This is a genomic window from Ureibacillus sp. FSL K6-0165 (genome assembly GCF_038004285.1).
In the GTDB taxonomy this organism is placed as follows: domain Bacteria; phylum Bacillota; class Bacilli; order Bacillales_A; family Planococcaceae; genus Ureibacillus; species Ureibacillus thermosphaericus.
In genome coordinates this window covers 2,169,216-2,226,886 of sequence record NZ_JBBOQS010000001.1, presented here as the reverse complement: position 1 = coordinate 2,226,886, position 57,671 = coordinate 2,169,216, and the positions used below count along the sequence as shown (strand labels likewise).

61 protein-coding genes and 1 riboswitch (1 of these 62 only partly in view) are annotated in these 57,671 nt (G+C 36.5%); of the genes, 59 read left to right on the top strand and 2 right to left on the bottom strand.

The annotated features are described in order from the left end of the window. Positions 1-94 precede the first annotated feature (94 nt). The 28 genes from NST00_RS11085 (at position 95) to NST00_RS10950 (ending at position 24,864) form a co-directional block, all read left to right on the top strand. Complete coding sequence (locus tag NST00_RS11085) at positions 95-547, top strand: hypothetical protein (protein WP_340709966.1); 453 nt, start codon at positions 95-97, stop codon at positions 545-547. 38 nt (positions 548-585) lie between these two features. Then, positions 586-1,014 carry a type II 3-dehydroquinate dehydratase gene (gene aroQ, locus NST00_RS11080; RefSeq protein ID WP_016837734.1) on the top strand — a complete coding sequence of 143 codons (429 nt, stop codon included), beginning with the start codon at positions 586-588 and terminating at the stop codon, positions 1,012-1,014. A 14-nt stretch (positions 1,015-1,028) separates the two neighbouring features. Beyond that, positions 1,029-2,090 carry a M24 family metallopeptidase gene (locus NST00_RS11075; protein WP_016837735.1) on the top strand — a complete coding sequence of 354 codons (1,062 nt, stop codon included), beginning with the start codon at positions 1,029-1,031 and terminating at the stop codon, positions 2,088-2,090. 16 nt (positions 2,091-2,106) lie between these two features. Next, the gene (efp, locus tag NST00_RS11070; protein WP_016837736.1) at positions 2,107-2,667 is read left to right on the top strand and encodes an elongation factor P; all 561 of its coding nucleotides are present in this window, start codon (positions 2,107-2,109) and stop codon (positions 2,665-2,667) included. 110 nt (positions 2,668-2,777) lie between these two features. Beyond that, positions 2,778-2,981 carry a hypothetical protein gene (locus NST00_RS11065; protein ID WP_016837737.1) on the top strand — a complete coding sequence of 68 codons (204 nt, stop codon included), beginning with the start codon at positions 2,778-2,780 and terminating at the stop codon, positions 2,979-2,981. A gap of 3 nt (positions 2,982-2,984) precedes the next feature. Beyond that, complete coding sequence (locus NST00_RS11060; protein ID WP_016837738.1) at positions 2,985-3,362, top strand: hypothetical protein; 378 nt, start codon at positions 2,985-2,987, stop codon at positions 3,360-3,362. Between the two features lie 12 nt (positions 3,363-3,374). Further along, positions 3,375-4,286, top strand: a complete 912-nt coding sequence (locus NST00_RS11055) for a stage III sporulation protein AE (RefSeq protein ID WP_016837739.1) — start codon at positions 3,375-3,377, stop codon at positions 4,284-4,286. 204 nt (positions 4,287-4,490) lie between these two features. Next, positions 4,491-4,892: a hypothetical protein gene (locus NST00_RS11050; RefSeq protein ID WP_016837741.1), complete on the top strand. Its 402-nt coding sequence runs from the start codon at positions 4,491-4,493 to the stop codon at positions 4,890-4,892. Further along, on the top strand, positions 4,889-5,428 hold the full coding sequence (locus tag NST00_RS11045) for a SpoIIIAH-like family protein (protein WP_016837742.1): 540 nt from the start codon (positions 4,889-4,891) through the stop codon (positions 5,426-5,428). The genes NST00_RS11050 and NST00_RS11045 overlap by 4 nt, the downstream gene beginning before the upstream one ends. A gap of 215 nt (positions 5,429-5,643) precedes the next feature. After that, complete coding sequence (gene tnpA / locus NST00_RS11040) at positions 5,644-6,129, top strand: IS200/IS605 family transposase (RefSeq protein ID WP_168412743.1); 486 nt, start codon at positions 5,644-5,646, stop codon at positions 6,127-6,129. Positions 6,130-6,357: 228 nt separating this feature from the next. Further along, the gene (gene accB / locus NST00_RS11035) at positions 6,358-6,891 is read left to right on the top strand and encodes an acetyl-CoA carboxylase biotin carboxyl carrier protein (RefSeq protein WP_016837743.1); all 534 of its coding nucleotides are present in this window, start codon (positions 6,358-6,360) and stop codon (positions 6,889-6,891) included. A gap of 12 nt (positions 6,892-6,903) precedes the next feature. Then, entirely contained in the window at positions 6,904-8,280 is a 1,377-nt protein-coding gene (gene accC, locus NST00_RS11030; RefSeq protein ID WP_016837744.1) for an acetyl-CoA carboxylase biotin carboxylase subunit, read from the top strand. Positions 8,281-8,407: 127 nt separating this feature from the next. After that, a complete protein-coding gene (locus NST00_RS11025; protein ID WP_016837745.1) occupies positions 8,408-9,394 on the top strand; it encodes an LLM class flavin-dependent oxidoreductase in 987 nt (328 codons plus the stop codon). 124 nt (positions 9,395-9,518) lie between these two features. Then, positions 9,519-9,932, top strand: coding sequence for an Asp23/Gls24 family envelope stress response protein (locus NST00_RS11020; protein WP_016837746.1), 414 nt, complete (start codon positions 9,519-9,521; stop codon positions 9,930-9,932). A gap of 174 nt (positions 9,933-10,106) precedes the next feature. Then, on the top strand, positions 10,107-11,597 hold the full coding sequence (gene glpK / locus NST00_RS11015) for a glycerol kinase GlpK (RefSeq protein ID WP_026019025.1): 1,491 nt from the start codon (positions 10,107-10,109) through the stop codon (positions 11,595-11,597). Positions 11,598-11,670: 73 nt separating this feature from the next. Continuing rightward, entirely contained in the window at positions 11,671-11,805 is a 135-nt protein-coding gene (locus NST00_RS11010) for a YfhE family protein (protein WP_016837748.1), read from the top strand. Between the two features lie 204 nt (positions 11,806-12,009). Beyond that, positions 12,010-12,393: a transcription antitermination factor NusB gene (nusB, locus tag NST00_RS11005; RefSeq protein WP_016837749.1), complete on the top strand. Its 384-nt coding sequence runs from the start codon at positions 12,010-12,012 to the stop codon at positions 12,391-12,393. Positions 12,394-12,449: 56 nt separating this feature from the next. Then, entirely contained in the window at positions 12,450-13,304 is an 855-nt protein-coding gene (gene folD / locus NST00_RS11000; RefSeq protein WP_016837750.1) for a bifunctional methylenetetrahydrofolate dehydrogenase/methenyltetrahydrofolate cyclohydrolase FolD, read from the top strand. Positions 13,305-13,413: 109 nt separating this feature from the next. Next, positions 13,414-14,769 (top strand): exodeoxyribonuclease VII large subunit, encoded by a 1,356-nt coding sequence (gene xseA, locus NST00_RS10995; RefSeq protein WP_016837751.1) that lies wholly within the window; start codon positions 13,414-13,416, stop codon positions 14,767-14,769. Next, complete coding sequence (locus NST00_RS10990; RefSeq protein WP_016837752.1) at positions 14,762-14,989, top strand: exodeoxyribonuclease VII small subunit; 228 nt, start codon at positions 14,762-14,764, stop codon at positions 14,987-14,989. Before xseA ends, NST00_RS10990 begins: the two co-directional genes overlap by 8 nt. Positions 14,990-14,993: 4 nt before the next feature. Beyond that, a complete protein-coding gene (locus tag NST00_RS10985; protein ID WP_016837753.1) occupies positions 14,994-15,878 on the top strand; it encodes a polyprenyl synthetase family protein in 885 nt (294 codons plus the stop codon). A gap of 92 nt (positions 15,879-15,970) precedes the next feature. Further along, positions 15,971-17,872 (top strand): 1-deoxy-D-xylulose-5-phosphate synthase, encoded by a 1,902-nt coding sequence (dxs, locus tag NST00_RS10980; protein ID WP_016837754.1) that lies wholly within the window; start codon positions 15,971-15,973, stop codon positions 17,870-17,872. Further along, positions 17,869-18,687, top strand: a complete 819-nt coding sequence (locus NST00_RS10975; protein WP_340709965.1) for a TlyA family RNA methyltransferase — start codon at positions 17,869-17,871, stop codon at positions 18,685-18,687. The genes dxs and NST00_RS10975 overlap by 4 nt, the downstream gene beginning before the upstream one ends. A 107-nt stretch (positions 18,688-18,794) precedes the next feature. Beyond that, the gene (ahrC, locus tag NST00_RS10970) at positions 18,795-19,244 is read left to right on the top strand and encodes a transcriptional regulator AhrC/ArgR (RefSeq protein ID WP_016837756.1); all 450 of its coding nucleotides are present in this window, start codon (positions 18,795-18,797) and stop codon (positions 19,242-19,244) included. Between the two features lie 15 nt (positions 19,245-19,259). Then, positions 19,260-20,978 (top strand): DNA repair protein RecN, encoded by a 1,719-nt coding sequence (recN, locus tag NST00_RS10965; RefSeq protein WP_340709964.1) that lies wholly within the window; start codon positions 19,260-19,262, stop codon positions 20,976-20,978. Positions 20,979-21,123: 145 nt separating this feature from the next. Beyond that, entirely contained in the window at positions 21,124-22,080 is a 957-nt protein-coding gene (locus NST00_RS10960; RefSeq protein WP_168412230.1) for a SpoIVB peptidase S55 domain-containing protein, read from the top strand. Positions 22,081-22,344: 264 nt separating this feature from the next. Then, positions 22,345-23,136: a sporulation transcription factor Spo0A gene (gene spo0A, locus NST00_RS10955; RefSeq protein ID WP_016837760.1), complete on the top strand. Its 792-nt coding sequence runs from the start codon at positions 22,345-22,347 to the stop codon at positions 23,134-23,136. A 162-nt stretch (positions 23,137-23,298) separates the two neighbouring features. Next, positions 23,299-24,864 (top strand): FapA family protein, encoded by a 1,566-nt coding sequence (locus NST00_RS10950; RefSeq protein WP_340709963.1) that lies wholly within the window; start codon positions 23,299-23,301, stop codon positions 24,862-24,864. 56 nt (positions 24,865-24,920) lie between these two features. Here NST00_RS10950 and NST00_RS10945 read toward each other — a convergent pair whose 3' ends face one another. Continuing rightward, positions 24,921-25,181, bottom strand: a complete 261-nt coding sequence (locus NST00_RS10945) for a DUF2627 domain-containing protein (protein ID WP_016837762.1) — start codon at positions 25,179-25,181, stop codon at positions 24,921-24,923. A gap of 289 nt (positions 25,182-25,470) precedes the next feature. Between NST00_RS10945 and NST00_RS10940 the strand changes: the two genes are divergently transcribed. From NST00_RS10940 to NST00_RS10900, 9 genes are all read left to right on the top strand, one after another. Further along, positions 25,471-26,571: a Glu/Leu/Phe/Val dehydrogenase dimerization domain-containing protein gene (locus NST00_RS10940; RefSeq protein WP_016837763.1), complete on the top strand. Its 1,101-nt coding sequence runs from the start codon at positions 25,471-25,473 to the stop codon at positions 26,569-26,571. 36 nt (positions 26,572-26,607) lie between these two features. Beyond that, on the top strand, positions 26,608-28,035 hold the full coding sequence (lpdA, locus tag NST00_RS10935; protein WP_016837764.1) for a dihydrolipoyl dehydrogenase: 1,428 nt from the start codon (positions 26,608-26,610) through the stop codon (positions 28,033-28,035). A 32-nt stretch (positions 28,036-28,067) separates the two neighbouring features. Then, positions 28,068-29,063, top strand: a complete 996-nt coding sequence (locus NST00_RS10930; RefSeq protein WP_016837765.1) for a thiamine pyrophosphate-dependent dehydrogenase E1 component subunit alpha — start codon at positions 28,068-28,070, stop codon at positions 29,061-29,063. Position 29,064: 1 nt separating this feature from the next. Then, positions 29,065-30,048 carry an alpha-ketoacid dehydrogenase subunit beta gene (locus tag NST00_RS10925; RefSeq protein WP_016837766.1) on the top strand — a complete coding sequence of 328 codons (984 nt, stop codon included), beginning with the start codon at positions 29,065-29,067 and terminating at the stop codon, positions 30,046-30,048. Positions 30,049-30,059: 11 nt separating this feature from the next. Continuing rightward, complete coding sequence (locus NST00_RS10920; RefSeq protein WP_016837767.1) at positions 30,060-31,352, top strand: dihydrolipoamide acetyltransferase family protein; 1,293 nt, start codon at positions 30,060-30,062, stop codon at positions 31,350-31,352. Positions 31,353-31,484: 132 nt separating this feature from the next. Continuing rightward, positions 31,485-33,179, top strand: a complete 1,695-nt coding sequence (locus tag NST00_RS10915) for a methylmalonyl-CoA mutase family protein (RefSeq protein ID WP_340709962.1) — start codon at positions 31,485-31,487, stop codon at positions 33,177-33,179. After that, positions 33,176-35,323: a methylmalonyl-CoA mutase gene (gene scpA / locus NST00_RS10910; RefSeq protein ID WP_340709961.1), complete on the top strand. Its 2,148-nt coding sequence runs from the start codon at positions 33,176-33,178 to the stop codon at positions 35,321-35,323. Before NST00_RS10915 ends, scpA begins: the two co-directional genes overlap by 4 nt. Then, entirely contained in the window at positions 35,320-36,405 is a 1,086-nt protein-coding gene (gene meaB / locus NST00_RS10905; protein ID WP_016837770.1) for a methylmalonyl Co-A mutase-associated GTPase MeaB, read from the top strand. Before scpA ends, meaB begins: the two co-directional genes overlap by 4 nt. 117 nt (positions 36,406-36,522) lie before the next feature. Further along, a complete protein-coding gene (locus NST00_RS10900; RefSeq protein WP_340709960.1) occupies positions 36,523-36,963 on the top strand; it encodes a BrxA/BrxB family bacilliredoxin in 441 nt (146 codons plus the stop codon). 228 nt (positions 36,964-37,191) lie between these two features. On the opposite strand, the gene prli42 is transcribed toward NST00_RS10900, so the two are convergent. After that, positions 37,192-37,284 carry a stressosome-associated protein Prli42 gene (gene prli42 / locus NST00_RS10895; RefSeq protein ID WP_016837772.1) on the bottom strand — a complete coding sequence of 31 codons (93 nt, stop codon included), beginning with the start codon at positions 37,282-37,284 and terminating at the stop codon, positions 37,192-37,194. 125 nt (positions 37,285-37,409) lie between these two features. Between prli42 and mce the strand changes: the two genes are divergently transcribed. The 22 genes from mce to NST00_RS10785 all read left to right on the top strand — a co-directional run. Continuing rightward, complete coding sequence (gene mce / locus NST00_RS10890; RefSeq protein ID WP_016837773.1) at positions 37,410-37,808, top strand: methylmalonyl-CoA epimerase; 399 nt, start codon at positions 37,410-37,412, stop codon at positions 37,806-37,808. An 18-nt stretch (positions 37,809-37,826) separates the two neighbouring features. After that, entirely contained in the window at positions 37,827-39,374 is a 1,548-nt protein-coding gene (locus tag NST00_RS10885) for an acyl-CoA carboxylase subunit beta (protein WP_016837774.1), read from the top strand. 206 nt (positions 39,375-39,580) lie between these two features. Next, positions 39,581-39,759: riboswitch (cobalamin riboswitch) on the top strand. A 118-nt stretch (positions 39,760-39,877) separates the two neighbouring features. Then, a complete protein-coding gene (locus NST00_RS10880; protein WP_340432768.1) occupies positions 39,878-40,624 on the top strand; it encodes an energy-coupling factor ABC transporter permease in 747 nt (248 codons plus the stop codon). 1 nt (position 40,625) lies between these two features. Next, the gene (locus tag NST00_RS10875; protein WP_340709959.1) at positions 40,626-40,919 is read left to right on the top strand and encodes an energy-coupling factor ABC transporter substrate-binding protein; all 294 of its coding nucleotides are present in this window, start codon (positions 40,626-40,628) and stop codon (positions 40,917-40,919) included. Beyond that, positions 40,916-41,698 carry a cobalt ECF transporter T component CbiQ gene (gene cbiQ / locus NST00_RS10870; RefSeq protein WP_340709958.1) on the top strand — a complete coding sequence of 261 codons (783 nt, stop codon included), beginning with the start codon at positions 40,916-40,918 and terminating at the stop codon, positions 41,696-41,698. Before NST00_RS10875 ends, cbiQ begins: the two co-directional genes overlap by 4 nt. 1 nt (position 41,699) lies before the next feature. Then, positions 41,700-42,554 carry an energy-coupling factor ABC transporter ATP-binding protein gene (locus NST00_RS10865; RefSeq protein ID WP_168412201.1) on the top strand — a complete coding sequence of 285 codons (855 nt, stop codon included), beginning with the start codon at positions 41,700-41,702 and terminating at the stop codon, positions 42,552-42,554. 8 nt (positions 42,555-42,562) lie between these two features. Next, positions 42,563-44,164, top strand: a complete 1,602-nt coding sequence (gene cobJ, locus NST00_RS10860; RefSeq protein WP_026019029.1) for a precorrin-3B C(17)-methyltransferase — start codon at positions 42,563-42,565, stop codon at positions 44,162-44,164. 13 nt (positions 44,165-44,177) lie between these two features. Beyond that, a complete protein-coding gene (locus tag NST00_RS10855; RefSeq protein WP_016837780.1) occupies positions 44,178-45,080 on the top strand; it encodes a sirohydrochlorin chelatase in 903 nt (300 codons plus the stop codon). Continuing rightward, positions 45,077-45,853, top strand: coding sequence for a precorrin-6A reductase (gene cobK, locus NST00_RS10850; protein WP_340709957.1), 777 nt, complete (start codon positions 45,077-45,079; stop codon positions 45,851-45,853). Before NST00_RS10855 ends, cobK begins: the two co-directional genes overlap by 4 nt. Continuing rightward, positions 45,850-46,488 (top strand): precorrin-8X methylmutase, encoded by a 639-nt coding sequence (locus NST00_RS10845; protein ID WP_340432784.1) that lies wholly within the window; start codon positions 45,850-45,852, stop codon positions 46,486-46,488. Before cobK ends, NST00_RS10845 begins: the two co-directional genes overlap by 4 nt. Positions 46,489-46,493: 5 nt before the next feature. Continuing rightward, positions 46,494-47,603, top strand: coding sequence for a cobalt-precorrin-5B (C(1))-methyltransferase (locus NST00_RS10840; RefSeq protein ID WP_340709956.1), 1,110 nt, complete (start codon positions 46,494-46,496; stop codon positions 47,601-47,603). Further along, a complete protein-coding gene (cbiE, locus tag NST00_RS10835) occupies positions 47,593-48,801 on the top strand; it encodes a precorrin-6y C5,15-methyltransferase (decarboxylating) subunit CbiE (protein WP_168412197.1) in 1,209 nt (402 codons plus the stop codon). Before NST00_RS10840 ends, cbiE begins: the two co-directional genes overlap by 11 nt. Beyond that, a complete protein-coding gene (gene cobI / locus NST00_RS10830) occupies positions 48,794-49,498 on the top strand; it encodes a precorrin-2 C(20)-methyltransferase (RefSeq protein ID WP_096551009.1) in 705 nt (234 codons plus the stop codon). The genes cbiE and cobI overlap by 8 nt, the downstream gene beginning before the upstream one ends. Continuing rightward, on the top strand, positions 49,495-50,274 hold the full coding sequence (gene cobM / locus NST00_RS10825) for a precorrin-4 C(11)-methyltransferase (RefSeq protein ID WP_096551011.1): 780 nt from the start codon (positions 49,495-49,497) through the stop codon (positions 50,272-50,274). Before cobI ends, cobM begins: the two co-directional genes overlap by 4 nt. After that, a complete protein-coding gene (locus NST00_RS10820) occupies positions 50,271-51,419 on the top strand; it encodes a cobalt-precorrin 5A hydrolase (protein ID WP_340709955.1) in 1,149 nt (382 codons plus the stop codon). Before cobM ends, NST00_RS10820 begins: the two co-directional genes overlap by 4 nt. Continuing rightward, positions 51,419-52,786 (top strand): cobyrinate a,c-diamide synthase, encoded by a 1,368-nt coding sequence (locus NST00_RS10815; RefSeq protein ID WP_340710175.1) that lies wholly within the window; start codon positions 51,419-51,421, stop codon positions 52,784-52,786. Before NST00_RS10820 ends, NST00_RS10815 begins: the two co-directional genes overlap by 1 nt. A gap of 61 nt (positions 52,787-52,847) precedes the next feature. Continuing rightward, the gene (gene cobA, locus NST00_RS10810; RefSeq protein ID WP_016837789.1) at positions 52,848-53,627 is read left to right on the top strand and encodes a uroporphyrinogen-III C-methyltransferase; all 780 of its coding nucleotides are present in this window, start codon (positions 52,848-52,850) and stop codon (positions 53,625-53,627) included. 20 nt (positions 53,628-53,647) lie between these two features. Further along, positions 53,648-54,184, top strand: a complete 537-nt coding sequence (locus tag NST00_RS10805; RefSeq protein WP_016837790.1) for a cob(I)yrinic acid a,c-diamide adenosyltransferase — start codon at positions 53,648-53,650, stop codon at positions 54,182-54,184. Positions 54,185-54,198: 14 nt separating this feature from the next. Further along, positions 54,199-55,731 carry a cobyric acid synthase gene (locus tag NST00_RS10800; RefSeq protein WP_016837791.1) on the top strand — a complete coding sequence of 511 codons (1,533 nt, stop codon included), beginning with the start codon at positions 54,199-54,201 and terminating at the stop codon, positions 55,729-55,731. A 106-nt stretch (positions 55,732-55,837) separates the two neighbouring features. Beyond that, positions 55,838-56,965, top strand: a complete 1,128-nt coding sequence (locus tag NST00_RS10795) for a M20/M25/M40 family metallo-hydrolase (RefSeq protein WP_340704004.1) — start codon at positions 55,838-55,840, stop codon at positions 56,963-56,965. A 10-nt stretch (positions 56,966-56,975) separates the two neighbouring features. Beyond that, positions 56,976-57,452 carry a chemotaxis protein CheW gene (locus NST00_RS10790; RefSeq protein WP_340709954.1) on the top strand — a complete coding sequence of 159 codons (477 nt, stop codon included), beginning with the start codon at positions 56,976-56,978 and terminating at the stop codon, positions 57,450-57,452. 66 nt (positions 57,453-57,518) lie between these two features. Continuing rightward, positions 57,519-57,671, top strand: partial view of a DUF1648 domain-containing protein gene (locus NST00_RS10785; protein WP_340434700.1) — the 5' portion only. Its footprint extends 354 nt past the window's final position; 153 of the gene's 507 nt are visible here — the first part of the coding sequence; the start codon lies at positions 57,519-57,521; the stop codon falls past the right edge of the window.

The window sequence follows — 57,671 nt, the reverse complement described above, 5'->3', positions numbered from 1 at the left end:
TTTTTTTATTGTACTAAATTTTCAGCAATTGTACTAGCGTACGCATACGAAAAATCAATATTGGTAAAAATATATAAAAAAAGGAGTGGTTGGCATGTTGTATTTAGCGTTCATTACTAGTTTATTTGCATCGATTTTTCTTACAGCTAGTTTAAAAATGTTATCATTTTTCAAATTCATTCAATGGAATCCCATTGGATTTTCCAAAAAATATCAAATTTTTGAAGGTAGTCATCCGTTTATCAACTGGCTTTTTTTAGCGGTTTTGATTTTTGTCGTTAATTTAATAATTTATTTGATAATGCAATATGTACAAAATGTGCCTCCATTTATTACTTCTCTTGTCATAGGTGGACTTTTTGCCATTATTGCAGAATGGATTATTTACGATTTACCAGCAGAATTATCTTCTTTTAAAAAACTGTCCATTCCATTTATTGTAATGGTGGTGATAACGGCCAGATTTATTATTGAAACAGCTTCTTTCCATTATCAAGCTCATTTGGAACGAAATAGGTTGCCGTATAAGGAGTCTGTGATAAAATAAAAGTGGTAATTTCCTCTAATTTTAAAGGAGAATCGGCGATGAAGTTGTTAGTGTTAAACGGGCCTAATTTAAATCGACTGGGTAAAAGGGAACCAGAAATTTACGGTTTTGAAACTTTGGAAGATGTAAAAAAAAGATGCGTTGCTTTGGCGAAAGAATTTAGTGCGGAACTGGAATTTAAACAATCCAATCATGAAGGGCAATTAATTGATTGGATACATGAAGCGGAGGATACAGGAGTTAACGGGATTGTATTTAATCCGGGAGCTTACACGCATACAAGCGTCGCACTTAGAGATGCCATTGCAAGTATTAGCGTACCAGTTATTGAAGTTCATATCTCTAACATACATAAAAGGGAGGAATTTCGTCATAAATCCCTACTTGCGGCAGAATGTGTTGGTCAAATTTGTGGTCTCGGAACATTTGGATATGAATTGGCATTACGAAAGTTTTTACAAAAATAAGGAAGGAAATGTCCATGAATAAACTCGACAAATTACGAAAAGAATTGGAAAGTCATCATGTGGACGCATTGCTTATTACAAATCCATACAACCGCCGATATATGACAGGCTTTACAGGATCGAGCGGTGCAGCCCTTGTAACAAAAAACGATGCGGTATTTATTACCGATTTTCGCTATACGGAGCAAGCAAATCATCAAGTGAAAGAATTTCGCATTATTCAGCAGGAAGGTTCCATACTAAAAGAAGTAGAGAAGCTTGTTGATGAATGTAAAATTAAAACATTAGGTTTTGAAAGAGATACAGTAACTTATGGAGAATATGAATCTTTTCAAAATCTGTTGAATGTGGAGCTAGTACCATTATCCGGATTAATTGAAAAAATTCGCTTGATTAAGACTGATGAAGAGATTAAGATTATAAAGGTTGCATGTGAAATTGCTGATGCTGCATTTTCGCACATTTTAAACTTTATTAAACCTGGCGTTACAGAGCTAGAAGTATCGAATGAGCTCGAATTTTTCATGCGCAAGCAAGGTGCAACGTCTTCATCCTTCGATACCATCGTCGCAAGTGGTCTCCGAAGCGCTTTACCTCATGGTGTTGCTACAAACAAAATCATTGAGCAAGGAGACTTTGTCACACTTGATTTCGGTGCCGTTTATAATGGGTATGTTTCCGACATTACGCGTACAATTGCGGTTGGTAAACCTAATACAAAATTGGTAGAAATGTATAATGTCGTTTTGGAAGCGCAATTATTAGCGTTAGAAAAAATTAAACCAGGCATGACTGGTATTGAAGCGGACAAAACTGCGAGAGATTATTTAACTGAAAAAGGATATGGAGAGGCTTTTGGACATTCAACTGGCCACGGAATTGGTTTAGAAATTCATGAAGGTCCAGCTCTTTCCTATCGTAATAATCAAACATTAGAGCCTAATATGGTCGTGACAGTTGAACCTGGTGTCTATTTGCCGGGTATCGGCGGAGTTCGCATAGAAGACGATATTGTTATCACAGCAACGGGCAATGAGAGATTGACTCATTCGACGAAAGATTTAATTATTCTATAATGATGGAGGAATATTCATGATTTCAGTTAACGATTTTCGTACTGGTCTAACAATTATTGTAGATGGAGAATTATACCGAGTACTTGATTTCCAACACGTAAAACCTGGTAAGGGAGCAGCGTTCGTTCGTTCCAAATTACGTAACTTACGAAATGGTAACGTAGCGGAAAAAACATTCCGCGCAGGTGAAAAAGTTGAAAAAGCGATGGTAGAAAACCGCAAAATGCAATATTTATATGCACAAGGTGATTCCCATGTTTTCATGGATTTAGAATCATATGAACAAATCGAATTAAATGCAAATCAAATCGATTATGAATTAAAATTCTTAAAAGAAAATATGGAAGTTTACATTATGTCATATCAAGGAGAAATGCTTGGGGTAGAACTTCCAAATACTGTGGAATTAAAAGTAGTTGAAACTGAACCAGGTATCAAAGGTGATACTGCTTCTGGAGGTTCTAAACCAGCTACTTTAGAAACTGGTCTTATCGTACAAGTACCATTCTTTGTTAATGAAGGTGATATTTTAGTAATCAACACTTCTGATGGATCGTATGTTTCCCGCGCTAACTAATAATTTCAATAAAAATTAAGTGGACGTCAAAAGCACGTCCGCTTTTTTTATTGTTCTTTGGTCTATTTATTTGAACAAGCTCATATATTGCTTTCACAAGGAGGAGTCAAATGGAATTACAGGATGTATTAAGGGTGGCAGGAGTAGGGCTAATTATTGCACTGTTACATGTTTTCTTTGACCAAGTTGGGAAGAAGGAATTTACATTCTATATATTCTTTATCGCATACCTATACATGGCTGCAGAACTAATCCGATTTTTACGGCTTTTTTTCGGTGAAATTATGCTATTTTTCCAATGGTTGACGAATTGACATATGACGATTTTGATTTATGCCGTAATTCTACTACTCATTATCATACTGATTAAAGAAACGGTCCCAAAACTTCATTCGCTCATTGCCATCATCTTCTTTTTTATAATATTACATTTTCTATTATCGAAATCTGTACTTCCATTAATTGGACAAATCCTGTCATATGTAAATTCAGTACCATATGTTCCTCAACTTGTCTATTCTGCTCTTTTTTATCAATTAGGTATATTTTTTAAGATGCTTTTTGATGAACAAGAGCATGAGACGATGGGAGAATTCGTCATGTTTTCGGTCCGGATCGTATTACTATCTTATTGGGTTGGTGAGTTTGCCAAAGTTCTTTCTGGTTTTTCTTCAATTCTAGATAAGCTTCAATAAGGGGCTTTCATAATGGATGAACTATTGAACATTTTTATCGATCCATTAAAAATTGCAGGTAAATCCATTGTACTCGTAGTCACATACACCATATTATTTCTGATATTAGAAGCTTTTGTACCGCAATTTAAAAAATGGGGAGATACATTATTTATTATTGTCCTCGTGTTGACACTTGGACAAACCGTAATGGAGTCATTCGGTTTAATTGGTGAAGTTGTGAATGTCGCTGCCGAATTCTTTTTATCGATCACACCGATTCTCATGTCCATTATCGTTGTGCTCAATGCGGTATTTTCCTTCATAGCTTGGAGTCCTATTGTTATCGCGATATTTGAATTTTTAATATTGTTATGTCAAAAAGTGCTTATTCCAGGAATCGTCATCGCGCTGCTACTGGATTTTTGTACAAGATTTATTGGAGAAATGTCTTTTTCAAAAGCTTCCGATTTAATACGAGGAACCGTCATGACATTAATTACAGCATCGTTATTGTTGATGGTCGCATTTTTATCTTTTGCAGGAGTTGCCTTTTTTACCGTAGATAAAGCGATTGCGAGCCCTGTGAAAAAAGTAATTGAACAAACGATTCCAATTGTTGGTTCACTAATCGTTGAAGGTTTTTCAATCTTCCAAAAGTACCAATCTGCTGCCACTACTTTAGCGGGATTTAGTGCTATGACTGCATTTTGGATAGCCGCGTTTTATCCGGCTGGAAAGCTGTTGATTCATGCAATGACTTTTAAAATTTTAGCTGCAATCGTCGAGCCCTTTTCTGGTGGAACGATTAGCGGTCTCCTTGATGATATTGGAAAGTCATTACTCGTCTTATGCGCTTCAGCAATCCTATTAGGAATCGCTTTCGTTTTCATTTGGCTCATCTTCATGGTAATTTTGCAGCTCGGGGTGGGAAAAAGCTTTTGATCAAATTAATCGCCATCATACTAATAGGAAAGTGCTTGCTATTACTGGCTGAGGAAAAAGAGATTATGGTCTATGTCAAACTAGCAACACTATTAATTGTCATTACAACTTTATTAGAAATTCTCAAACTATAAAGCATAGAGCTTGTACTTCATTCATACAATGTTTTGAAACATGAGGGAAGGGGGGCGCTAAGAACGTGAGGTGGAAAAGAAATGGACAAAGTTAAATCTATTAATCATACCTATTGCAGTTCTAGCGTTCATTGCGTACATTTCAGCAACGAGTGATGCATCCGGTGAGCGATATGATACTGTTTCAGCAGAAGGTAGACTTGAACAAGCTTTAAGTGAAATAGAAGGCGTTGGACAAGTAAAGGTTTATTTTCATTACGATGAAAACCCTTCAAATACGGATGGAACTTTAAGCAACTATTTTCGTTCAAGTAACAATACCACTACTGTATCAGGATTGCTCATTGTTTCAGAAGGTGCGAAGGATCCAAAAGTCCAAAGGCAACTTCTTGAAACGATCAGTAAAGTTATGCAAATGCCTACCCACAGAATTATGATTGTACCGATGGAAAGTAAAGGAGATGAACAATGAAAGTAAAAAGAAGAACTGTTTGGCTATTAACATTATTAAGTTTAGCTGCTGTCATTTCAGTGTATTATGTATTTGAACCAAATCGTAATGTGGATTTAATGACAATTTTTACGGATGATACCCTTGAAGAAACAACTTTAACAAATGCAGATGAAAAATTAACAACGCCTACAGTATCTGAAAGCCATTTATTTGAAGATTTAAGAATGGAAATTGCCAATGAACGTAGCCAATTAAGAGAGCAATTAGAACAAAAAATTGCTTCAAGTGAATATTCTGCAGAGGAAAAAAATGAAGCATATAATCAAATGAATGAGTTAATTAAGAGAGAATCTGCTGAGGCTATGCTTGAAATGTTAATTGAAAACCTTGGCTATTCTGATGCATTAGTACATGTAAAAGATGATAAAGTACAAGTGACAGTATTATCCGATGAAATTTCGAAAGCTCAAGCGAGTGAAATTATCTATGTTGTCCGTCAACAAATTGATGATATTCAAGATGTGACAGTAAGTGTTCAATCTAATTATTATTGAGATATAATTTTGATTGGAGAAACGATGTTGTATAACAGAAGGTGAACAGTGCTTCGTTTACGTAACGAAAGCACTGTTTTTGTGTAAAAAAGAAAACCCCCTGCTAGGCAGGGGGTTCCGTATAGCTTACAGCGAGGTATTAAAAAAGATCCCACTTGATGCTAAAATAAATTTCGGTTCGCCAACCAAATTTTAGTACCAAGGAGGGACCTATTATGTCTTCTGACACAAATAGTTTAGCACATACCAAGTGGAATTGTAAGTATCACATTGTATTTGCACCAAAATATAGAAGACAGATAATTTATGGAAAGATAAAGAAAGATATTGGACAAATATTAAGACAACTATGTGAAAGAAAAGGCGTAGAAATAATTGAAGCTACCGCATGCAAAGACCACATACATATGTTGGTCAGTATCCCACCAAAATTAAGTGTTTCATCATTCGTGGGATATTTAAAAGGAAAAAGTAGTTTGATGATATTCGATCGACATGCCCATTTAAAGTATCGATATGGAAACAGAAAATTTTGGTGTAGAGGATTTTATGTGGATACGGTAGGTAGAAATAAAAAGGTAATTGAAGAATATATTCGAAATCAAATACAAGATGATATCATTGCAGATCAACTCAGTATGGAAGAATTCATCGATCCATTTACAGGTGAAGAGATAAAGCGAAAACCTAGGAAAAAATAAAAGAGACCCTTTAAGGGTCAGCTGGAAAAGTAGTGCAGTTGGCGAACCATTCGATGCCCCTTTAGGGGTTGGCCAGTAATAAAGGCTTCTAGCCGCAGAACAAACCACCCGTTCACACGGGTGGTTTTGATTTGCTCATTTTATAGAAAATTAAAAAATATTGTTTCAAAATCTGTTGAAAGGATATAAAATGATTATTGTATTGAATAAAAAGAAGGGGTGTCTACATTGTTTAAAGTACAAGAACTTCGTGAGATTATTAAACTAGTTGATTCATCATCTCTTGACGAATTCTTATATGAAGTAGATGGTGCAAAAATTAAATTAAAGAAAAATCAAGGTGTTGTAACAGAAGTGGTAGCACCTAAGGTACAAACTGTTGTACAACAAGCTCAACCACAAGTACAAGCACAACCAAAAGAAGAAGTAAAAGTTGAAGAAGTAAAACCACAAGCTGAAAGCGCAGCACCTGCAGCAAGTACTTCTGAAGCAAAACCTGTAAATTTAGATGATCCTACATTACATAAAATCACTTCACCGATGGTAGGAACATTCTATGCAGCACCATCACCTGATTCACCTCCTTACGTTAAAGTAGGGGATAAAGTGGAACCTGATACAATTGTATGTATCGTTGAAGCAATGAAATTATTTAACGAAATCGAAGCAGAAGTTAAAGGTGAAATTGTTGAAGTACTAGTGAAAAATGAACAGCTAGTAGAATTCGGTCAACCACTATTCCTAGTGAAACCTACTGAATAAGAGGTGACCAAAATGTTAAAAAAAGTATTAATTGCCAACCGCGGAGAAATTGCGGTTCGTATTATTCGTGCTTGTAAAGAATTAGGAATTCAAACGGTTGCAGTATATTCTGAAGCGGATCGTGATAGCTTACATGTAAAACTTGCTGATGAAGCATATTGCATCGGTCCAAAACTATCAAAAGATTCCTATTTAAGTTTTCCAGCCGTGTTAAGCGTTGCAGAGAAAACGGGTGCCGATGGGATACATCCAGGTTATGGATTCCTAGCAGAAAATGCAGATTTTGCTGAAGCATGTGAAAATGCTGGCATTAAATTCATTGGTCCTTCTTCCAAATCCATTCGCATCATGGGGATGAAAGACGTTGCCCGTGCGACAATGGAAGAAGCAGGAGTACCTTTAGTACCTGGTACAGGCATTGTTCCTGATATTGAAACAGGTAAAAAATGGGCAGCTGAAATTGGCTATCCAGTCATTATTAAAGCGACTGCTGGTGGCGGTGGTAAAGGAATCCGAGTTGCTCGTACAGAAGAAGAGTTAGTAAAAGGTATTGAAATTACTCAAAAAGAAGCTCAAGCAGCATTCGGTAATCCTGGTGTATATTTAGAAAAATACATCGAATTCTTCCGTCACTGTGAAATCCAAGTATTAGCAGATGCATATGGAAATGTGATCCATCTTGGCGAACGTGACTGTACAGTACAACGACGCATGCAAAAATTAGTTGAGGAAGCACCATCTCCTGCATTATCTCCAGAAAGACGTGCAGAGATGGGGGAAGCTGCTGTAAAGGCAGCAAAAGCTTGTGGCTATGAAGGTGCTGGTACAATCGAATTTATTTATGATTATAATGAGGACAAGTTCTACTTCATGGAAATGAATACTCGTATTCAAGTAGAACACCCTGTAACAGAAATGGTTACTGGCGTCGATTTAGTTCAGCAACAGCTCAAAATCGCTTCCGGCGAAAAATTAACATTGACACAAGAAGATATTCAATTAAAAGGCTGGGCTATTGAGTGCCGCATCAATGCGGAAAATGCATACAAAAACTTCATGCCAGCTGCTGGTACAGTTGAAACATATATTACACCTGGTGGTCCTGGAGTACGGATTGACTCTGCAGTATATCCTGGATACACAATTCCGCCATACTACGATTCAATGGTTGCAAAATTAATTGTACATGCGGATACACGCGAAGAAGCAATCGCTCGTATGAATCGTGCATTGAGCGAATTTGTTGTTGAAGGGCCTGGTATTCATACAACGATACCATTCCACCATGCTTTAATGAACAACGAAGTGTTTAAATCAGGGAAATTCAATACAAAATTCCTTGAAGAAAATGATGTATTAAATACAAAAAAAGAAACTGTGAAAAACTAACTGAACTTACGGAGCCTTCAATTTGAAGGCTCTTTTTTTATTTAATAACCACTTTCTCAGAAGCGTGTTTTATGCTTTTTCCTTAACAAAGCGCTATACTAAGTTTAACGAGAAAGGGAGTGAAATAATGTTACCGAAATTATCAGTCCTTGATTTAGCACCTGTATTAGAAGGTGAAACTCCAGCGGATGCTTTTCTTCATAGTCGCGCATTAATTCAACTTGCAGAAAAATGTGGCTATCATCGATATTGGGTAGCTGAGCATCATAATATGGAAGGAATTGCAAGTTCAGCAACTGCTGTTCTCATTTGTTATTTAGCAGGAGCAACGAATAAAATTCGTGTAGGGGCAGGAGGAATCATGCTTCCAAACCACGCACCGCTCGTCATTGCTGAACAGTTTGGAACATTAGAGTCCATGTTTCCGGGAAGAATCGATTTAGGACTAGGGCGAGCACCTGGAACGGATATGTTAACGGCGAGAGCGTTAAGAAGAGATGAGGCAGGAGCATATCAATTTGATGAATTAGTGGATGAATTGATGAGCTATTTTGATGATGAACACCGTGCGGTTATTGCAGTGCCTGGAAAAGGCTTAAATATTCCGATATGGCTTTTAGGGTCCAGTTTATATAGCGCAAGACTCGCAGGCGTTTTAGGATTACCTTTTGCTTTTGCAAGTCACTTTGCTCCGGATTTATTAGACGATGCAATCGATACATATCACCGGAATTTTAGACCTTCACAATTTTTAGATGCTCCTTATACGATGGTCAGCATTAATGCTTTTGTTGCTGATACTGATGAAGAAGGAGAATTTTTAGCAAGCTCATTATACCAACAATTTTTAGGGATGATTCGAGGAAAGCGTGGAAAAACACCTGCACCTACAAACATGGATGAATTATGGAACGAAGAAGAGAAAAAGCAAATTTTACACACATTAAAGTATACTTTTGCGGGATCCAAAGAAACTGTTTATAAACAAATCATGGAATTTATTGCTCAGAGAAGAGCAGTCGATGAAATCATGGTAAATGGTCCGATTTACGATCAAGAGAAAAGAAGAAGATCCTTTGAATTGCTTGCACAAAGTTTCAAAGAACAGGCTTAGAATATTTCGTGAAATTCTTTGTTTTAGTACAGGGGATGAAGAAAATTTTGTATAATAATAATTAATCGGTGCAATTTGAGAACTGTGATAAACAGTTTTGCAAAGAAAAGAGAGGATGAAGAAGATGGCTGAAAAGTCTGCAAAAGCATTTATACAACCTGCTCCTTCCGGCAAAGAAGAACTTGGGAAAATTGAGGTTGCCCCAGAAGTCATTGAAGTGATTGCGGGGATTGCAACGAATGAAGTAGAAGGTGTTGCATCTACTCGCGGTAATTTTGCATCTGGAGTCGCTGAACGATTTGGGAAAAAAGTACATTCAAAAGGGGTTAAAGCAACAATCAGCGAAGATGGTGAAATACTGATTGACGTATATTGTTCAATAAAATACGGAAATTCAATTCCTAAAGTAGCTAAAGACATTCAAACAGCCATTCGCCAAGCCATTTATAACATGACATCCATTGAGACGAGCGAAGTAAATGTTCACATTACCGCAATTCAATTTGAAACGAATGCCGAAGAGGAGATTTCCATTTAGAATTATATAAACATTTATTAACATCAAATGGATGACTGTCAAAGTTGTCCTTTGATGTTTTTTATTTAACAATTTTTCTGAAATGTGTTATCGAAATTCATGGAAATCAAAGGATTTTTACTATCCATCAAGAATAAATTATTCAATGGGTGGAATGTGGAAGGAGTGAAGGATGTGGAACAATATATTTTATCTCTAGATCAAGGAACGACTAGTACACGAGCAATTTTGTTCAATAAACATGGAGAAGTTGTTCATATTGCTCAAAAAGAATTCAATCAATATTTTCCTAAACCAGGCTGGGTCGAACACGATGCGAATGAAATATGGAGTTCGGTTTTATCGGTAATTGCGTCAGTTTTATCTGAAAAAAATATACAACCAGAGCAAATTGCGTCAATTGGCATTACAAATCAACGGGAAACGACGGTTGTTTGGGATAAAAACAGCGGGAATCCGGTCTATAATGCCATTGTATGGCAATCAAGACAAACTGCAGAAATTTGCGACGAGTTGAATGAAAAAGGCTATAACGAATTATTTCGAAATAAAACAGGATTATTAATTGACCCTTACTTTTCAGGAACGAAAGTGAAATGGATTTTAGATCATGTGGAAGGGACAAGAGAAAAAGCTGAAAAAGGAGACTTACTATTCGGGACAATTGATACGTGGATTATCTGGAAATTAACAGAAGGATCTGTACATGTGACGGATTATTCCAATGCTTCTAGAACTTTAATGTATAACATTTATGATTTAAAATGGGATGAAGAGTTGCTCGAAATATTAAACGTGCCTCGTACAATGCTGCCGGAAGTTCGTCCATCTTCAGAAGTTTATGGATATGTTTCAAAAAAGAACTTTTTTGGAGTTGAGGTACCGATTAGTGGCATAGCTGGTGACCAACAAGCAGCTTTATTCGGTCAAGCATGTTTCACTCCAGGTATGGTGAAAAATACATACGGTACCGGCTGCTTTATGTTGATGAATACCGGTGAAAAAGCTGTACAATCAAAACATGGACTACTTACAACAATCGCTTGGGGAATCGATGGAAGAGTGGAATATGCATTAGAAGGTAGCATTTTTGTAGCTGGTTCTGCCATCCAGTGGTTAAGGGATGGACTTCGCATGTTTCAACATTCCAGTGAAAGCGAACGTTATGCAGAAAGAGTTGATTCAACAGAAGGGGTTTACGTAGTACCTGCTTTTGTTGGGCTTGGAACACCATATTGGGATAGCGATGTAAGAGGCGCTATATTCGGTTTAACGCGAGGAACGACGAAGGAGCATTTCATTCGAGCAACCTTGGAATCATTAGCCTATCAAACGAAAGATGTGTGTAGTGCGATGGAATCGGATTCAGAAATTCCATTAAAGTCTTTACGGGTAGATGGGGGCGTTGTGAAAAACAATTTATTGATGCAGTTTCAATCCGATTTATTAAACGTACCGGTTGAGCGTCCTTCTGTGAATGAAACAACGGCGTTGGGTGCTGCTTATCTTGCTGGAATGGCAGTTGGTTTTTGGAAAAATCAAGATGAGATTGCACAATATTGGAATCTTGAAAGAAGATTTGAACCAAATATGAGTTCAGAAAAAAGAGAGAAACTGTATCAAGGTTGGAAAAAGGCTGTCAATGCGGCAAGATATTTCAAATAAAAGATGGTAAAAGAATATCTCTCCTCCAAACGTTTAAATTAACGAAGTATAAGTGAGAAAGGAGAGAGAGAAAATGAAAAAGCCAATCCACGAAAAATTATCCGAGAAAAACAACAAATTAACAAAAGCGCAAGAAGTTCATTACAAGAAAGATTTTAAGCAGGCGAAAGAAACAGAAAAAAACATCAACAACAAAATGAATATGTAAAGAATTTTAAAGCTCCATTAGTCGAATTGCTGATGGAGCTTTTTACATTTCATGTACGCCATAAAAATTTTTTATTTCTTTAACATGAAAAAGTAATGTTATAATAGAAATTGTTGTATTTTTATCAAATTGTGATTTGCTAATGTATTTTTTGCAAACAATAGTTATAATAGGTACGAATGTTAGAAATGAAGGAGTTAAATTATGAAACGGCACGAGATTCGTGAAAAAGCGTTACAAGTTTTATTTCAGTTAGAAAATACCGATTTAACGCTAGAAGAGGCAATTAGTCATATTATAGAAGACAATGAAATGAATCCTTTTTTTAAAACGTTAGTATATGGTGTAACTAAAAAACTACAAGAAATTGATCATCAACTTGAAGAAAAATTAGAGAATTGGTCGTTATATCGTTTGCCTAAAATAGAACGAACTATTTTGCGATTAGCCTTATATGAATTACTTTATATGGATGAGACACCTTCAGCAGTCGTGTTGGATGAAGCAATCGAATTAGCAAAAACTTTTGGAGATGACAAATCTAGCAAATTTGTCAATGGAGTACTTTCTAAGTTTGTTGAACAGTAAGAACATTCATTTTTAAAAGTTCCATGAAATTAGAGAAAGCACTGGGAGGAAGAATCATGGCTCAAATTATTGATGGAAAAGCAATAGGGCAACAAATCCGCGAGTCAATTGCAGAAAAAGTGAAAGAATTAAAGGAAATGGGAGTAACACCAGGTTTAGCTGTTATTTTAGTAGGTGAAGATCCAGCATCTCAAACGTATGTACGAAATAAGCATCGTTCATGTGAAGCGATTGGCATTTATTCAGAAGTGATTAAATTACCTGAAAATACAAGTGAAGAAGAGTTATTAGAGCAAATTCACACGTTAAATGAACGAAAAGAGATTCATGGTATTTTAGTACAATTGCCATTGCCAAAACACATTAATGAAGATAAGGTGATCGCCGCAATTTCACCAGATAAAGATGTCGATGGTTTTTCACCAGTTAGCGTTGGTAAAATGATGTTGGGGCAAGATACATTCTTACCATGTACTCCATTTGGCGTTATGAAATTATTAGAGTACTCTGGCATCGAAATCGCAGGAAAACATGCAGTTGTAGTGGGTCGTAGCCATATCGTTGGTAAACCAATGGGCCAACTGTTACTGCAAAAAGATGCAACAGTTACATATACCCATTCAAAAACTAAAGACTTACCTTCTATTACGAAGCAAGCGGATATTTTAATTGCCGCTGTAGGCCGTCCGAATTTCATTACGCGTGAACATGTTAAAGAAGGTGCTGTCGTTATAGACGTAGGTATCAACCGAGTTGAAAACAACAAGTTAGTTGGCGATGTAAACTATGAAGAAGTGGAACCAATCTCTTCATATATTACCCCTGTACCAGGTGGAGTGGGGCCAATGACGATTACGATGTTGCTGTATAATACAGTTAAATCGGCAGAAAAAACATTAGGCGACAAATAACGATAAAAATTGTACAATGAAAGAGAAAGCTGTTTTTCTTGGAAAACAGCTTTTCTAATGGTTACAATTTTTGTACTATAACAGGCTTGCAAAAGGGGAGTTACACACGATGCCATCTTCTTATTTAACAGTGAAAGCTTTAACAAAATATATTAAAAGAAAATTTGATGCGGATCCACACTTACGAGAAGTTTATGTGAAAGGTGAACTATCCAACGTAAAAATACATACTTCTGGGCATATTTATTTCACTTTAAAAGATGATGCCGCTCGAATTAATGCACTGATGTTCCGGACACATGCAAGCCAATTAAAATTCAAACCTGAAGATGGCATGCAAGTTTTTATACGTGGAGATGTTAATGTTTACGAAGCTCAAGGTTCATATCAATTATATGTACTATCGATGGAACCGGATGGTATCGGAAGTCTTTTTATCGCTTTTAATCAATTAAAAGAAAAATTACATAAAGAAGGATTATTTAATCCAAACTTTAAACAACCAATTCCAAAATTTCCAAAAGTAATCGGTGTATGTACAGCAACAACAGGTGCAGCAATTCGCGATATTTGCACAACCATTAATAGAAGATATCCACTTGCAGAAATAATCATCTATCCTACCCTTGTCCAAGGAAATGGTGCGGCACAATCTATAGCGAAAAATATTCAATTGGCGAACGAACAAGGATTTGCTGACGTACTGATTGTAGGTCGAGGGGGAGGATCCATTGAAGATTTATGGGCCTTTAACGAGGAAATTGTTGCAAGAGCGATTTTTGAGAGTCGTATACCAATTATTAGTGCAGTGGGTCATGAAACAGATACGACGATTGCAGATTTCGTTGCAGATCTCCGTGCACCAACACCGACTGCCGCTGCAGAGCTAGCTGTACCGAACATTCAGGAACTATATCAACGAATATTAGCTTTTCAATCCCAAATGCATCAAATCGTAAGAAGCAAGTTGATTTATGAAAGAAATCGTCTTAATAAATTGCAACAATCGTATCCTTTATCTCAACCTGAACGGTTGTATCGGCCTTTTACAGAAAGATTGATTCAAGCGGATATAAATTTACAACGAGCCAGTCAAATGTTCCTGATGAAAAAGAAAAATGAATTATCTCAACTCGATGGTACGTTAAAAATTCATTCACCACAAAATGCAATTGTCTATTATAAGAAACAATTAGAACAAATTTCGTACTTGTTGACAAGAACTGCTTTTCAAGCGTTAAATCGAAAAAAAGAGAATTTCCATTACACGATTCGCACCCTTCAAGCATTAAATCCTTTGACAATTATGGAAAGAGGATTTAGCGTTACATATAAAGATGAAAAGGTCGTTAAATCGATCTCTCAATTAGAAAAACAAGATGACCTTTCGATCCATCTTCAGGATGGAATCGTGCATGCAAAGGTAATAGAAATTCAAGAAAAAGTTGGTGAAAAAGATGACTAAACAAACATTTGCCGATGCAATGACGGAATTAGAGGAGATTGTTCGTAAATTAGAACAGGGAGATGTTCCACTAGAAGAAGCCATTGACTTATATAAAAAGGGTATGGAGTTGTCAAAATACTGCCACGAAAAGCTAAGAAATGCTGAAGAACAATTGATTTCAATTGTCAATGAAAATGGCGAGAAGAAGCCTTTCGAACCAACAAATGGAGAGGAATAATACAATGAATAATCGTTTAAAGCTATTTATAAATGAACATCTTGACTATATTAACCGTGAACTTGAATACCAAGTGGAACGATTAGTTGCACCGCATACATTAAAAGAATCTATGTTATACTCGTTAAGGGCAGGAGGAAAAAGAATTCGTCCATTGTTTGTCGTTGCCGTTTCCGAAATGTTTAACTATAAACAAAAAGAAGTTTATACTGTTGGTGCTGCGGTTGAAATGATTCATACATATTCCCTCATCCATGATGATCTACCTAGTATGGATAACGATGATTTAAGACGCGGTAAACCGACGAATCATGTTGTATTCGGAGAGGCGATGGCTACCCTTGCCGGAGATGCTTTAAATACATTGGCTTTTGGTGTTTTAGCGCGAATGGAAAATATTTCTGCTGATAAAAAGGTTGAATTAATCAACTTATTAAGTGTTGCTAGCGGTGCGGAAGGCATGGTTGGGGGACAAGTTCTAGATTTAGATGGTGAAAACCGTCAATTGAATTTATCGGAACTGGAACAAGTCCATTTAAATAAGACAGGAGCAATTCTTCGTTTTAGCATTGAAGCGGGTGCAGTATTATCCGATGCAACAATGGAAGCTCGAAAAGCGTTAATAGAATATGCACGACATATTGGCCTCGCATTTCAAATACAAGATGATATTTTAGATGTGGAAGGCACATCAGAACAGTTAGGAAAGACAGCTGGAAAGGACGAAGAGAGCAATAAAAGTACTTATCCTGCACTACTCACACTGGATGGTGCAAAACAAAAATTAAATGAACATTATCAATACGCTCTGAACGCGTTGGATAATTTATCGGAAGACACGACATTATTAAGAGAATTTGCGAACTATATCATATCCAGAAATAATTAATAGATAAAATAAATCGCTTTTGCCATTGATATTAGCTTGATATAATGGTTAAAACTTCGATGTGAATAAACTGATGAAAAGGTGTGTGAGAGATGGATTTAACGACAATTACTGGTCCATCCTTTTTAAAAAAGTTAAATAAGCAACAATTAGAGGAACTTGCTCAAGACATTCGAGATTTTCTAATAGAAAAATGCTCAATTACAGGTGGACATATCGGACCAAATTTAGGGGTAGTTGAATTAACTATTGCATTGCATAGAGCCTTTAATAGCCCTTTTGACAAGTTTCTATGGGATGTAGGTCACCAAGCATACGTACACAAAATCTTGACAGGACGAGCAAGAGAATTTGACACATTACGTCAATATAAAGGGTTAAGTGGTTTTCCAAAACGAGCAGAAAGCAAGCACGATGAATGGGAAACGGGTCACAGTTCAACTTCATTATCAGCAGCAATGGGAATGGCCGTTGCGAGAGATATAAAGAAGGAAAACAATTATATTGTTCCGATTATTGGCGATGGGGCTTTAACTGGTGGAATGGCACTAGAAGCATTGAATCATATTGGGCACGATCGAAGAAGAATGATTGTCATTTTAAATGACAACGAAATGTCCATCGCGCCAAATGTCGGTGCATTGCACAATATTTTAGGCCGATTAAGAACTGCTAAGGAATATTCTAAGGCGAAAGAAGAATTAGAATCTTTGATGAAGCGAGTGCCTGTATTTGGTGGAAAACTTGCTCATGCGGCTGATCGTGTGAAGGACAGTTTAAAGTATCTTGTTGTTTCCGGAGTGTTTTTTGAGGAAATGGGCTTTAAATATTTAGGTCCGATTGACGGCCACGATTTCGATGCTTTAGAAAAAACGTTAGAATATGCCAAAAAAGTAGAAGATCGACCGGTTCTTGTTCATGTAGTGACAAAAAAAGGAAAAGGATATAAGCCGGCTGAGGAAGATAAAGTTGGTACTTGGCACGGTACAGGACCTTATAAAATTGAAACAGGAGCCTTCGTCAAAAATAATGCCAAAGGCCCTTCTTGGTCTAGTTTAGTTTCGGAAACCGTTCGAAAATTAATGAAAGAAGATAAACGTATTGTAGCGATCACACCTGCAATGCCAGTAGGTTCGAAAATGGAAGGTATTCAAAAAGATTTTCCAGATCGATTCTTCGATGTTGGAATTGCAGAACAGCATGCAACGACAATGGCTGCGGGATTAGCGACACAAAATATGAAGCCATTTTTAGCAATTTACTCGACATTTTTACAGCGAGCATATGATCAAGTACTGCATGATATCGCTCGCCAAAATTTAAATGTTTTCATTGGCATTGATCGTGCGGGACTTGTCGGTGCAGATGGCGATACCCATCAAGGTGTTTTTGATATTGCCTTTTTACGCCATATCCCAAATATCGTAATCATGATGCCGAAAGATGAAAACGAAGGGCAACATATGGTCAAAACTGCTATTGAATATAATGAAGGACCAATCGCTCTCCGTTATCCCCGCGGCAATGGGGTAGGCGTTCCCCTTGATGAGGAGCTAAAAACGATTCCAATTGGTTCTTGGGAAGTGCTGAGAGAAGGTCGAGATGCAGCCATTTTAACGTTCGGTACGACTATTTCGATGGCTTTAGAAGCTGCAGATGAGCTAGCTAGTCGTAATATACATGTGAAAGTAGTGAATGCTCGATTTATCAAACCACTTGATGACAACATGCTTCATGACATCATGGGGAAAAATATGCCGATATTAACGATTGAAGAAGGCGTATTAAAAGGTGGATTTGGCAGTGCCATTTTAGAGTTTGCCAGCGATAATAAATACAACCAAGTTGAAATAGAACGAATGGGGATTCCAGATCGTTTTGTGGACCATGGCAGTGTCGATTTATTATTGGAAGAATTGCACATTACAAAAGAAGAAACAATTGCTCGCATTGAATCCTTAATTAAAAAATCGTTAGGTAAAAATACCGTATGACGAAATCTCCGAAAGAACGGGTAGATGTTCTTCTCGTACAGAGGGGATTATGTGAAACCCGGGAAAAAGCAAAAAGAGCAATCATGGCGGGCATTGTTTTTTCAAAAGAAGTGCGAATTGATAAGCCGGGAGAAAAAATCTCGAATGATGCGCCGTTGGAAGTAAAAGGTGAACAATTAAAATACGTCAGTCGCGGCGGTTTAAAATTAGAAAAAGCTTTACAAGAATTCGATTTGTCCGTGGAAGGAAAATTAATGCTAGATATTGGTTCATCTACTGGGGGATTTACTGATTGTGCTCTTCAGAACGGCGCTAAACATTGTTATGCCTTAGATGTAGGATCCAACCAATTAGCTTGGAAATTAAGAACAGATGAACGCGTCACGGTAATGGAAAAAACAAATTTTCGCTATTCAAAGCCGGAAGATTTTACAAAGGGATTACCAGATTTTGCGACGATTGATGTTTCCTTTATTTCTTTATCGCTTATTTTACCAGTCTTGCACAACATTTTACTTCCGAACGGTGATGTAGTGGCACTTGTTAAACCACAATTTGAAGCTGGTAAAGAAAAAGTGGGGAAAAAGGGCATTGTTCGTGATCCCAAAACCCATTTAGAAGTGTTGGAAAACACTGCAAAAATGGCGACAGATGTTGGTTTTGTAGTAAAAAATGCTACCTACTCTCCAATTACGGGAGGGGAAGGGAATATTGAATTTTTATTCCATTTACAAAAAGCATCAGAAGGACAACATGTTTCGGCATTCACTGATTTTCAAAAAGTTGTTGAATTAGCTCACCAAGAATTAAATTAAGTTGTATGCTAGGGAATGGCAATCGTCATTCCCTATTTTTACTTGCTGAATAAGAACTTATAATGATAGTATAAATATACATTTATATACATTAAGAGGTGCTATTTATGAGTAAAGGTCAAAGGCATATGAAAATTCGTGAAATTATTGCTAACAATGAAATTGAAACGCAAGATGAACTAGTTTCTGCTTTAAAAGAAGCAGGTTTTAATGTTACACAAGCAACGGTTTCAAGAGATATTAAGGAATTACATTTAGTGAAAGTACCACTTCCTGATGGGCGATACAAATACAGTTTACCGGCAGATCAACGGTTTAATCCATTGCAAAAATTGCAAAGGGCTTTAACCGATTCTTTTGTCAGCATTGATGGCGTCGCTCATTTTTTAATGTTGAAAACACTTCCAGGAAACGGAAATGCTGTTGCAGTTTTGATTGACCATCTAGAATGGCCGGAAGTATTAGGTACATTATCCGGTGATGATACGATTCTCATCATTGTACGAGATGAAGGGCAGAGGGAAATCATACAGCAACGCATTTTAGATTTAATATAATATGAGGTGGTCAGTTTGCTGAAAGAGCTGAATATACGTAATTTCGCCATAATCGACGAATTAACCGTTTACTTTAATGATGGATTAACCGTTCTAACAGGTGAAACAGGAGCCGGAAAGTCCATCATTATCGATGCTGTTCATTTGTTAGCTGGTGGACGAGCAAGTCAAGAATTTGTGCGACACGGTGCAAAAAAAGCGGAATTAACAGGACTGTTTTTCGTTTCTGACAATCATCCTGTTTTTGAAAAATTATCTGATGCCGGTATAGACCATGAAGAAGGTACCATTATATTACGGAGAGATATTAATGAAAACGGAAAAAGCGTATGTCGAGTTAATGGAAAACTTGTTACATTATCAATTTTACGTGATATCGGCTCCACGTTAGTGGATATTCATGGACAACATGAAAGCCAAGAATTAATGGATGAGAAGTGCCATATCGATTTACTTGATCAATTTGCGGAAAAACAAATCCAGCCAATCAAAGACAAATATCATCGCCTCTATCATGAATATCGTCTATTAAAAAAAGAAGTCGATGCCATCAATATCGATGAACAACAGACAGCTCAACGTATTGATTTGTATCAATTCCAAATTCAAGAGCTAGAAGATGCAAAATTATCAGAAAAAGAAGAAGAGGCTTTACTTGAAGAACGGAAACGATTGCAAAATTTTCATAAGATTTATGAACGAGCCATTCATGCATACGATGCAATTTCTGGAGAATTAAAAGGACTAGATTGTATTGGAGAAGCGATGAGCGCTTTGGAAGATATCGTTTCATTAGATGAGCAATTTCATGATTCCTTTGAAGCTGTATCATCTTCATTCTATGCGTTGCAAGATGCATCATATCAAATCAAAAATATCATTGATGAACTTGAATTTGACCCTGAACGATTAAATGAAATAGAATCACGGCTTGCACAATATCAAATGATGAAACGAAAATATGGAAGTACCATAAAAGAGATTATTACATATTATGAAAAAATTAAAGAAGAACTAAACACACTATTAAATCGAGATGAAGCTATTCAACAAAAAGAACAAGATTTAAGAAAAATGGAATCTGAATTAGACCAATTGTGTGATGAATTAACGAAAGTTCGAAAAAAATGTGCAGGTATATTGAGTGAAGCCATAATGAATGAGCTTCGTGATTTACATATGGAAAAAGCGAAATTTATCGTTCAGTTTGAGCGTTTAAATAATTTCGACATAAATGGGAAAGACTATATATCATTCTATATATCCACCAATGTAGGAGAACCTCCTAAATCTTTGCCAAAAATTGCATCCGGTGGAGAATTATCGAGAATAATGCTTGCATTAAAAACCATTTTTTCATCGAAATCTCAAATTACATCCATCATTTTTGATGAAGTGGATACAGGTGTAAGCGGCCGCGTTGCACAGGCAATTGCTGAAAAAATCGCCAATATTTCATTCAATTCACAAGTATTATGCATTTCTCATTTGCCTCAAGTTGCAGCAATGGCAGATCAGCATTACTTAATATCAAAACAAGTTGAACAAAACCGTACTTTTACGACAGTTCAAGTAATTGAAAATGATACACGAGTAGAAGAAATTAGTCGCATGATGAGTGGAACTGAAATTACAGAATTAACGTTGCAACATGCGCGAGAATTATTGCAATTGGCACTTATAAAGAAAAATGAAATCAAAGAACAATTAAAAAGTTCTACCTCGATGCAATAAGGAGGAGTCATCATTTGATGACTCCTTATATTACAAAATCTACTTTTACTAATTTTGAAAGTACCTAAGCGACAAATATTTACCTCACATTATTAAAAGAACAGTTACACATAGTAATGTTACAAACAATTTGAGGAGGTGGACTATGAAATGCCATTTGCGTAATCTGTTGACTTATCTTGTGCTCACCATCGCACTTGCACTTTTGTCACCTTCAGCAGCAGCCGAAGCAAAAAAGCTAATTCCGATGGGTGAATCGATAGGGATACAGTTAGAATTACCATTTATATATGTAGCTCATGATGTATTATTACCAAATGGACAATGGTTAAAAAAAGGTGATATTATAAAAGAAGTCAACGGAAAGCCAATACAATCCATCGAGATGTTGAAGGAATCCATGACTGATTCGGAAATAAGCCTTACCATTAAACAATCGACCAATCATACAAGAACCATTACGCTAACGAACGATCAAGCAAATAATATACTTCCCTTTCTAAAAGATGAAACGGATGGCATCGGTACATTAACCTTTATTGATCCTGAATCGAAAGAATACGGTGCATTAGGTCATCAAATCATCGACGGTGTATTAAATAAACCACCTGAATTTACAGATGGTTCTATTTTTTTAGCGTCTATTGAGCAAATAAAAAAATCGAGCCCTGGAAATCCTGGTTATAAAATTTCTGTCATTAATCATGACGATATACGTTTAGGAAATATTTCATCCAATGATATATATGGTATTTTTGGTAATTGGGAATTAGATGTAAAAGAAATAATGCGTAAGCCTATTGAGATTATGCATGATGATGAAATTCAATTAGGAAAAGCAGAACTTCTTACAGCTATTGAAGGTTCAAAAGTTGAATCCTTTACAATTGAAATTGTGAAGATTGAAGATAATTATTTACAATTTGAAATAACCGATCAAAATCTTTTATCCAAAACAGGTGGCATATTACAAGGGATGAGCGGAAGTCCCATTTTGCAAAATGGTAAATTTGTTGGTGCTGTAACACATATGTTTGTCGAACAACCAGCTCGGGGTGCAGCTATAACCTTATCAGAGATGTTAAAAAAGAAGCCAAATTAAGCTGAAAAGACTATGCCAACATTTTGGTATAGTCTTTTTTTGATAATCAAATTAAAAACATTGTATGACGAAAAAATGCAATTAGAAATAAATGGTGATTTTTGTCAAAATATACAGAAAGATTACGACTACCTTCTCATTTTTATATTCGATAAAGGTTTTTCCGATAAAATGTCGAAAAGAATAGTGTCAAGTAAACCGAAACTATGACATATAAGTATTAAAAATGCAATATTAGGGAGAAGGCTATAAGGGGGATTTTACATGACGAAAATTAGAGTTGCAATCGCCGATGATAACCGAGATTTAGTGAGAACAATGGAACAATACTTTGAAAATCATCCAGACATTGAAATAGTTGCAACTGCTTCAAACGGTAAATTGTGTCTAAATATGTTAGAAGAATATAACCCAGACATTTTGTTGTTGGACATTATTATGCCCCATTTAGATGGTTTAGGCGTTCTTCAAGAAATGTATAAAAATGATCGTTTTCGCGATACTCAAGTCATTATGTTGACGGCATTTGGACAAGAAGATGTAATGAAACAGGCTGTTACATACGGGGCTTCCTATTTTATGTTAAAGCCTTTTGAGTTTGATCAGCTCGTTCAGAAAATTTTGCATTGCGCAGGCCAAAAGCGTGAAACTGTCAAGAGACAAAGTGTGTTACAGCCTGAACCAAATGGAAAAGTGAATCAGAGACAATTGGATACTACGATTACATCAATTATTAAGGAAATTGGCGTACCTGCGCATATCAAAGGCTATGCATATTTACGTGAAGCTATTCAAATGGTATATCACGATATTGAATTGTTAGGTTCTGTTACAAAAATTTTATATCCGGAAATTGCAAAGAAATTTGGTACAACTCCTTCTCGTGTTGAAAGAGCAATCCGTCATGCCATTGAAGTTGCATGGAACCGTGGAAATTATGAATCCATCTCTCAAATGTTTGGATATACAGTCCATCATTTAAAATCAAAACCTACAAACAGCGAGTTTATTGCCATGATTGCTGATAAAATTCGTATTGAACTAGTGGCTTCATAATCGTATTTTCTGTCATTGTCATATTATTATTAACAATAGCTTTTCCGTCCAATTGTCACCTCTTTATTGAGGTGACTTTTTATTATTTTATCGTATTAATTTTATAAAAGGTATTACACTTTAAATAAAAAAATTATATTATAGTACAAGAGGTGAGCATATGTGCGTATATTTTCCAATGATTATTTTGAGTTAATCGAAGAAAATGGTAAAGTTTATATTCAAAACTATAAAAAGGGTTTTCCAATTAAACAATTCGATGAAATATTAGGCTCTCTTACTCGAATGAAACTGTCAAATTTTTCGAATTTAAAAAAATCTCTACAAGAAGAAGCATCGAATCCTGTCGAAATTGGTTACTGGTTCCCTCCAATGGAAATTGAAGTATCAAAAGATAAGATGACAGCCCATCTTATTGTTTATGAATCAACCATTTTGGAAAATCCAAGTCAATTTCAAAAAGAACTAAATGACATATTGACTCAAAGACAGATTGTCCATGGAATAAAAGAGCTTAATCTAGAATCGATTACTATCGGGAAACCAATTGTAATTGCTGAAGGAACGGAACCAATTAAAGGTGAAGATGCACAGGTTACATACATAAAGATTCCGGAGAGAAAACCTGTCATAAGGGAAGATGGAAAAGCTGATTATTTTGATATGAATTTTATATTTGAAATCAATGAAAATGACTGGTTAGGAGAGAAAATCCCCGCCCAACCTGGTATAAATGGAAAAAATGTTTACGGAGAAGAAATTCCAGCTCCTCCAGGTAAAGATATACCATTAAAGTATGATCGTAAATCTGCATATGAAGTAGAAGAGGATGGAAAAATTGTCATTCGGGCATTAAATAAAGGCGTTGTAGAGGAAAGACAAGGATTATTAATGATTAATAATCATTTGCCAATCGATGGAGATGTTGGGTTAGAGACAGGAAATCTTGAATTTGATGGTTCAATTAGCATTAGTGGAACTGTTCAAAAAGGTTTTAGTGTCATTGCAACGGGTGATATTTCCATTGAGGGTACAGAAGGTGTTACAGGTGCGAAATTAATCCAATCTAGAGAAGGAGATATTTACATAAAAGGTGGTATATTTGGATTAGGTCAAACAACTGTAAAAGCTGGTGGCAACATTTACGTAAAACATGTCAATGAAGCAAATTTATATGCGAAAAAAAATATTGTCATCGGGTTTTATTCTTTAAACTCCTCATTGCAAGCTGATTCGATTTTAGTGGATGAGCGGAAAGGAAAAATTATTGGTGGCAAGGCAATTGCGCGAAACACTATTGTGACCGCTATATCGGGTAACCGGATGGAAAGGCGGACGGAATTAATTATCCAATCAGTGAATCGGCAAGAAGGTTACAAGATTATTCAAGAAAAAGCAGCATTATTAAAGTCGACACAAGAAGAAATGGAGAAATTATCTGAAAAGATAGAGAAACTAGCAGCATTAAAAAATCGGCTAACACCTGCTCAAGCGAAGGTTTATAAAGAAATGAAAGAAGTATTGGAAGATAAGAAGCAGCAAGTAATTGAATTGGACAATGAAATTCAAGAGATGATTGCAGCGATAAAATCCATCGGCAAAGAGGAAATCATTGTTAAAAAAGAAGCGTATCCTGGTACTTATATCCAAATAGGGAAACAATCGTCCTTAATAACGAAGACAACAAAAGGGAAATTTTTACTGGAATTTGGCGAATTAAATATATAAAAAAGCGTTCAGTGGAGGGACTTGTCTCTCATTGAACGCTTTATTTATATAATAATCTATTGTTTAATTTCTTTTGTTTCATCCTTTTTTTGAAACCTTGGAGCCACTCTTCCCCTTTTTCGATCTCGATGCAATAAATAGCCCGCAAAAAATCCAATTCCGATGATGCTAAAGATAAGACCTATAAGAAATTGGAACCATAACCAAGGAAAAGGGGAATTTAATATGCCGTATAGAGTATCGCGCATAAACTTGATACCTGCACCAGCAATTAATGCGGGAATCAATAAAATGATAAAGGCAATTAATCGGGCCATGAAATAACCTCCTTCGCAATTAATTCAATTTTACATCGCCAAGAAATAGTGTCAAGTTTCGACAAAAAATTGCTAATCTTTTGCACATTTTTGTCATAAAAATTATATTAGAATTATAATTTTTAATAGTACAAAAAATCAGAAAATTAGGAAAAGTATATTTTTCAATATTTCTAGTTGATAAATTAAAAAATAAAAAGTATTGTAAAGTAAAATAGTGCAAATTGTAGAAAATTTGTCGCTAATTTTAGAGATTTTACTCCATTATATTTTTAGGGAGGTTTTTTGAATGGAAATCTTTAAGTACATGGAAAAATATGATTATGAACAATTGGTATTTTGTCAGGACAAAAATTCTGGATTAAAAGCGATTATCGCAATCCATGATACAACGCTTGGACCAGCATTAGGTGGCGCTCGCATGTGGCCTTATCAATCTGAAGAAGAAGCCATCGAGGATGCATTGAGACTTGCTAGAGGTATGACGTACAAAAATGCAGTAAGTGGCTTAAATCTTGGCGGTGGTAAAACAGTAATTATTGGTGATCCAGCTAAAGACAAAAACGAAGAAATGTTCCGCGCGTTAGGACGATTTATTCAAAGTTTAAATGGTCGTTATATTACAGCAGAAGATGTTGGTACAACTGTTGAAGATATGGACTTGATTTATGAAGAAACAGATTATGTAACAGGTGTATCACCTTCATTTGGTTCATCTGGTAACCCATCTCCTGTAACCGCTTACGGAGTTTATTTGGGAATGAAAGCAAGTGCTAAAGAAGCATTTGGAGATGATAGCCTAAAAGGCAAAACAATTGCTGTTCAAGGATTAGGTAATGTTGCATATAACTTGTGTAAATACTTGCATGAAGAAGGCGCAAAACTGATTGTCACGGATATTAATGAAAAAGCAATAGAGCGAGCTGTCAATGACTTTGGTGCAGTTGCGGTAAGTCCGAATGAGATTTACAAACAAGATGTTGATATTTTCTCACCATGTGCACTTGGTGCAATCATTAACGATGAAACGATACCGCAATTAAAAGCAAAAGTCATCGCTGGATGTGCAAACAACCAGTTAAAAGAATCTCGCCACGGGCAAATTCTTCATGAAAAAGGAATCATTTATGCACCAGATTATGTAATTAATGCTGGTGGAGTAATTAATGTTGCAGATGAACTTTACGGATATAACAGAGAAAGAGCAATGAAACGAGTAGAAACAATTTATGATTCTTTAACAAAAATTTTTAAAATTTCAAAAGATGAAAACATCCCAACTTATTTAGCTGCTAATCGTTTGGCTGAAGAAAGAATTAACAGTGTACTAAAATCAAGAAAACAATTTTTACAAAAGGAAAAAAACATCTTAAGTAGAAGACAAAAATAATTTCGCTATAGATGAAATTGATTTGGAGGGATGGCTTTGGCTCGAGAATATGATTTAGTCATTATTGGTGGAGGAACTGGGGGATACGTTGCAGCAATAAAAGCAGCGCAATTAGGTTTAAAGACTGCCATCGTTGAAAAAGAAAAATTAGGTGGTACTTGCCTTCATAGAGGGTGCATTCCAACGAAAACATTCTTACGAAGTGCGGAAATGTATCGTGATGCTAGTAATGCAAAAGAATATGGAATCCAAATTTCAAACATTCAATTTAATCTTCAACAATTACAAGAACGAAAAAAAAGTGTAATTGAACAGTTACATCAAGGTATCAAAGGGTTAATGAAAAAAGGAAAAATTGATTGCTATTACGGAACTGCAAGACTTTTAGGACCATCCATATTTTCTCCAATGGCAGGGGGAACGGTATCAGTTGAGATGAATGATGGGTCTGAAAATGAAATGCTGTTGCCTAAAAATATCATCATCGCAACTGGAGCCAAGCCACGTCCATTTAACGGAATTGAATATGATGGGACAATGATTTTAAATTCCGATCAAATATTGGAAATGGAAGAGCTTCCAGCATCCATGATTATAATCGGTGGCGGTGTAATTGGCATTGAATGGGCTTCTTGTTTAAGCGATTTTGGCGTGAAAGTAACAATTTTAGAATATGCAGATCGCATTTTGCCAAATGAAGATATAGCCATATCAAAAGAAATGGAAAAACAGCTTATAAAACGCGGTATTAACATCGTGACGAAAGCCGAAATCTCCCCTTCATCCATCGTAAAAGGTGATAATTCGGTAACAATTAACGCAAACGTGAACGGTGAAGAAAAGAAATTTGAAGCGGAGAAAATGTTAATTTCAATAGGCCGCATTGGAAATATTGAAAATTTAGGGTTGGAAAATACTGAGATTGAAACGGATTCTTCCTTTATCAAAGTAAATGATGTTTACCAAACGAAAGAAAAACATATATACGCTATAGGAGATTGCATTGGTGGTGTTCAGCTTGCCCATGTGGCCTCTCACGAAGGGATTATTGCGGTGGAACATATTGCATCCGGAAAGAAAAAAGCAATTAATTACCGAAACATTCCAAGATGCGTATATTCATTCCCAGAGGTTGCAAGCATTGGGTTAACTGAAGATGAGGCAAAATCGTTAAATTACGATGTGAAAATAGGAACCTTTCCATTTAAGGGAATTGGAAAAGCAGTGGTATATGGTGAAACAGAAGGTTTTGTTAAAGTCATAGCAGATCGAGAAACAGATGATTTACTCGGTGTGCATATGATTGGTCCGCATGTAACGAATTTAATTTCAGAAGCTGCATTAGGATTAACTTTAGATGCAACACCTTGGGAAATCGGCGAAACCATCCATCCGCATCCATCATTAAGCGAAATTTTAAATGAAGCTGCTTTAGCGGTTGATGGAAAAGCGATTCATATATGATGAGAACTGTTTTGTGAAAGGGGAGTGTATCAATGTCCGACTTACATCATGCACAATTAGGCTTATCAGACAACGATGTGTTACAAATGTATGAAACAATGCTTTTAGCTCGTAGACTTGATGAACGTATGTGGTTACTAAACCGAGCTGGGAAAATTCCATTCGTTATTTCTTGTCAAGGCCATGAAGCTGCTCAAGTAGGGGCTGCCTTTGCGTTAAATCCAACAAGGGATTATATTGCACCATATTACCGTGATATGGGAGTTGTGTTGCATTTTGGGATGACACCAAGGGATTTAATGTTGTCTGCGTTTGCGAAAGCAGAAGATCCAAACTCCGGTGGTAGACAAATGCCTGGACATTTTGGTTATAAAAAGAATCGAATCTTAACTGGATCATCTCCAGTAGCAACTCAAGTACCACATGCTGTAGGAGTTGCTTTAGCAGGAAAATTACAAAACAAAGAATTAGTTTCTTTTGTAACATTGGGAGAAGGTTCCACAAACCAAGGTGACTTCCATGAAGGAGCAAACTTTGCTGGCGTTCATAAATTGCCAGTTATCATCATGGTAGAGAACAATAAATATGCCATCTCTGTACCAGTTGAAAAACAATTGGGCGGTCGCGTGGCTGACAGAGCTATTGGATATGGAATGCACGGTGCTTCCGTTGATGGCAAAAATCCTTTAGCTGTTTATAAAGTGATGAAAGAAGCCGTTGATCGTGCACTTAGAGGTGAAGGTCCGAGCTTAATCGAAGCAGTAACTTATCGATTAACGAGCCACTCTTCCGATGATGATGACAAATATCGTTCTAGGGAGGAAGTAGCAGAAGGGAAAGCAAACGATCCGTTGCTGTTATTTGGTAACTACTTAATCGATACAAATGTCGCAACGAAAGAAACTCTTGAAGAAATAAATGACAAAGTGATGGCAATTGTGAATGATGCGACAGATTATGCAGAAAAAGCACCTTATGCTCCCCCAGAACATGCGTTGAAATATGTTTATTGGGAAGGGGATGAATAAGATGGCGGTAATGTCTTTTATTGAAGCGATTAATTTGGCGATGAAAGAAGAAATGGAAAGAGATGAAAACGTTTTTATTTTAGGAGAAGACGTTGGTAAAAAAGGTGGAGTATTTAAAGCTACTCAAGGATTGTATGAACAATTTGGTGAATGGCGCGTTTTAGATACGCCTCTAGCAGAAAGCGCAATTGCCGGTGTAGCCATTGGAGCTGCAATGGTAGGAATGCGTCCAATCGCTGAAATGCAATTCGCAGATTTCATTTTGCCGGCTGTTAACCAAATTGTCTCTGAAGCAGCCAAGATCCGATATCGTTCAAATAATGATTGGAGCTGTCCGCTTGTTGTTCGTGCTCCATATGGTGGTGGTATCCACGGTGCGTTATATCATTCCCAATCTGTGGAAGCACTATTTGCCAATACACCAGGGTTAAAAATTGTCATCCCTTCCACTCCATATGATGCAAAAGGATTACTAAAAGCAAGTATTCGGGATGAAGATCCAGTTTTATTCTTTGAACATAAACGGGCATATCGATTAATCAAGGGAGAAGTGCCGCTTGATGATTACGTGTTGCCAATCGGTAAAGCAGACGTAAAAAGAGAAGGGGACGACATTACTGTTATTACTTATGGACTTTGTGTCAATTATGCCCTTCAAGCAGCTGAGCGCCTTCATGACGACGGAATAGAAGCGCACATTTTAGATTTACGTACGGTATATCCACTGGATAAAGAAGCAATCATTGAAGCCGCAAGCCGTACTGGAAAAGTACTTCTCGTTACGGAAGATAATAAAGAAGGTAGCATCATGAGCGAAGTTGCAGCCATCATTTCCGAAAACTGCTTATTTGACTTGGATGCACCAATCATGAGATTAGCGGGTCCGGATGTTCCAGCTATGCCATATGCACCAACGATGGAAAGATTTTTCATGATCAATCCTGAAAAAATTGAACGGGCTATGCGGGAATTAGCCGCTTTTTAAGGGGGATACGTATGTCAGTTGAAAAAATTATCATGCCTCAATTAGGAGAAAGTGTTACAGAAGGAACAATTGAAAAATGGCTTGTTAAACCTGGAGATCATGTAAATAAATACGATCCTATAGCGGAAGTTTTAACGGATAAAGTAAATGCGGAAGTACCTTCATCCTACACGGGCATTATCAAGGAATTAATTGGTAAAGAAGGCGAGACGTATCCGGTAGGAACGGTGATTTGTACGATTGAAGTAGTTGAGGAAAAAGAATCATCAAATATAAGTGAAGCCATTCGCAATGCGACGAAAGAACCTGTGAAAGTAAAAGTGAATGAACCAAATTATGGGGAAAACATTCCAAAACAAAAAAATCGATATTCTCCAGCTGTATTGAGATTAGCGAGCGAACACAATATAGACTTAGAACAGGTAACTGGTACAGGATTAAATGGTCGCATTACGCGTAAAGACGTTCTAAACTTTATTGAGTCAATGAAGGATGGAAACGTACCGTCCGTTGAACGACAAGTACAAGAGCCTGTTCAAACTCAAGAAACAAGTCCGTCGCCATCACCAGTACAACCAAAACCAATTCACATTGAGAAACAAGCAGGTGATGTGGAAATTCCAGTATCCGGCCTTCGTCGTACAATCGCTAACAATATGGTGAGAAGTAAGCATGAAATTCCACATGCTTGGTTGATGATGGAAGTAGATGTAACAAATCTTGTACAATATCGTGATTCCATTAAAAAACAATTTAAAGAAAAAGAAGGATTCAACATCACATATTTTGCATTCTTTGTCAACGCTGTTGCTCAAGCATTAAAAGAGTATCCAATGCTTAACTCTGTTTGGGCTGGAGATAAAATTATTCAGAAGAAAGATATTAACATTTCAATTGCTGTTGCGACAGACGATGCCCTATTTGTTCCGGTAATCAAAAATGCAGATGACAAATCCATTAAAGGGATTGCAAAAGAAATTAATGAATTGTCTCAAAGTGTTCGAAGCGGAAAATTAAAGAGTGATCAAATACAAGGTGGAACATTTACTGTAAATAATACGGGCTCATTCGGTTCTGTACAATCAATGGGTATTATCAATTACCCTCAAGCGGCGATCTTACAAGTGGAATCCATTGTAAAAAGACCAGTCGTTATTAATAATATGATTGCAATTCGCGATATGGTGAATTTATGCTTGTCAATTGACCATCGAATTTTAGACGGTTACATTTGTGGGAAATTTCTAAATAGAGTAAAAGATATTCTCGAAAATACAAATTATTATGAAAAGAATATTTATTAAAAGTGCTAGAAAGCCTTGTAAATCAAGGCTTTCTTTAATTTTTATACTTTATTGGTAGCGGTTTCTAATGTATTATAAATATTATAAAAATTTATAATTTGATGAAAAGGGGGAAGCTGTTTAGCGAAGTCTATGTCAAACAACATGCATGAGATCGATTTTCCATCCGCAAGTTATGAAGAGTGGAAAGAAACAGCTATAAAATCTTTAAAGGGGAAGCCATTTGAATCACTCTTTACTAAAACAATTGAAGGGGTTGCAATACAACCGTTATATACACAACAAATGTTGGTGGAAAAATTAGGGGACCAATTAGAAAAACAAGTAAACACGATTCGTGCGCTAAATTCTACAAAATCTGTTCAAGCTGCCCAAACAATTTATGCTGAAAATACAAAAGAATTCTTTGATAAAATAAAAGATAGTGTTAATCGCGGTAATGGTTACATTACAATCGATAGTAGAATCCTTGAATGGGACGAAGAAGCTTTAACTCAATTAGCTAATTACTTAATTGAGTATCCATTTAAATTAATCGTACACGAAAACAAGATTTTAAATGTATTTTCAAAAATTCAAGAATCTGATCGTGAAAAAGTTAGAGGATTTGTTCTTACAAATGAAGCAATTACGCTTGATGATTTTCCGATGGTTCGGACTTTTGCGGCAAATACAGTTCCTTATCATAACGATGGTGCACATATTGTACAAGAACTTGCTCTTGCGCTAGCTCAAGGGGCAAAATATGCCGAGAAGTCTGAATCCTTTGAATCCTTTGCAAATAAATTTTTCGTAAATTTTGCAATTGACACTTATTTTTTCCAAGAAATTGCAAAATTGCGTGCCTTTAAAGTTTTATGGAAAGCCTTTGCTACGGCATACAATGCGGAAGCAGTTCCAGTTCCAGTATTGGTGGAAACATCATTACGCAGTTTCTCTAAATACGATATTTACGTAAATTTACTCCGTGCTGGTAATGAAGCCTTTGCTGCGTTAATCGGAGGAGCAGATGCCATTACTGTTCACCCATACGATGTATTAACAAAACCGACTGAACAATCCGTTCGTATTGCAAGAAATGTCGTGTTAGTGTTAAAAGAAGAATCATTTGTTGATGATGTTCTTGACCCTGCAGGCGGTTCATATTTCATAGAAACTTTAACGGCAGAATATGTAGAAAAAGCTTGGGAATTATTCCTTCAAATTCAAGAAGCAGGTGGCATTGACGAATTCGAAAAATCCGGAAAATTACAATCAGCTATTGAAGAAGTCTATAAAGAGCGTATTCGTCAAGTAGAAACGAGAAAACATTCGTTAATTGGTACAAACATTTATGCGAATCCAGCTGATCTGCTGCAAACAGAAACAAATCCGTTATATAAAGATATTAAGCGTTTAGCAATTCCATTTGAAATGCTTCGAGAGCAATACAGTCAAGTGAATCCAAAAATCGGCATTCTCACTTACGGAAAATTAAAAGACTTTAAACCTCGAGCGGACTTTGTAGAAGGATTTTTCGCAACAGCTGGTGTTGTACCTGTAGAATCCGGTGAAATTGAATCGATTGAAGAGGCAAAAAATTGGTTACAGCAAACGGATGCTGATTATGTAGTGATTGCTGCTACAAATGATCAAACAAAAGAAATCGTACCAGTTTTATTGGAAAGTAAAAAAGAAGGCTTAATTTTAGATGTTGCAGGGAAATTCCCAGAAGAAGAAACAGACTGGTTATCTCAAGGTTTAAACGGATTTATTTTTGCAGGTCAAAATATTGTGGAAAAGCTCACTGCGCTTCTTGAAAGCTTGAAGGGGGTACAACAACAATGAAACCAAACTTTCATTCTGTAAATATACAAGATGTAATAAAAAGTGAACAAATTCAACCATCTCATACATTTAAAACAAATGAAGGAATTGAAGTAAAAGAATTTTATAAGAATGAAGATATAAAAGACGTAAAACATTTACAAGACTTCCCAGGAATCGCACCAAATACCCGTGGGCCATATCCAACAATGTATGTAGCGCGTCCATGGACTGTTCGCCAATATGCAGGTTTTTCAACGGCAGAAGAATCGAATGCATTCTATCGAAGAAATTTAGCAATGGGTCAAAAAGGTTTATCGGTTGCCTTTGATTTGCCTACACACCGAGGTTATGACTCCGACCATCCTCGCGTAAAAGGGGACGTGGGAAAAGCGGGCGTTGCCATTGACTCTGTGGAAGATATGAAAATTTTGTTTGATGGCATTCCTCTTGACCAAATGTCCGTTTCTATGACGATGAACGGGGCCGTTATTCCAATCATGGCCTTCTACATTGTAGCGGCTGAGGAGCAGGGAGTAACGCCGGAAAAACTTGCTGGTACAATCCAAAACGATATTTTGAAAGAGTATATGGTGCGTAATACGTACATATATCCTCCAGAAATGTCTATGAAAATTATTGCTGACATTTTTGAATATACAAGTAAATACATGCCTAAGTTCAACTCTATTTCCATTTCCGGCTATCACATTCAAGAAGCTGGTGCAACGGCGGACATTGAATTAGCATATACGTTAGCAGATGGATTGGAATATGTACGAACAGGACTTAAAGCTGGCATCGACATTGACTCCTTCGCTCCACGATTGTCCTTCTTCTGGGGCATTGGTATGAACTACTTTATGGAAGTAGCAAAAATGCGTGCAGCTAGAAGAATTTGGGCACAAATGATGAGCACATTCAATCCAAAAAATCCGAAAAGTTTAGCTTTACGTACACACTCCCAAACTTCTGGATGGTCGTTAACAGAACAAGATCCGTTCAACAACGTAACTCGTACGTTAATTGAAGCAAATGCTGCTGCGATGGGCCATACGCAAAGTTTACACACGAATGCTTTGGATGAAGCGATTGCGCTTCCAACAGACTTCTCAGCTCGCATTGCACGTAATACGCAATTATTCTTACAAGAAGAAACGCTTATGACAAAAGTCATCGATCCATGGGGCGGATCTTATTATGTGGAAAAATTAACAGATGAGTTAACGAAAAAAGCTTGGGAGTTAATTAAAGAAATTGAAGAGCTGGGTGGAATGGCTAAGGCGATTGAAACAGGTCTTCCAAAAATGAAAGTAGAAGAATCTGCTGCAAGACGCCAAGCAAAAATTGACTCTAAAGTGGAAACGATTGTTGGCGTAAATAAATACAAATTAGACGTTGAAGAACCAATTGATATTTTAGATATTGATAATACGCTAGTTCGTCAAAAACAAATTGAAAGACTTGAAAAAATGAAAGCAGAAAGAAATGAAGAAGAAGTGCAAAGACATCTTGAACGTTTAACGAAAGCTGCAGAAACAGGAGAAGAGAATATGCTTGCTGTTGCAGTTGACGCTGCTCGTGCTCGCGCGACACTTGGTGAGATTTCCGATGCCATTGAAAAAGTTTGCGGACGCCATAAAGCAGTTATCCGTTCAATTTCAGGTGTATATTCATCTAACTTCTCCGATAATGAATTAATTGAAGAAGTAAAACAAATGACAGATGAATTCCTAGAAAACGAAGGTCGTCGCCCGCGTATTTTAATTGCGAAAATGGGACAAGACGGACATGACCGCGGTGCAAAAGTCGTTGCTACTGGTTATGCTGATCTTGGATTTGACGTGGATATTTCACCGCTATTCTTAACACCGCAAGAAGCGGCACAAATGGCAGTGGAAAACGACGTGCACTGTGTAGGTGTTTCTTCTTTAGCAGCAGGCCATAAAACGTTAGTACCTGAATTAATTGAAGAATTAGAAAAATTAGGTAGAGGAGATATTATCGTTGTCGTTGGAGGTGTAATCCCTGCTCAAGATTACCAATTCCTATACGATAAGGGTGTATCTGCAATCTTTGGACCAGGTACAGTAATCCCAGTTGCAGCGATTAAAATTATTGAAGAAATCTATCGTCGATTAGGTTATGAGGAAGTGTCTGAATGATGGACGAAAAAAACGCAGAAGAGACTGCACTACATGTCATGAAAGGCATTGAAAGCAAACACGATGGAATGACATATGTTGCGCCAAAAAAATTTCGAAAAAAGCGGCAACAACAAGTTGATATAAAGCAATTAGCGAGTGAAGTGCGCGGAGGAAAGCGCACTTCGCTTTCAAAAGCAATTACTTTAATTGAAAGTTCCAATCATGAACATAAGGTGCTGGCTCAAAATTTATTGCAAGAATTATTACCTTTTACAGGAAACAGTATTCGGATTGGAATAACGGGGGTTCCCGGAGCAGGTAAGAGCACTTTTATTGAAGCGTTTGGTACAATGCTTTGCGAGATGGGGAAAAAAGTTGCCGTTCTTGCAATAGACCCTAGTTCTACCATTTCCGGCGGCAGCGTTTTAGGGGATAAAACACGAATGGAACATTTAAGCCGTCATCAAAACGCATTTGTACGTCCTTCACCAAGTGCCGGTACCTTAGGCGGTGTTCATAAAAAAACGCGGGAAACGATGCTTCTTTGTGAAGCAGCTGGATACGATATTATTCTAATTGAGACTGTCGGAGTAGGGCAAAGTGAGACGTATGTGCGTGGTATGGTTGACTTTTTCCTTCTTCTCGTCTTAACAGGCGCAGGTGATGAATTACAAGGCTTGAAAAAAGGCATTATGGAATTGGCAGATGGTATTGTTGTCCATAAAGCTGATGGAGACAATGTAAAAAAAGCGAAAAAAACCGTTCAAGAATATAGGAAAATCCTGCATTTCTTACAACCGTCAACTCCCGGTTGGGAATCAAAAACTGTTCCTGTTTCATCCTATGAAAAAACAGGATTGGAAGATGTTTGGGAAATGATTTTATCGTTTGAAAAACAAATGAAAGAATCCAGCTACTGGTTCACAAGAAGAAGGGAACAAACAAGTGATTGGTTCCATTCAATGATTACCGACCATCTAATTGATTCATTTTTTGGTAATAAAGAAAACAAAGAATTAGTGAAAAAGCTGGAAGAAGAAATATTGCAAGGAAAATTAACCGTAACGCAAGGTATACACAAATTGTTCCCCAATCAGTAACTGCGTTTAGGTTGTAATCCATGTATAAAACCATTTCAGAGAATCCTTTTGAAGTATTTGCAATTAACTTTTCCTTCTTCTATGTTAAAATTAATACTTGAAAGGAGATTGAAATGTATGAGTATGGATTACGATTTATTTATGCAAGAAATTATTACCACTGCACGAGCTGAAATGGAGAATGCTGGATATGAGCAATTAAGAACTACAGAAGATGTAGAAAAGGCCTTTGCACGTCCTGGAACTACTCTTGTCATGATTAATTCTGTATGCGGCTGTGCAGGAGGTATTGCGCGACCTGCAGCGGCAAGTGCAATTCATTATGATAAACGTCCAGATCATCTAGTAACGGTTTTTGCTGGACAAGATAAAGAAGCAACGGCTGCTGCTCGTGCGCATTTTGGAGACGAACATATTCCTTCATCACCAGCTTTTGTTTTACTGAAGGACGGAAAAGTTGTCGCTGATATAGGACGTCATGAAATAGAAGGACACGATGTAATGTCAGTTATTACAAATTTACAAGCCAATTTTGAAGAATATTGCGATGAAGTATAATTAAACCAAAAATAGAATCCGCATACTCGTATCAATCAAGTATTGCGGATTCTAACTTATTCATTTCATGAATAGAGAAATTGCTTACTATATTTTCAGAAATCATTTAATTTTATTTCTATAACAAATTTTTTTAATTGTTTCTGTTGTGGTACAGTGTTATTGGTTGATATACATTTTTTCAAAATAAAAAAGCGATTACATATCTTGTAACCGCTGCAAAGAATGTTAGAAGAATGATAAACCGAATGCTAATGTTGAAAGTAACATGATTGCAATCATCGCGTAGACTATAATTTTTTGAAATTTTTTGTTGCTCATATTCTCGCTCTCTCCTTTTTTTCATAGGATTAGTTTATCAAATCTGAAAAATTTCTCAAGTACGTAGCGGAAATTTCGTAATTTCGCTACAATAGATTATGTACTATAACAGAAGGGGTGGCATGATGGAAAAAGTCGATCATATTGGAATCGCAGTAAAAAACCTAGACGATTCAGTAAAATATTATACTGAAGTTTTAGGTTTGAAATTAGAAAGAATTGAAGAGGTTCCATCGCAAAATGTACGAGTAGCATTTATCGATGCTGGGAATGTACATATTGAATTATTACAACCCTTAAGTGAAGAAGGGGCGATTTATAACCATATACAAAAACGTGGAGAAGGAATTCAACATATTTGTTTTAGCGTAGATAATATTCGAGAAAAAATGGCTGAATTAAAAGAAAAGGGAGTTCGCCTTCTGTCTGAAGAGCCTATACCTGCAGCTGGGGGAGCTGAAGCATGCTTTATTCATCCAAAAGATAGTTTTGGAGTTTTATATGAACTATATGAAAAAAAGTGATAAAGGGGTTAAGAAATCATGGATATGTTAGATAAAATCGATGAAATGTATGACCGAAAAAGAGAGATTTATTTAGGCGGTGGGGACAAGCGCATTGAAAAGCAACATGAAAAAGGTAAGCTAACAGCTCGTGAACGTATTGATCTATTACTGGATGAAGGCACTTTCGTTGAAATAAATCCATTTATAAAACATAGAGTAACAGATTTCGGCATGGGTGAACAAAATGGCCCTGGTGACGGTGTTGTAACTGGATACGGTAAAGTGAATGGCCGTCCTGTTTATTTATTTGCTCAAGATTTCACAGTATTCGGCGGTGCATTAGGAGAAATGCACGCGAAAAAAATTGCTGCAGTGATGGATTTGGCTGCAAAAAATGGAGCGCCATTCATCGGCATCAATGACTCTGGAGGTGCCCGTATTCAAGAAGGAGTATTATCATTAGACGGTTATGGCCACATCTTCTATCGCAACTCGATTTATTCTGGGGTTATTCCACAAATTTCTGTGATTATGGGTCCATGTGCTGGCGGTGCTGTATATTCTCCAGCAATTACAGACTTTATTTTAATGGTGGATAAAACATCCCAAATGTTCATTACTGGTCCGAAAGTAATTGAAGCGGTTACAGGAGAAAAAATTTCATCAGAAGATTTAGGCGGTTCAAAAGTGCATAACACAATTAGCGGTAACGCTCATTTCCGCGCCCCTTCTGAAGAAGAAGCGATTGAACAAATTAAGAGATTATTAAGCTATTTACCACAAAGTAATAAAGAAAAAGCACCAAAATTACCACGCCCTGAAGGAGACGATTGGCGTCCTGAATTAATTGACGTTGTTCCAATTGAACCTACACGTCCTTACGATGTTCGTAAAGTAATTGAACAAGTGGTGGATGAAGGTTCCTTCATGGAAGTGCATTCTGAATTTGCGAAAAACATTGTTGTAGGATTTGCTCGTATTGCTGGACAATCTGTTGGATTAGTTTGTAACCAACCAAAGGCCTTAGCAGGTGGTCTTGATATTGACTCATCCGATAAAGCTGCCCGTTTCATTCGCACTTGTGATGCATTCAATATTCCAATCATTACATTTGAAGACGTATCAGGATTCTTCCCTGGCGTTAAACAGGAACATGGCGGTATCATTCGTCACGGTGCTAAAATCTTATATGCTTATTCTGAAGCAACCGTTCCAAAAATTACAGTCATTTTACGAAAAGCATATGGTGGAGCATACGTTGCGCTAAATTCAAAAGCCATTGGTGCAGATTTAGTATTCGCTTGGCCAAATGCAGAGATAGCCGTAATGGGTGCTGCTGGTGCTGCTAACATCATCTTTGCGAACGAAATTGCAAATTCAGAAGATCCGGAAGCTACACGCCAAGCAAAAATTGAGGAATATAAAGAAAAATTTGCTAATCCATATGTTGCTGCTTCACTTGGAATGGTTGATGATGTAATCGATCCAAGAGAAACTCGCATTAAGTTAATTCAAGGATTAGAAATGCTTGAAAATAAAGAAGAATCAAGACCTAAGAAAAAACACGGAAATATTCCGCTATAATTGTGAAAGTTTCCAATTACGTACCATTAGAAGCACAAGCTAATCCCAGTTTGTACTTCGATTTTTCCAAAAATTCAAATTGGTTCTAACAATATTTCATATCAAAAGGTAATGAATATTATATGAATTTAGTAATTATTTTGTCTTATTTATAGAAAGATATAGAAATTTTTCAAACAATATGCTACAATTCAACTAAATTTCAACAACTGAATAATCTATACGGTGCTAATGAAAATTAGCTTAAAAGGGAAACTAGTGAGAATCTAGTGCGGTCCCGCCACTGTGAAGAGGAGCTCAAAATCAAATGCCACTGTGCAAACGGGAAGGCGATTTTGTAGCGATGACTCTAAGCCAGGAGACCTGCCGTATGGAGTGGATGGTAGTGTCCTACGAGGATAGGTACACGAATAGGCATGATTGGATTATTATGTCTTATTGTGGGACACTGCTAGTTTGGCAGTGTTTTTTTATTTTCAAATTTTCATTTTAGGAGGAATTTTATGAAAGTCTCAATCAAAATACTTTACTTTCTAGCAGTATTATTAATCATTCCTAATACAGCTTTTGCTATGCATATCATGGAAGGTTTTTTACCAATCAAGTGGGCTATATTTTGGTGGCTCCTTACATTCCCTTTTTTAATCATTGGATTAAAGAAAATGAGTAGTTTAGTAAAGAGAAATGCTGAGACGAAGTTATTACTAGGTTTAGCGGGTGCATTCACTTTTGTATTATCCGCATTAAAAATTCCTTCGGTTACGGGAAGTTGTTCTCATCCTACGGGTGTTGGATTAGGAACCGTATTATTTGGACCATTTGTAATGAGTGTTTTAGGTACCATCGTGTTATTATTCCAATCATTATTATTAGCCCATGGAGGTTTAACAACGCTTGGCGCCAATGCGTTTTCGATGGCGATTGCTGGACCTTTTATCGCCTATGGAGTATTTAAAGGCTTCAATAGGATCGGTTTGCCCTTTACTCTAGCAGTTTTCTCAGCAGCAACATTGGCAGATTTAGGTACATATGTCATTACATCTATTCAACTTGCACTAGCCTTTCCATCTGAAGTTGGTGGAATTTTCGCTTCATTTGTAAAGTTTGCTGGCGTATTCGCTGTTACACAGGTACCATTAGCAATTATTGAAGGATTGATTTCAGTAATGGTGATGAATTTCTTATTGAAATACAACGAAAGAGAATTAAAGTTACTTCAAGTACTAAAGAAACCCCAGGAGGTGAAGTAAGATGTTAAAAAAGAATATGCTTTTATTAATTTTGATCATTTTTTTAATGATTGTCCCGCTGATTTTTAACGGAGATGCAGAATATGGTGGTGCAGATGGAGAAGCGGAAGGATTAATTACAGAACTGAACCAATCCTATGAACCATGGTTTTCAAGTATTTGGGAGCCTCCTAGTGGTGAAATAGAAAGTTTATTATTCGTACTACAAGGAGCAATCGGTGCAGGGTTCATTGGTTACTTTATAGGATATATGCGAGGCCGGAATAGGGGCGGGAATGCAGAGATACAGAAATGAGAATGTTAGAATATTTCGCTTATCAATCACCTTTAAGAAATAAACACCCAATCGAAAAAATGGGATTTGCTCTTATTCCATTAATATTGAATATCGTATTTCAACATGTTCTTACATCCATATTCATATTTTGCATCATGACAGTTATTACTTTAATAATCGGAAAAGTTCCGATTCGCCTATATTTGAAGTTATTGCTTATTCCAGTGGTATTTCTAATTTCAAGTATACTAGTCATTTTACTCAATTTTTCAACTAACCCTATAGAAGGTGCCATTTTTCAATCTATTATTGGTCCCGTCACGATTTCAATTTCGATAACGAGTGTTGAAAAGGCATTGATGCTATTTGTTGTTGCTTTATCGAGTATTAGTTGTTTGTATTTTTTAATTTTATCTACGACGATTCAAGATTTTCTATATGGATTAAGGTGTTGTAAAGTACCAACTACTTTATTGGATTTAATTGCATTAATGTATCGATTTATATTTATATTTCTTGATTCCAGCAGGACAATCTATCTTGCACAAATAGCAAGGTTAGGTCACAGTTCTTTATTAAATTCTATCAAATCAATTGGGCTTATAATCAGTGCTTTGTTTATTAAGGTATTTCAAGAAATGAAAGACTTAAATAATGCGATAAATGCAAGAAGTGTAGATGGCTATTCAGCAGTCATTTCAAGAGAACTTCATTTTTCAACAAGTAGTTGGATATTTACGTTGTTAGTGAATTTGTTCATTATCGTCTTTTATTTCACCGTTGGGAGAGTTGGTTAAAATGAATACTCCTTTGTTTGAATTGAAAGAAGTTTCTTATACCTATGAAGATGGAACAGAAGCTTTACAAAAAATAAATTTACAAATTGATCAAGGAAAAAAAATTGCTTTGTTAGGTAGTAATGGAGCAGGGAAATCTACTTTAATATTGCATTTAAATGGTTTATTAAAACCAACCTCCGGAACAATTTATTTTAAAGGACAACCATTATCCTATTCAAAAAAAGAATTGTTAAATGTTAGACGAAAGGTTGGAATTGTTTTTCAAAATCCAGAAACCCAGTTGTTTAATGGAACTGTTTGGGATGATATTGCCTATGGGCCATTTAATTTACATCTAGCAGAACAGGAACGAAAGTCGTTGATAGAGAAAGCAATTAATCAAACAGATGTTGAATCATTATTAGATAAACCGATTCACTTTTTAAGTGTTGGGCAAAAAAAGCGAGTTTCCATCGCTGGAGTTCTTGCTATGGATCCTGAAGTCATCATATTAGATGAGCCGACTGCATCTTTAGATATTTATTACACAAGGAAAATACGAAAATTGTTAAACGAACTTCATTGTGACGGGAGAACACTCATTCTTTCTACTCATGATATTGACTTTGCTTATGAATGGGCTGACGAAGTCGTTGTGATGCATCATGGAGAAATGTTATATCACGGTGCTTTTTATCGTTTGTTTGAAGAAAACAAGGACATTGTGAAAAAAGCAAATTTAGAAACATCCATAATATTCGAAATTGCGCAAATGATGAAAATGCAAGGACTCATTTCAAAACTAGATGATGTACGTTCAAAAGAAAAAGTAATCGATGTACTTCATGATTGTTTCATGAAGGCAAAGAATTAAAAGGGGTGATGAGTTTGAAGGGAAAGCTTTACATTGTCGGATTTGGTCCAGGTGATGCTAATCACATTACCTATCGTGCAGTTGAAGCAATCAAAGCTAGTGATACAATCATTGGCTATAAAACTTACGTCGAGTTAATTAAAGATTTATTAGATTCCAAACAACAAATTATTAGTACAGGGATGACAGAGGAAGTATCACGAGCACAAGCGGCAATAAAACTTGCTGAAGCGGGGCACCATGTGTCGGTCATTTCAAGTGGTGATTCAGGTGTATACGGTATGGCTGGTTTAATTTATGAAGTGCTCATTGAACAAGGGTGGAATAAAGAAACTGGGGTTGAAATTGAAGTTATTCCTGGCATTTCTGCAGTTCATTCTTGCGGTTCCCTTCTTGGAGCTCCAATAATGCATGATTCATGCACAATTAGTTTAAGCGACCATTTAACGCCATGGTCTATTATTGAAAAAAGACTGGAAGCAGCGGCAGCAGCAGATTTTGTAATTGCTTTATATAATCCTAAAAGCGGTAGGAGAACAAAACAAATTGTAGAGGCTAGGAGAATTTTATTAAAATACCGGTCACCGAATACGCCTGTTGGACTCGTAAAGAGTGCTTATCGTGAGAGACAAAATATTGTAATTACTACGCTAGAAAAAATGCTAGATTACGAGATTGGTATGCTCACAACGGTGATTATCGGAAATTCTTCCACTTTTGTGTATGATGACTTAATGATTACACCGAGAGGATACAAACGAAAATATACGCTTGATAGCGAGATTCAACCATTGAAACCTCATGAACGATTAAAAAAGGAAGCTGAACCTTGGTCTTTAGAAAATCTAGATTCGAAAGAAAGTGAACTATTTAAACAAAAAACGCCATTTCAACTTGCATGTGAAGCAATTGCCATGCTAGATCAAAAGCGACATTTCGTTGTAGAACAGCCAAGCAATATGTCTATTTTTGAATTTGCGGTAAGCCCTGGAGTGGCAAACAAACGATTTACTCCGGAGCAATTTCAGCTGTTAGCAGAAATTGTGGGAAATGAAGGAAGGATGGACTATTCAAGGGATCATCAGTTACTCATAAGTATTCCAACCAATAATCCTAAAAAAATAGTAGAGCAAATATCAAACGTTGGATTGCTAGTGATGCCGGTTGGAAATGTCGTTACGGTAAAAGCTTGTGATTTTTGTGATGGTGAAAAAACCGAACCCATTCCATACGCGGAAGAACTTCAAAGACGATTTGGAGGAAAAGCCATGCCGAAAGAATTAAAGATCGGTATTAATGGATGCGGAATGGCTTGTTACAACGCAGTTATGGAAGATATCGGAATCGTTTACCGAAAAGGTAAGTTTGATGTGTTTTTAGGGGCAAAACCAGTTGGGCGTACGGCCCATCCTGGACAATTAATTGAAGAAGGACTAGAAGCGGATCAATTAGTTGATTTAATCGAAAAAATTATTGAGGAATATAAAGAACATGCTCATCCAAATGAAAGACTATTTAAATATTTTAAACGGAAAAAAGTGCTAGCAGGCTACGAATATCAAGATAATGAACCAAAATTGAATTTACAACCGATCCCTTGTGTAGATTAGGAGGAAGAAAATAATGACAAAAGCCATTTTGTTTGTAGGACATGGAAGTAAGTTAGAAGCAGGAAATAATGAAGTAAGGGAATTTGTGGAGCAATTATCCCCTTTAATAGATGCTAATTTATTAGTTGAGACTTGTTTTTTAGAATTTGCTGAACCTACCATTTCTCAAGGAATTGATTATTGTGTTGAAAAAGGTGCAACAGAAATATATGTAATTCCGATTATTTTACTACATGCAGGACATTCAAAAATTCATATTCCTGCTGAAATTGTAGAAGCACAAAATAAATATCCCCATGTGAAATTTACGTATGGTGAAGTTGTTGGAATTCACGAAGAAATACTTCAAATTTTACTAGAGCGTTTGCAAGAAATCGGTTTTGATACACAGGCAAAACATGAAGACACAGCGATTTTATTAATTGCTCGTGGTGGAAGCGATGAATACGCAAATGGTGATTTTTATAAGATTACAAGACTTTTATGGGAAAAACTAGATGTTCCAATAGTAGAAAGTGCTTTTATGGGAGTGACAGAACCATTAGTTGATGAGGGTATTGAACGTTGTATCAAACTCGGTGCGAAAAAAATAATTATGCTTCCATATTTTCTATTCACAGGCATTTTAATCGAACGAATGAAAAAATATTGTGAGCGTTTCAATGAACAATACCCGAACGTAAAAATAGAGATTGCACATTATTTTGGAAATCATCCACTTTTAAAATCAGTGATCATTGAGCGAATGGATCAAGCACTAAATGGACACTCAAAAGGTGTTAAGGACTTGGAGAATATTCAAAGGTTAAAGCAATTGGGACTCATTTCTCATCATCATCATGACCATGAACATCATCACCACCATCATGACCATGAACATCATCATCATGATGAAAAAACGGAAGTGAAACCATGATTCTGTTTTTAGCAGGTACAAGCGATGCACGAGAGTTAGCAATTTTGTTAAAAAAGGAAGGCTTCCCCCTAATAGCCACTGTAGTAACAGAATCTGCTGCAAAAAGACTTACTGATGAAGGAATCAATGTAAGAGTTGGTCGCTTAAATGAAGAAAAAATGTTTGAATTTTCAAAGAAAAATGGGGTGACTGCAATTGTTGATGCAAGTCATCCCTTTGCAGAGGAGGCGCATAAAACAGCGAAATCCGTAGCGGAACAATTAAAAATCCCATATATACGATACGAAAGAGAACAATCAAAGCTAGAACAAGACTCTATTATTTATGTTTCAACTTACGAAGAAGCAGCGGAACTCGCAGCAAAGAAAAAAGGAGTTGTCATGTTAACAACCGGCAGTAAAACATTAGAAATCTTTGCGAAAAAATTATTGCCACTAAATGATGTTCGCGTAATTTGCAGAATGCTTCCCCGAATCGATAATATGCAAAAATGCGAACAACTTGGCTTCCCTCAAAAAAATATTGTAGCAATGCAAGGACCTTTTACAAAAGAGTTAAATACTGCCTTATTTAAGCATTTCGGAGTGACACTCATGATAACAAAGGAAAGTGGAAAAGTTGGTGCTGTTGATGAAAAAGTAGAAGCTGCAAAAGAATTAGGGATTGAGACGATTGTGATTACAAGACCAAATATACAATTTGGCAATGAGTTTCACAAAATGGAGGAAGTTGTAGAATTCTTAAAAATACAAAGAAACGAGGGTGTGCTATGAATTTTAAACCGATTACGGTAGAACCGAATAAAATTTATGATTATAGTTTTGCCATTATTGAAGAAGAGATGGGTGAACATCATTTTTCTGAATTGGAATGGCAAGTCGTGCGTCGAATTATTCATGCTTCAGCAGATTTTGAATTAGGAAGGAGTGTTGTATTTTCTCCTGGTGCAGTTGAAGCAGGCATCAAAGCAATTCGAGAAGGAAAACATGTGATTGCCGATGTTCAAATGATTGTCAGCGGCTCAGGAAGGAAACGATTTCAAAAATATGGCGGAGATTTGCATTGCTATATCGGTGACGAAGATGTGGCACAAGAAGCAAAAAAAGAAGGAGTTACACGGGCAATTATGTCCATGAGGAAAGCTATCCGTGAACATGTAGGAGGAATTTATGCGATTGGTAATGCTCCTACAGCATTATTAGAGTTAATTCGCCTTATCAATGAAGGCATCGCAAAACCCGACTTAATTATTGGGATGCCTGTCGGATTTGTTTCCGCAGCTGAGTCGAAAGAGGAACTTTTAAAACTAAAGGGAGTACCTTATATCACAAATGTTGGTCGTAAAGGAGGTAGCACGGTAACCGTTGCCGCATTAAATGCTATTTCGATTTTAGCTGATCAGGTGTGAGGTATATGCAAAAACAGAAAAGAAAAGATCCTTCTGAACTTAGGGAAGGTTATACAACGGGTGCTTGTGCAACAGCATGTGCTAAAGCGGCATTAATCGCATTAATCACAAAGCTAGAACAAAAAAAAGTAATGATTCATCTGCCTGTGGGAAAAGATGTTGAATTTTCAATCGAAAAATGTGAAATAAGAGATATTGAAGTAAAATGTTCCGTAATAAAAGATGGTGGAGATGATCCTGATGCAACTCATGGAGCAATTATTGAAGCAACTGTTTCTTGGAGAAAAGACAAGGAAATTTTTATTGATGGCGGCAAGGGAGTAGGCCGAGTAACAAAACCTGGATTACCAATTGAAGTGGGACTAGCTGCCATTAATCCCGTTCCACGTAAAATGATTCAAACAGAAGTTGAAAAAGTCTTACAGCAATATGGAATTGAAACCGGAGTAAATATTATCATCACTGTCCCCGAGGGTGAAGAAATTGCTAAAAAAACATTAAATAGTCGTCTTGGCATCATTGGAGGTATTTCAATTTTGGGAACAAGGGGAACGGTCGTTCCTTTTTCCAACGCCGCTTATATGGCAAGTATTGTACAAGCAATATCTGTAGCAAAAGCAGCGGGTAGTGAACATCTTGTCTTTACAACTGGTGGAAGAAGTGAAAAATTTGCCATGAGCATGTATGGTGAGCTTCCTGAAGTTGCTTTTATTGAAATGGGAGATTTTGTTGGTTTTTCAATGAAACAGTGCAAACAATTAGGCATTCCGAAAGTATCTTTAGTCGGGATGATGGGGAAATTTTCAAAACTTGCCCAAGGTTCCATGATGCTTCATTCAAAAGGTTCTCAAGTCAATTTTGAATTTCTTGCATCCATTGCTAGAGAAAGTGGCGCTACCAATGAAAGTGTTAGACAAATTCTTCAAGCAAATACAGCAAATGAAGTAGGGGAAATCATGAAAGAACAAGGATGTATGAAATTTTTTGACAAATTATCGGAACTTTGCTGTAAAGAAATCTTAAAACATGTTGGTGGCGGATTGATTGTTTCAACTGCGATTTATTCAATGAAAGGTGAATTATTAGGAAAGGCGGAAATAATTGATGCCCATTAAATTGATTGGAATTGGTGATAACGGTGCACAAGGTTTGCATCCACAACTCATCGAATGGATTGAAAGTGCAGAAGTTCTCGTTGGTGGAGAAAGAGTATTATCATTTTTTCCAAACTTTAATGGAGAAAAAATATTATTGAAAACTAAAGTAATGAGCGTTATAGAAAAGCTAGAAAATAGGAATCAAAACATTGTGATTTTAGCCTCTGGCGATCCATTGTTCTATGGAATAGGAGGCCTCATTTCGAAAAAACTTCCAGTTGAAATTTATCCTTATGTAAGTTCAATTCAACTTGCAGCCGCAAAGTTCGGAATTAGTTGGCATGATGCTTATTTTGTCAGTATTCATGGAAGGCCGATTAAAGGACTAGCGCAAAAAATCGATGGAAAAGACAAAGTGATTATATTAACGGATGAAAATAATTCGCCAAATAATCTAGCATCATACTTAATAGAGTTTGGAATGACCGAATATGAAGCATATATTGCTGAAAACTTGCAAGGAGAAAAAGAACGTTGCAGAAAAATGACGCTTGAAGAAATGAAGCGAGCAAGCTTCTCCCCTTTAAATGTTGTAATTTTAGTAAAAATTCAGCAAACAAAAAATTGGTCTCTTGGCATAGATGATGAAGAGTTTTATCAACGAAAACCGGAGAAAGGTTTAATCACGAAAAAAGAAGTTCGTGTTTTATCCATTAGTGCATTGAATTTACATGAAAAAAGTATTGTTTGGGATATCGGCACATGCACCGGTTCCGTTGCAATTGAAGCAGGGAAGATTGCAAAAGAAGGTAAAATTTTTGCCATTGAAAAAAATGAAGAAGATATCAAAAACTGTCTTCTTAATCAACAAAAATTTCGGGTTGATTTCACTGTTGTACACGGAAAAGCACCAGAAGGCCTTGATAAGTTTCCGAATCCCGATGCTATTTTTATCGGTGGTACGGGTGGAAACATGGAGGAACTATTAACCGTATGTTGTGAAAGATTAAACAAGAATGGCCGCATTGTTCTAAATGCTGCAACAATCGAAAACTTATATGAATCTATCAAAATATTTTATAAGTTAGGATTTCATACAGAAGTTACCCAAGTACAAATTGCGAGAAGTAAACAAATATTATCGTTGACTCGATTCGCTCCATTAAACCCTGTGTTTATTGTAAGTGCAAAACGAAAGGAAGATGAGGATGTGTAAAGGTGCTTTATATGGCATAGGTGTAGGACCTGGAGATCCGGAATTACTTACCGTTAAAGCTTTTCGGAAACTTCAAGAATGTCCTGTAATAGCCTATCCGAAAAAAATGCGAGGTTCAAAAAGTTATGCGTATAAGATTATAGAAGTTTATATACGTCCTGAAGAAAAGGAAATGTTAGGACTTGTATTTCCAATGACGAAAAATGAGGAAGTATTAGAGAGGGAATGGAATAAAGCCGTTGATATAATTTATGAAAAAATTGCTCAAGGGAAAGACGTGGCATTTGTTACTGAAGGAGACCCGTTATTATATAGCACTTTTATTCATCTAATGAAAGTAATGAAGGAAAAATATCCTGATGTAGAGATTCATTCCATACCTGGTATTTCCTCCGTTAACGGTGCAGTATCCCGATTAACCATTCCACTAGCGGATGGTGATGAACAAGTGGCTATCATTCCCGCAAATGATGATGTTGAAAAGATGAGAAAAGCAATTGAAAATCATGATGCTGTAGTATTTCTAAAAGTTGCAAAGGTTATTGATGTGTTGCTAGAAATGCTTCGAGAATTAGGATTAGAAAACAAGGCACATGTAGTTACAAAAGTTACATCTGACGAGGAAATCTTATGGAATATCAACGAATTAGAAGGTGCCGATTTAAATTATCTATCATTAATGGTGGTGCGCAAATGAAGAAAATTTGGATAATTGGAGCAGGTCCAGGCGATCCCGATTTAATAACTGTAAAAGGATTACAAATGTTGCAAGAAGCAGATTGTATTCTTTATACAGACTCCCTTGTTAATGAAGAATTAATTGCCAAAGCAAAGAAAGAAGCAGAAATTATTAAAACAAGTGGAATGCATTTGGAAGAGATTGTTTCAATCATAGTCGATCGAGTAAAACGTGATAAATTAGTTGCCCGCATTCATACTGGAGATCCATCGATGTACGGTGCCATTGCTGAACAAATAACATTATTGAAAAAAGAAGGCATTGGGGTAGAAATCATTCCTGGTGTAAGCTCTGTTTTTGCTTCTGCAGCGGCAATACAAGCAGAATTAACGATTCCAGAATTAACACAAACTCTTATTTTAACCCGCGCTGAAGGTCGTACACCTGTACCGGAAAAAGAAAAATTAAAAGATTTAGCAAGCCATCATTGTACAATCGCTCTTTTCCTAAGTGCAACATTAACGAAAAAAATAGTGAAGGAATTAAAAGAAGCGGGGTGGCAAGATGACACGCCCGTTGCGGTAATTCAAAAAGCTACATGGCCAGATGAAAAAATCGTTCGTACAACACTCGCGAATCTCGATCAAGCGATGAAAGAAAATGGCATTCGGAGTCATGCCATGATTTTAGCAGGATGGGCACTTGACTCTAACCTTTATGAAAAGGATACGTATCGCTCAAAGCTTTATGATGCCGAGTTTACTCATGGCTATCGGAAAGGAGTTTCAAAGTGATTCAACTTGTGGAAGAGGAAATTCCAAACATTCATCAAAAAAATGATTATGCAGTTGTTGCTATAACAAAACATAGTGTAGAAATTGCTCGGAAATTACAAGGACTTTTTCCTAATTGTGACCTTTATTATCCGCAAAAGTTTTGTAAAGCTGATGAAGATAGCTTAAGCATCCAACTATATGATGGCAATGTTCGAATTCTGTTATCAGCGATTTTTAACAAATATAAAGGTCTGATTTTATTTATTTCTCTCGGTGCAGTTGTACGCATGATAGCACCTCTTATAAAAGATAAAAAAATTGATCCAGCCGTTGTTGTTATAGATGATTGTTGTAAAAATGTAATCAGTGTGCTTTCCGGTCATCTAGGTGGAGCGAATGAATTAACGCGAGAAATCGCGGCATTGCTTCATGCAAACCCTGTGATTACGACGGCATCAGATGTTCAGCAAACTATCGCTGTTGATTTATTTGGCTCTCGGTTCGGTTGGGTTTGGGATTCAGAAGAACATTTAACGAAGGTTAGTGCAGCTGTTGTGAACGAAGAACATGTTGCTGTTGTACAGGAAAGTGGAGAGCGTTCATGGTGGATATATGATCGCCCATTACCAGAAAATATAAAAATTTATCAATCCATTTTGGAAGCAATCAATGCAAAACCAAGCGGTGCTCTAATTGTTACTCATCGGTTACTCACACCAGAAGAGACACCAATTTTACAATACGGCATTATATTTAGGCCTAAAATAATTGTAATAGGAATCGGTTGTAATCGTGGAACAAGTGCGGAGGAAATTCATTTCGTCATTGAAGAGACGTTGCTTGAGTTAGGATTTTCATCAAAAAGTGTAAAAGCCATTTGTACGATTGATCTAAAGAAAGATGAAGAGGGTTTATTGCAAGTTGTAAACGAAAGAAATGTGGAATTTTGTACGTACACAGCTAAAGAATTGAATGAAATGCATATCGAAGAACCATCAGAAACGGTTTATAAATATACTGGAGCATATTCCGTAAGTGAAGCAGCAGCAAAACGTTATTTACAATCAAATTCACTAGTTCTAGTCAAAAAGAAAAGTGGGAATGTAACAATTTCTGTTGGGGTACTCGAGCATAAGGAGGATTTTCCGTGGCAAAAAGATTAATGATTGCAGGTACATCGAGCGGGGTTGGAAAAACCACTTTAACAATCGGAATCATGGCGGCATTGAAAAAACGAAATCTTGTCGTTCAAGGATTTAAATGTGGTCCAGATTATATTGATCCAACCTATCACACTGCCGTTACAAAACGAGTTTCTCGAAATATTGATAGTTGGATGTTCAGCCACGATGTCATTCGCGATATTGTGGAACGCAATAGTCGTGATGCAGATATAACAATTATTGAAGGTGTAATGGGGTATTTTGATGGAAAAAATCCATTAGAAAATACTGGTTCTGCTGCTGATATTGCGGACATTACTGAGAGTCCAGTTCTTCTCGTAGTGGATTGTGCAAGTATGGCAAGAAGTGCTGCTGCGATTGTAAAAGGCTTTCAAACAATCCATGTACCATCACGTATTGTTGGCGTAATAGCCAATCGTGTAGGAAGTGAGAGCCATTTTAACATTGTAAAAGCTGCCATTGAACAAGAATGTCATATTCCTGTGATTGGTTATATGAAGAAAAACAATGAACTCCACTTGCCAAGCAGGCATCTCGGGTTAATTCCTGCTATTGAACGGGGAGATTTAGATTCTTATTTTGAAATGCTGGCAACAGAAGTTGAAAAAACGATTGATCTTAATAAACTACTAACGATTTCTGAAACAAACAGCTTAGAAAAAGTGAATCATTCTATTTTTGAAGAAAATTTAAAGGGGAATGTGAAAATTGCAGTAGCAAAAGATGCTGCTTTTAATTTTTATTATGAAGAAAATTTACAATTGCTCCGAGCTCGAGGGGCAGAACTTCTTTTCTTCTCACCGTTAGCAAATGATCCAGTACCGGAAGATGTTGATGGTTTATATATTGGTGGAGGCTTCCCGGAAGAATTTGCTGAAAAGTTAGCGAGTAATGAAGTGTCGAAACAATCCATCAAAGTAATGATTGAAAAAGGTGTTCCAACTGTTGCTGAATGCGGTGGATTTATGTATTTAACAAAATCCATTGAGACGACAGAAGGTATGAGTTATCCAATGGTTGGGGTAATTGATGGTAAAGTAGCCATGCAGTCCACACTTGCAGCCCTTGGATATCGTGAAATTTTTGGCATGAATGACAATTTCCTAATGAAAGAAGGAGAGGTTGCGAAAGGTCATGAATTCCACTATTCAATTTTCCAGCCAAATTCACTATATCCACCAGCTTATGAATTGAAAAGTCGATTTGGAGCAAAACGAGTTGGCTGCATTCTCCATTCTTTAATTGCAGGATATGTTCATTTCCATTTCGCCTCCAATTCAAAACTTGTAGATAACTGGATAAATGCATGTTTACAATTTCAAGAACAGAAACGAAATGCAATCTAATAATCTTAGAATGAAAAAGATGAACAAAAATATGAAGCAACAATGTTTCGGGAGGGAAAATATGAGGTTAGGAAAAGTGTATTTAGTAGGTGCTGGACCTGGGGATGAGAAATTAATTACCGTTAAGGGTCTTGAATGTATTCAACAATCTGACTGCATTGTATATGATCGGCTTATTAACTTAGCATTGTTAGATTATGCTCCATATAATGCAGAGCTTATATATTGTGGAAAACTTCCAGGAAAACATATGCGAATCCAAGAGGAAATTCATGAAATTCTAGTACAAAAAGCATTAGAAGGAAAAGTAGTAACCAGATTAAAAGGTGGAGATCCAAGTATTTTTGGAAGAGTAGGAGAAGAAGCGGCAGTATTAAAAAAGAAAGGAATACCATTTGAAATTGTGCCCGGCGTTACTGCAAGCGTTGCAGCAGCCGAATATGCGGGAATTTCGTTAACCCATCGTGAATATGCATCCACTGTTGCGTTAGTTACAGGACACGGAAGTAAAGATAAAGGTTCTGATAATTTAAATTGGGACTCCCTCTCCGGAATTGATACAATAGCATTTTATATGGGCGTAGGTAATTTAAGAAATATTTGTCATAAATTAATGCATCATGGAAAAAAAGCTGATACCCCAGTTGCAATAATTGAAAATGGTACGACAACAAGGCAAAGAACGATTACAGGGACATTAGAAACAATTTTTGAACAAGCAGTAAAAGCACAGATTAGGAATCCTGCCATGATTATTGTAGGTGAAGTGGTACGTATCAGAGAACAAGCCCAATGGTTTGAAGAATATATAGATGATATGAAAAACACTGTAAATGAATGAAAGAAACAGGAGAAATATCGATGAAACAAAAAGGACTTATATTAATATATACTGGAAATGGTAAAGGGAAAACAACTTCAGCTTTAGGTCTTACTTTGCGTGCAATTGGCCGCGGCATGAACGTTCGTTTTTTACAATTTATTAAATCGAAAGAACGGACTTATGGTGAAGCCCTTGCTCTAAAAAAATTAGGGGTGACAATGGAACAATTAGGAATCGGTTTTACTTGGACAAAAACACCTGAGGAACATCGTGAAGCCTTGAAAAAAGGTTGGGAAATAGCAAAACAAGCCATTCAAGATTCAACTGTAGACGTTGTAGTATTAGATGAATTAAACAATGCCCTAAGCATTACACAGTTTCCAGTTGAAGATGTGATTCCATTAGATGAAGTGATCAACGTCATTCAAAACCGACCAAAACATATGCATGTTGTAATTACAGGCCGTAATGCAAAACAAGAATTAATCGATATTGCAGATTTAGTTTCAACTATTGAACCGACGAAACATTATTACAATGAAGGGATTCCAGCAGTAAAAGGCTTGGAATTTTAAAGGAGAGGTCGTTTTTGCGTGCTAATTCAATTATGATTCAAGGAACATCTTCTGATGTGGGAAAGAGTGTGCTTTGTACCGCACTTTGCCGCATTTTCTCAAATGCAGGATACAAAGTAGCACCTTTTAAGTCTCAAAATATGGCGCTGAATTCCTATGTCACCAAAGATGGGGGAGAAATTGGGCGTGCTCAAGGTGTACAAGCGGAAGCTGCTAGAGAAATCGCAACAACCAAGATGAATCCGATATTACTGAAGCCGAAACAAGACATGGTATCAGAAGTCATTGTTCATGGGAAACATTTTATGGATATGAGTGCTACAAATTATAGAGATAACTTTGTGCTGCAGGCATTGCCAATTGTTGAAAAGGCCATTCGAGAACTAGAACAGTCCTACGATATTATTGTAGCAGAAGGTGCTGGAAGTCCTGCTGAAATTAATTTAAAAGATCGAGATATTGCTAACATGCGTGTTGCGAAAATGCTCAATGCGGATGTGTTCCTTGTGGCGGATATAGATCGAGGAGGCGTTTTTGCATCCATTGTTGGCACTCTAGCATTGCTTGATGAAGATGAACGAAAACTTGTAAAAGGAATAATTATTAACAAATTTAGAGGAATGATTGAAATACTTGAAAACGGAATAAAATGGCTTGAAGAATATACAGGTATTCCTGTCATTGGCGTCATCCCATATTTTGACTTGAAAATCGAAGCCGAAGATTCATTAGCCCTTGATACGTTAAAATTAAAAAGACCGAAAAAGAACGATTCTCTCATTGATGTTGTTTGTATACAATTGCCGAGAATCTCTAATTTCACCGATTTAGATCCGCTATTTGATGAACCTGATGTAGGCGTTCGTTTTGTAAGTCATGCAAGTGATTTAGGCAATCCTGACTGTATTATAATTCCTGGTACGAAGAATACGACAGCAGATTTAGAGTGGTTGAAAGAAACGGGATTATTTGAGGCTATTCAGCAATGCTCTATGAATGGTTCGCGGGTATTTGGGATTTGTGGTGGCTATCAAATATTAGGAGAGAAGTTGTTTGACCCTGACTTTGTGGAGAGCGATATAAAAGAAACGACAGGTCTTTGCTTATTACCGATTCAAACGACTTTTGAAAAAAATAAACGCACGACCCAAACGAAAGGGAAAATTCATCCAATGCTTTTTAATAAAGAAATTGATGTGAAAGGTTACGAGATTCATTTAGGTCAAACAAAAGTAACGCAAGACTCTAATGTACAACCATTTTTACAATTAGATGATGGATCTTGTGATGGGATTATTTTTCATCACGGGAAAGTGATTGGTACTTATTTACATGGAATTTTCCAAAATCGTTCCTTTACAAGAGCTTACTTTAATGAAATTAGAAAAAGTAAAGGTTTAAAAGAATTATCAATGGATGTAATATCCGATAAAGAACAACGAGAACAAGCTTACGACGTACTTGCACAACATGTACAGCAATATTTGAATATGGAATATATTTATTCTTTATTAGAAAATCAAAAGAAGATCAAAAATGGGATATAATTTGTCCCATTTTTTTTATTTGTTCAGTATAAGTGGAGAAATTTGTAATCTTAAGCAACTAAGCGTAGAATGATGATGAAAAAGGTATGATAAAGGAGTTTTGATGATGAGAAACAGCCGTTTAGTAAATGAATTTATCGAATTAGTACAGATTGACTCGGAAACGAAACACGAAGAAAAAATTGCACCCGTACTTATAAAGAAGTTAGAGGATTTAGGTTTTTCAGTATATCAAGATGATGCCCATACACGAAATGGTCATGGTGCAGGGAATATTATTGCCACATTGAATGGAAAAGAAGATATAGAACCCATTTATTTTACTGTTCATATGGATACAGTCGTTCCTGGAAAGGGAATTAAACCTGAAATACGGGATGATGGATATATTTATTCAGACGGAACAACGATTCTAGGTGCAGATGATAAAGCCGGTATTGCTGCACTATTTGAAATGGCCCGTCGACTTAAAGAACAGTCAATTGAGCATGGAACCATTCAATTCATAATTACTGCTGGTGAAGAAAACGGACTTCGTGGGGCTAAGGAATTGGAACGGGAAAAGATTTTCGCCAAGTATGGATATGCGGTAGATAGTGATGGAAAAGTTGGGGGTATTGTCGTTGCAGCTCCTTACCAAGCTAAAATTGAAGCGAAGATATTTGGAAAAACTGCCCACGCAGGAGTTGAACCAGAGAAAGGAATCTCTGCCATCACCCTAGCTGCAAAAGCGATTGCTGAAATGAAATTGGGGCGCATCGATCATGAAACAACGGCAAACATCGGTCGTTTTGAAGGTGGAAAGGCAACAAATATCGTTTGCGATGAAGTTTTAATTTTAGCAGAAGCCCGCTCCATCCAAAAGGCTAAATTAGATCACCAAACGAAACATATGAAAGAGACTTTCGAAAAAGTTGCTGAAAAATTAGGCGGCCGTGCAGAAGTGGATGTTCAAATCATGTATCCTGGATTTTCAGTAAACGAATCAGACAAAGTGGTGCAAATAGCAGTCGAAGCTGTCCGAAATATTGGTCGTACACCTCAAATTGGCGTTTCAGGCGGTGGTAGTGATGCAAACATTATTTCAAGTTTTGGAATACCGACAGTGAACTTATCGGTAGGCTATGAAAATATTCATACAACAAAAGAAAGAATGCCTATTGAAGAATTGGAGAAATTAGCCGATTTATTAGTAGAAATCGTTAAAAGTTCTTGCAAGTATTGTTCAATTTGAGGTGATGTTCATGAAAACAATCGTTTTTCGATGCGAAAATGAAGAATACGCAATACCTGTTAATCAAGTCGTGTCGATTGAAAAAATAGGAAAAATAAACCCCATTCCACACTTGCCAACTTATTTAGTAGGTTTTACGCGAATTCGTGGAGAGCTTATACCTATCCTTGATTTTAATATTATTTTGTACAACAAACCAACAACGGATTCGTTGGCGAGAATCATTGTATTAAATACGAACGTCGTCAATTATGGATTAGTTGTGAGTGAAGCGAAAGAAATATTAGATTTCCTTGATGAAGACATTCAACAAGTGGGGCTCGTAAATTATTCTCAAACAAAATATTTTACAGCAGTGGCCAATTTAGAAAATCGAATGATTACGATTGTGAATCCAGACGTTTTGATAAATTCATTAGAAGGAATTCGGGAAATTATTGATTATTTACATCATTTATTGAAAGAGGAAAAAGAGATGAATTCATAAAATATAGAATTGCTAGAGTAAGGCATTAGCCTTTTCTAGCTTTATTTTTATATAAGGTGGAATGATATGATGAAAACGCCATATCGACCAATTCTTCATATACCAAAAACAAAAATGGAGAAAATCTGTGATATCGTTGGTATTGGTTTATTTATATTGTCTAATTTGTTTATTATTTTTCAGTGGAGTCAAATTCCTGATCGAATACCAGGACATTTT

What these genes read in the sequence shown, in the direction of transcription:
- prli42 (WP_016837772.1), bottom strand. Translation starts at nt 37,284, where the DNA reads ATGAGCAACAAAAAATTTCAAAAAATTATAGTCTACGCGATGATTGCA.
- cobI (WP_096551009.1), top strand. Translation starts at nt 48,794, where the DNA reads ATGTGTAAAGGTGCTTTATATGGCATAGGTGTAGGACCTGGAGATCCG.
- NST00_RS10940 (WP_016837763.1), top strand. Translation starts at nt 25,471, where the DNA reads ATGGAAATCTTTAAGTACATGGAAAAATATGATTATGAACAATTGGTA.
- NST00_RS10960 (WP_168412230.1), top strand. Translation starts at nt 21,124, where the DNA reads ATGAAATGCCATTTGCGTAATCTGTTGACTTATCTTGTGCTCACCATC.
- NST00_RS11065 (WP_016837737.1), top strand. Translation starts at nt 2,778, where the DNA reads ATGGAATTACAGGATGTATTAAGGGTGGCAGGAGTAGGGCTAATTATT.
- NST00_RS10875 (WP_340709959.1), top strand. Translation starts at nt 40,626, where the DNA reads ATGTTAAAAAAGAATATGCTTTTATTAATTTTGATCATTTTTTTAATG.
- NST00_RS10915 (WP_340709962.1), top strand. Translation starts at nt 31,485, where the DNA reads ATGTCAAACAACATGCATGAGATCGATTTTCCATCCGCAAGTTATGAA.
- meaB (WP_016837770.1), top strand. Translation starts at nt 35,320, where the DNA reads ATGATGGACGAAAAAAACGCAGAAGAGACTGCACTACATGTCATGAAA.
- NST00_RS11085 (WP_340709966.1), top strand. Translation starts at nt 95, where the DNA reads ATGTTGTATTTAGCGTTCATTACTAGTTTATTTGCATCGATTTTTCTT.
- cobA (WP_016837789.1), top strand. Translation starts at nt 52,848, where the DNA reads ATGAGGTTAGGAAAAGTGTATTTAGTAGGTGCTGGACCTGGGGATGAG.
- NST00_RS11020 (WP_016837746.1), top strand. Translation starts at nt 9,519, where the DNA reads ATGGCTGAAAAGTCTGCAAAAGCATTTATACAACCTGCTCCTTCCGGC.
- xseA (WP_016837751.1), top strand. Translation starts at nt 13,414, where the DNA reads ATGCCATCTTCTTATTTAACAGTGAAAGCTTTAACAAAATATATTAAA.
- NST00_RS10930 (WP_016837765.1), top strand. Translation starts at nt 28,068, where the DNA reads ATGTCCGACTTACATCATGCACAATTAGGCTTATCAGACAACGATGTG.
- NST00_RS11025 (WP_016837745.1), top strand. Translation starts at nt 8,408, where the DNA reads ATGTTACCGAAATTATCAGTCCTTGATTTAGCACCTGTATTAGAAGGT.
- spo0A (WP_016837760.1), top strand. Translation starts at nt 22,345, where the DNA reads ATGACGAAAATTAGAGTTGCAATCGCCGATGATAACCGAGATTTAGTG.
- NST00_RS10805 (WP_016837790.1), top strand. Translation starts at nt 53,648, where the DNA reads ATGAAACAAAAAGGACTTATATTAATATATACTGGAAATGGTAAAGGG.
- cbiE (WP_168412197.1), top strand. Translation starts at nt 47,593, where the DNA reads ATGCCCATTAAATTGATTGGAATTGGTGATAACGGTGCACAAGGTTTG.
- cobJ (WP_026019029.1), top strand. Translation starts at nt 42,563, where the DNA reads ATGAGTTTGAAGGGAAAGCTTTACATTGTCGGATTTGGTCCAGGTGAT.
- efp (WP_016837736.1), top strand. Translation starts at nt 2,107, where the DNA reads ATGATTTCAGTTAACGATTTTCGTACTGGTCTAACAATTATTGTAGAT.
- NST00_RS10975 (WP_340709965.1), top strand. Translation starts at nt 17,869, where the DNA reads ATGACGAAATCTCCGAAAGAACGGGTAGATGTTCTTCTCGTACAGAGG.
- NST00_RS10865 (WP_168412201.1), top strand. Translation starts at nt 41,700, where the DNA reads ATGAATACTCCTTTGTTTGAATTGAAAGAAGTTTCTTATACCTATGAA.
- NST00_RS10795 (WP_340704004.1), top strand. Translation starts at nt 55,838, where the DNA reads ATGAGAAACAGCCGTTTAGTAAATGAATTTATCGAATTAGTACAGATT.
- NST00_RS11055 (WP_016837739.1), top strand. Translation starts at nt 3,375, where the DNA reads ATGGATGAACTATTGAACATTTTTATCGATCCATTAAAAATTGCAGGT.
- nusB (WP_016837749.1), top strand. Translation starts at nt 12,010, where the DNA reads ATGAAACGGCACGAGATTCGTGAAAAAGCGTTACAAGTTTTATTTCAG.
- NST00_RS10925 (WP_016837766.1), top strand. Translation starts at nt 29,065, where the DNA reads ATGGCGGTAATGTCTTTTATTGAAGCGATTAATTTGGCGATGAAAGAA.
- NST00_RS10840 (WP_340709956.1), top strand. Translation starts at nt 46,494, where the DNA reads ATGCAAAAACAGAAAAGAAAAGATCCTTCTGAACTTAGGGAAGGTTAT.
- ahrC (WP_016837756.1), top strand. Translation starts at nt 18,795, where the DNA reads ATGAGTAAAGGTCAAAGGCATATGAAAATTCGTGAAATTATTGCTAAC.
- cbiQ (WP_340709958.1), top strand. Translation starts at nt 40,916, where the DNA reads ATGAGAATGTTAGAATATTTCGCTTATCAATCACCTTTAAGAAATAAA.
- aroQ (WP_016837734.1), top strand. Translation starts at nt 586, where the DNA reads ATGAAGTTGTTAGTGTTAAACGGGCCTAATTTAAATCGACTGGGTAAA.
- NST00_RS10855 (WP_016837780.1), top strand. Translation starts at nt 44,178, where the DNA reads ATGACAAAAGCCATTTTGTTTGTAGGACATGGAAGTAAGTTAGAAGCA.
- NST00_RS10920 (WP_016837767.1), top strand. Translation starts at nt 30,060, where the DNA reads ATGTCAGTTGAAAAAATTATCATGCCTCAATTAGGAGAAAGTGTTACA.
- NST00_RS10815 (WP_340710175.1), top strand. Translation starts at nt 51,419, where the DNA reads ATGATTGCAGGTACATCGAGCGGGGTTGGAAAAACCACTTTAACAATC.
- NST00_RS10945 (WP_016837762.1), bottom strand. Translation starts at nt 25,181, where the DNA reads ATGGCCCGATTAATTGCCTTTATCATTTTATTGATTCCCGCATTAATT.
- NST00_RS11010 (WP_016837748.1), top strand. Translation starts at nt 11,671, where the DNA reads ATGAAAAAGCCAATCCACGAAAAATTATCCGAGAAAAACAACAAATTA.
- NST00_RS10900 (WP_340709960.1), top strand. Translation starts at nt 36,523, where the DNA reads ATGAGTATGGATTACGATTTATTTATGCAAGAAATTATTACCACTGCA.
- NST00_RS11075 (WP_016837735.1), top strand. Translation starts at nt 1,029, where the DNA reads ATGAATAAACTCGACAAATTACGAAAAGAATTGGAAAGTCATCATGTG.
- folD (WP_016837750.1), top strand. Translation starts at nt 12,450, where the DNA reads ATGGCTCAAATTATTGATGGAAAAGCAATAGGGCAACAAATCCGCGAG.
- NST00_RS10845 (WP_340432784.1), top strand. Translation starts at nt 45,850, where the DNA reads ATGAATTTTAAACCGATTACGGTAGAACCGAATAAAATTTATGATTAT.
- NST00_RS10985 (WP_016837753.1), top strand. Translation starts at nt 14,994, where the DNA reads ATGAATAATCGTTTAAAGCTATTTATAAATGAACATCTTGACTATATT.
- NST00_RS11045 (WP_016837742.1), top strand. Translation starts at nt 4,889, where the DNA reads ATGAAAGTAAAAAGAAGAACTGTTTGGCTATTAACATTATTAAGTTTA.
- NST00_RS10790 (WP_340709954.1), top strand. Translation starts at nt 56,976, where the DNA reads ATGAAAACAATCGTTTTTCGATGCGAAAATGAAGAATACGCAATACCT.
- dxs (WP_016837754.1), top strand. Translation starts at nt 15,971, where the DNA reads ATGGATTTAACGACAATTACTGGTCCATCCTTTTTAAAAAAGTTAAAT.
- mce (WP_016837773.1), top strand. Translation starts at nt 37,410, where the DNA reads ATGGAAAAAGTCGATCATATTGGAATCGCAGTAAAAAACCTAGACGAT.
- cobK (WP_340709957.1), top strand. Translation starts at nt 45,077, where the DNA reads ATGATTCTGTTTTTAGCAGGTACAAGCGATGCACGAGAGTTAGCAATT.
- accC (WP_016837744.1), top strand. Translation starts at nt 6,904, where the DNA reads ATGTTAAAAAAAGTATTAATTGCCAACCGCGGAGAAATTGCGGTTCGT.
- tnpA (WP_168412743.1), top strand. Translation starts at nt 5,644, where the DNA reads ATGTCTTCTGACACAAATAGTTTAGCACATACCAAGTGGAATTGTAAG.
- NST00_RS11060 (WP_016837738.1), top strand. Translation starts at nt 2,985, where the DNA reads ATGACGATTTTGATTTATGCCGTAATTCTACTACTCATTATCATACTG.
- NST00_RS10880 (WP_340432768.1), top strand. Translation starts at nt 39,878, where the DNA reads ATGAAAGTCTCAATCAAAATACTTTACTTTCTAGCAGTATTATTAATC.
- NST00_RS10990 (WP_016837752.1), top strand. Translation starts at nt 14,762, where the DNA reads ATGACTAAACAAACATTTGCCGATGCAATGACGGAATTAGAGGAGATT.
- cobM (WP_096551011.1), top strand. Translation starts at nt 49,495, where the DNA reads ATGAAGAAAATTTGGATAATTGGAGCAGGTCCAGGCGATCCCGATTTA.
- NST00_RS10885 (WP_016837774.1), top strand. Translation starts at nt 37,827, where the DNA reads ATGGATATGTTAGATAAAATCGATGAAATGTATGACCGAAAAAGAGAG.
- scpA (WP_340709961.1), top strand. Translation starts at nt 33,176, where the DNA reads ATGAAACCAAACTTTCATTCTGTAAATATACAAGATGTAATAAAAAGT.